The following is a 57,671-nucleotide window of genomic DNA, read 5'->3' on the forward strand; positions in this document are numbered from 1 at the left end:
AACGACAATCCCTTCCGCCTCGTTCAACACAGGCAAGACGAAGGACACATGCAGGGGAACGGTTCCCAAGGAAAGCTCCGTGACATCACGTCAGAAAGGATTCCTCTAAATTAACAGGTTCGCGGCCGGTCGGCCAAGCCGAAAAGACGATTCCGGCAAACGCAAACCGGCCTTCTCTACTGCATAGGTTGAGCCAGACGCACCCCATGGGTATCATACCGGACCGTTTGCCCCCGTAGCTCATCTGGATAGAGCGGTCCCCTCCTAAGGGACAGGTAGCAGGTTCGAGTCCTGCCGGGGGCACCACTCCAGACCCGCCAGTCACTCCACCCTGGGCGTCGGCCGCACCAGGATTTCGTTGACATCCACGTGTGGCGGCTGCGACACCGCATAGATGACGGCACGGGCGATGTCCTCATCGACCAGGGCATGATCCGGCTTTTCGTCGAAGAACGGGGTATCGACCATGCCGGGCTCGATCAGCGTCACGCGAATCCCGGAGCCGCGTAGCTCTTCCCGAAGACCGTAACCGATCGCTGAGACTGCCCACTTGGTCGCGCTGTACATAGACCCCGGAATGGTCGCCCGGCCCGCCGCCGATCCGGTCAGCAGGACGTGTCCCTTCGACTCGCGCAGCGCCGGCAACGCGGCCTGCAGGGTCAGGCCAACGCCATAGACATTGGTCAGGATCATGTCCCGCCAGGCTTCATGATCGGCACCACTGAAGCCTCCCGGGGAACCGCCCCGACCGGCGTTGGCAAAGACCACATCCAGTCGACCGAAATGATCCAGCGTCTGCCTGACCACCGCTTTCTGCTGATTGAAATCCTGGACATCGCAGGTCAGGGCCAGCGCCTGCGATTCACCGCCCAGCTCATCCTTCAGCAATCTCAGCTTGTCCGCGGACCGCGCCGCCAGCACCAGGCGATAACCTTCCCGGGCTGCCGCCCGTGCGGTCGCCGCCCCGATGCCTGAGGATGCGCCCGTTATCAGCATGACTTTGTCCGTCATTGTCATTCCTCCTGTTCGATGCACGCGTTGGGGGAAGCATCTACGTCCGAACCTACCACGTGGACCTCAGCGCGTTGCAAGTGCCCGCCCCCGCTCACCGCAGCCCGCCAACCTGGCCCGTATTATGCACATCGACTCCTGCAAGCGTTGAAACCATGACGTTCGGGGATTGAGAAACATGTCTCTGCTGACATCACTGATGCGGGCCGGCACCAGCTTCCAACAGGCCACAGAAAACCGGGCAGCCCAGAGGGCGGCCGCACAGGCGGGCGCTGGGGCCGAAGTCGAGAAACCGTCCGCAGCGGACGGTGACAGCGTCACCATCAATGGCGGCGATACCGTCAAGGCATCCAGCAAGCTGTCCGTGAATTCGTTCAAGCAGAACGTGGGGCAGGATCATGCCTTCGTCAAGGAGACGCTGCGGCATAAACTTGCCGAATACAGCCTGAATCCGGCAACGCGGATTGCCGTCTCCAAAAACGACGCGGGTAATTTTTCGGTCAACGCACTGATGCCGGAATCGACCCGCCAGCAAATAGAAAAGGACCTGGACAACAACAAGGCGTTTCGCGAGGCGTTTGGCCGGCTCAGTGTCAACGAACCGACCGTTTCATTCGTGGATACCGCCCTGCGCCTGAACCAGGCCTATGGGGTCAACAACAGGGTGCTGGACCAGATCGTCAGTGACAACCAGCAATTCAATGGACTGCAGGACCTGGCCCACCGCTACGACAGCCTGCGCCGGAACGCCAGCGCCACCGTACTGGAAGCGGCCGGCCAGAGCCGTCAGTTCGCCTTCAGCCTGAACACCCGGGCCTGATCCCGCCGCTTCACCTACTGGAATGGGGCGGGATCGCCCTTGCCCACCCGGACGACTTCCGGCACTTCCCCGCAGAAGTTGACGACAGTCGTGGGCTCGAATCCACAGAAGCCGCCATCAATGATCAGGTCCAGGTCATGTTCGAGGGTTTCACGGATCTCGTAGGGATCCGTCATCGGTTCCGTCGCCCCCGGCAGTATCAGCGTGCTGCTCATGATCGGCTCGCCCAACTCCGCCAGCAGGGCCTGCACGATGGCGTTATCGGGCACCCGCAGACCAATCGTACGGCGCTTGGGATGCAGCAATCGCCGCGGCACTTCACTGGTGGCATCGAGAACGAAGGTATAGGGCCCCGGCGTGAAATTCTTGAGCAGACGGTACTGCGTGTTATCCACCTTGGCGTACTGCCCGATGTCGGAGAGATCGCGGCACACCAGCGTGAAGCTATGCTTGTCGTCCAGTCGCCGAATGCGCTTGATGCGCTCGGTCGCCTGCTTGTCCTCGAGTTGGCAGCCAATGGCGTATGCGGAATCCGTGGGATAGACCACGACCCCACCCTTGCGCAGGATATCGACCGCCTGGTTGATCAGGCGCAGCTGTGGGGTTTCCGGATGAATCTGGAAGAACTGGCTCATGGGACATCCTTTTGGGTTGAGCAAGATAGGCCACCCGGCCGGGACCGGTGCGATGGCGATGGTTTCAGCGGCTCGATCAGGATCCAGCCTTGTCGTGGCGCGAACCGCCCATACACTGGGGCGATGACGGCGACACACCATTACGGGCCTGCCACTCTTCCGGCGTATACAGATGCAGGGCGAGGGCATGAACACCTGCCTGTAGTTCTGCGCCGAGCACGCCGTAAATGGCCTGGTGACGCTTGACCCGGTTCTTGCCGGCGAAATCGTCGCTCACCAGGGTCACCTTGAAATGCGTCTCCGAGTTCGGGGGCACGCTGTGCATGTGACTTTCGTTCTCGACGAGCAGATGGGCCGCCAGGAAACCCTCGCTGAGTTTCTGTTCGATTGCGGTCTGGATGGGTGCCGTTTCGGCCATAGACTACCTCCATTGACGATATTCTTTATTGTAACGTAATCCACACACGACCTGCTTGAGAAGACGTCGCCCGCCCTTGACACGATCCGACAGGTTCGCCATCTTCCATCGCCTGTTCCTGACCCGGTACCGTCATGCGCCTTTTCATTGCCGAAAAACCCAGTCTCGCACGCGCGATCGCGGTCGCCCTGCCCGGTCATATCGAGAAGGGGCCAGGGTGCCTGCGCTGCGGTGACCGCGACGTGGTGACCTGGTGTATCGGCCACCTGCTGGAGCCTGCGGAACCCGCCCACTACGATCCACGCTGGAAGTCCTGGCGCCTGCACGACTTGCCGATTTTTCCGGAGCAGTGGGCGGTTCTCCCCAAGGACAACGTGCGCAACCAGCTCAGTGTCCTGGAATCCCTGGTCGGCCAGGCCGAAAGCATTGTCCACGCCGGCGACCCGGACCGGGAAGGTCAGCTCCTGGTGGACGAAGTCCTGCGCTATTGTCGCGTGCGAATGCCGGTTGAACGGCTGCTGATCCAGGACCTGACACCAACGGCCGTTGCCCGCGCCCTCTCTCAGTTACGGGACAACCGCGAGTTCCGGCGCCTGTCCCACTCTGCCCTGGCCCGCCAGCGTGCTGACTGGCTCTATGGCATCAACCTGACCCGGGCCTATACCCTGCGCTATCAACAGCAGGGCCAGCAGGGGGTCTATTCCGTGGGCCGCGTACAGACGCCGGTGCTGGGGCTGGTCGTGGAGCGGGACCAGACCATCGCCCACTTTGACCCCAAACCGTTCTACACGCTCACCATCGACGGCACCAGCCGTTCGGAGCCGCCAGAAACATTCACCGCACGCTGGCGTCCGGGCGAGGCATTCCGGCATGCGATGGACGAGGAAGATCGGGTGCTCGACCGCAGCGTCGTCGAGCAGGTGGCCAGTGACGTGGACGGTCAGCCCGGCACGATTACCCTGGCCCGCTTCCGCGAACGCAACGAAGCGCCGCCGCTCCCCCTGTCCCTGTCAGCCCTGCAGATCGAAGCGGGACGGCTCTACGGGCTGGGCGCCAAGGCCGTGCTGGATGCCGCGCAATCCCTGTATGAGAAGCACCAGTTGATCACCTACCCCCGCTCCGACTGCCGCTACCTGCCGGAAGAACACTTCGGCCAGCGCCATGCGGTCGTCGAAGCCCTGCAATCGGTTGCCCCCGGTCTGTCACAGCTGGCACAACAGGCCGACCTGAAACGGCATTCACGCGCCTGGGACGACGGCAAGGTGGACGCCCACCATGCCATTATCCCGACCAGCCGCAAGCGCCCGGCAGGCAATCTCAGCCGCCCGGAGATGCGCATCTATGAGCTGATCAGCCGGTATTACCTGATGCAGTTCTTTCCCGACGCCATTCACCGGGAAGGCCGGCTTGAACTGACGGTTGCCGACCACCACTTCCGTGCCACCGAGACCGGTGTGCTGGACGCGGGCTGGAAAATCCTGGAAATCCGTCGCAAGGAGCAGGAAGAGAAACCTTCACGCCCCCTGCCCCGGCTGGAGGTCGGCGATGCGGTGGACTGCTCATCTCCCCGGATCAAGGATCGAATGACGCAGCCACCCAGCCACTTTACCGATTCCACCCTGCTGTCCGCGATGACCCACATTGCCCGCTTCGTGGCCGATGCCGAGTTGCGCAAGACCCTGCGCGAGACGGATGGGCTGGGCACCGAGGCAACCCGGGCCGGGATTATAGAGACCCTGTTCAAGCGGGACTACCTGATTCGCGACGGCCGCCACATCAAATCGACGAAGAAAGGCCAGGATCTGATCGGTGCCCTGCCGGAAGCCGTCTCCCGCCCGGACATGACGGCGGTCTGGGAAGCCACCCTGGAACAGATTCGACAGGGAGAGGGCGACCCCAGGGCCTTTCTCGCCTCGATCGAAAACCAGATCAGCGAGCTGCTGAGCCCCATCCGGTCCCACCAACCGGCGGGTACGACCTCCGCCCCGGCAGAACAAACAGGCGTTCACTGCCCGACCTGCCGCGCACCGATGCGGGAACGTACCGGCAAGTTCGGCCGATTCTGGGCCTGTACCCGCTTCCCCCAATGCAAGGGCACGCGGCCATTCGAGGACGACGGCGATCACCAGGACGGTGCGGACCAGGCACCGGTCCCCTGCCCGGCCTGCTTTTCACCCCTGGTCAGGCGTCATGGAAAAAAAGGCTGGTTCTGGGGCTGCAGTAATTTCCCTGCCTGCCGACAAACGGTAAGCGATGTTGACGGCAAACCGGGGCGCCCGCAGTAGACACCCGGATCAAGCCCGGCAGTGACACGCATCCGTCGCCGTTTATTACAGAACCCCGGAACATTCGGGCGATTTGGTTAACAGTACGCTACACATTGACACTGACCCCGCGCTGGCAATTTGCAAAAATATTCAATGCCATGGCGGTTGTGGCGCACGACAATACGCAGGAGACTTTCAATGCGAATCGCATTACTGGAAGACGAGCTGGCACAGGCAAGAAACATCGAGACCCTGCTGGCCGACAATCAACACCAATGCGACAGCTTCCAGACCGGCCAGTCATTCCTCAGCGCCGTCACACACCGCAGTTACGACCTGCTGATCCTGGACTGGCAGATCCCCGACATGACCGGGATCGACGTCCTGAAAGACGTGCGGGAGCAGCTCAACTGGCCCATACCGGTGGTCTTCCTGACCCAGCGCGACAGCGAGCAGGATATCGTACAGGCGCTAGACGCCGGTGCCGATGACTACCTGTCCAAGCCGGCCCGGCCCGGCGAGCTGCTGGCGCGCATCCACGCGCTGGTCCGTCGCAGCAATCCGGAGGTCGACCGCCAGATGCTGGAATTCGGGCCATTCACCATCGACACCAAGGCACGGACGATCGTCCTGCATGGTGAACAGCTGACGCTGACCGACAAGGACTTCGACCTGACGCTGTTCCTGTTCCAGAACAAGGGCCGCCTACTGACCCGGGAAATGCTGCTGGAAAGAGTCTGGGGCGTCACGCGGGACATCAATACCCGCACGGTGGATACCCACATGAGCCGTCTGCGCCGCCGCCTGGGCATCAAGCCGGAGAACGGCTTTCGCATCAAGACCATCTACCAGCGCGGGTACCGGCTGGAGTCGATGGATGACATCGCACGGGATGCGGCCGAAGACGGTTCGCTCCCGATCGATGACATGCCCCCGATTCAATGACGTTATAGCCGGACCCGTCGATTCATGCCGATATTCCCGACCGCCGTGCTCACCGTTGCCCGATTCCTCGGTGGATGCTCATTGCTGGCTCTCGCATCGCTGGCCCAGGCGGACCTGCCCGTCACGCATGGGTCGCAGCAGGGAGTCCCGCGCGCGACGAAGTCGGCGGGCCTGGATGACTGGCGCTATACCCTGCGCCCCGGTGAAACCGTCGAGCAGGTCGGCAAGCGCCTGCTGTCATCAGCCCATGACGTGCACCAACTCCTCCAGCACAATGGCGTATCCAATCCCGAAGATGTGGTCGCCGGGCAAAGCATCCGCATTCCAGTCAACTGGCTGGAAAAGAGCCCCGAACCGGCCATGGCCATTGCCGTGTCCGGGCCGGTGCAACATGTCGACGGCGTTTCCGGGCGGCGGCAGACACTGACCACCCACTCCCGGATACGGGCCGGGGACGAAATTGCCACAGGCAGCGGGTTCGCCGTGGTCCAGTTGGCGGATGGCTCGCTGCTCCGCCTGGGGCGCAACACCGATCTGATGTTCAACCGGCTCACCCGATTCGGCAAGACCGGCATGGTCGACACGCGCATGCGCCTGGACCGCGGCGAACTCGATGCGGAAGTGGAGAAGCTCACCGACAAAGGCTCACGGTTTGAAGTCGACACACCCTCGGCGGTGGCCGCCGTGCGGGGTACGAAGTTCAGTCTGCAAAGCAGTCCGTCCAAAACCCAGCTGCAGGTGACCGAGGGCAAGGTCGAATTCGGCCCGCCAGGCCGTACCGTCGGCATCCCCGCCGGCTACAGCGGCACCGCCGGTCAAGGCACCCGGAACCCTGTGGACATACGACACCTGCCTCCGGCGCCGGCGCCCGGTGCCGTGCCGGGCACCACGAACAAACTGCCGCTAGATATTGCCTGGAGCAGGATCGATAGCGCACAGGCCTACCAGATGGACATCTTCAACGCCGACACCGGCGACTGGATCGCTCGCCGGACCTCCCCATCCCCGGAGATGCGACTGGATCATCTTGATAACGGGAAATACCAGGTCCGGCTGGCCGCCATCGACCGTCACGGCAACCCGGGCATGCCCGACCTGCAATCGATCACGGTGGACCAGGAAGCCCGAGCCGCCAACCTGCAGGCTCCGGCGGCGGATGCCAGGGTTGACGACGAGATGCCGTCTTTCTCCTGGGCCTATCAGGGCGATAACGAAGTGGGCCGGGTGGAGATCGCCAGTTCATCCGACTTCTCGGATCTGGTGGCCACCAGCGAGTGGGCCCCCGATAGCAACGCCATTCCCTCCCGTGCCCTGAGTCCCGGCGAATACTACTGGCGGGTGGTCACCCGAACCGGCGGCACTTCCAGTGCGACGAGCGAACCTCGCAAGCTTGTCGTAAACGGCACCCTGCCACCGGCCCGGATCATCAACATCAACTATGTGAACAGCCAGGTCCGTATTTTCTGGCAACAGATCGAGAGCGCCGACAAGTACCAACTCCAACTGTCGGAAGACCCGTCTTTCAAGCACATCATCAAGGAAGCGAACGTCGCCGACACCACGGCGGCCTTGCGCCTGATTCCCGGAAGACGGTATTTTGTGCGGCTGAAAGCGCTTTCTGATGGACCGATCAACGGCCGATGGGGACCCGGCAGGGAGCTTTTTGTCAATTAAACCGCACTGAAGACTGTGTCATCAGATCGTACAGATCACACTCACACGGTCACACAGGGCGGCTTCAATAAGCGAGACGCATGCACAGGGATTGGTTCCGACTGACACGCACTGCCTGGAAGCTGGCCCTCCCCCTCATTCTCATTGCGTTTGCACTGAAATTTGTCGGCCTGCCCCAGCGGCTCGATCTGTGGCTTTACGATACCCTTGCGTTGAGTACGCCCCTGGCTCCGGCGTCCAACCTGGAACTGGTGGCGATTGACGAGAAAAGCCTGCGGGAACTCGGTCGCTGGCCCTGGCCCCGCGAGCGCCATGCAGACCTGATCGGGCGGTTGACCCGGGCCGGCGCAAAAGTGATCGTCTTCGATGTCCTGTTCAGTGAGCCCGGTCCTGGCGATGATGCGCTCGCCGCCGCGATGAAAGCCCATGGCAAGGTGGTGCTCCCGGTTCACCTCTATCCGCCCACGGCCGACGCACCACTGACGGAACAGCTGCCCACGCCACAGTTGACCCAGGCCGCTGGCGCCCTGGGCCACGTCCATGTCGAACTGGATGAGGATGGTATCGCGCGCGGTCTCTATCTCTACAGCGGTCTGGGGGAAGCGACCTGGCCAGCACTGTCCGTGGCGGCGGCGCAATTGGGCGGAAACGAGGTTCCGGCCCGCGACACCGGCAGCGACCAGGCCTCCCCCTACGTCAACGTCCGCAGCCAGTACGCCTATATCCCCCTGTCCGGCCGGATCGGAACAATTTCCACCACCTCCTACAGTGATGTGCTGCAAGGTCGCGTATCCATGGACCGTTTCGCCGGAAAGACGGTGTTTGTAGGCGCGACAGCCCCCGGATTCGGCGATGTCCTGCCTACCCCACTCTCCGGCCTGGCCGCGCCCATGTCCGGTGTGGAGTTTCATGCGAATGCCTATTCAGCGCTGGTCCAGCACAAGCTGATGATCACCATGGCGCCCTACCAGCACTGGCTCCTGCTCATCGCGATCATCATCTTCATCAGCCTGGCCCTGCCCCAGCTCAAGCCGTCCCATACGCTCTGGGTCTGCCTGATGACCAGCGCCCTGCTGTTGCTGGCGACAACGCTGCTCTACCGGCATGCCAGTTTCTGGATACCGGTCTCCCAGTCGCTCCTGATCCCGCTGATCGCCTATCCGCTATGGAGCACCCGCCGGCTTACGCTCCTGAACACCTTTCTCAACCGGCAACTGGATCTTCTCAGCCGCGATCCCGGCCTGGGGCTCAAGGAACCCAGCGACCACCAACCCGCGAGAGTCCTGGAGGACCTCTGTCAGCTCCTGCAGGCCAGGGGCTGGTGGCTATCCCAGGACGATACGGTATTGGCCAGTCATGGCCTGTCTGAAAAGGACCGGCCGAGTCGACTGACGACCGGCCTGTGGATGCATCGTGGGGACCAGAGCTGGCTACGCTTCAATCGGGGCGAGCGGCAGTTCGACCTGGGACTGGAGCTTCCGCCGAGCCTCTCCCGGGAAGCCAGTCGCCGCTACTTGCAGCGACTGAAACTGGACCACGCCGGGCACGGCACCGGTGCCGAGAAGGACTACCCGGCGGAAAACATCGGCGCCCGTATCGAGCGGGTCCGGGGGGCCATCGAGTCGCTGACCGGCATGCGCGAGTTCATCGGCCGCGGCTTCGAGCGCATGCCCGACGGCGTGATCGTGACCGACGCGCTGGCCACGATCCAGTTCGTCAACGGCCACATCGAGGAATGGTTTGGCGAGCCTCGCCCGAGCCTGATCGGCATGCCCCTGCCGGGGCTACTCAACGCCCATGACCCGCGCGACGGCACCCCCTGGCAGGAGACCATCGCCGATACGCTGACGCTGGGTCAGACCCGGACCGTCGACCTTCGAGTCCGTGGCATGGACCTGCTGATCCACCTGGCACCGTTCAGCATGTCGGATCACGAGCAGCACGGCATCATCGCCAACATTTCCAATATTTCCGAGCTGCGGGAACAGCAACGCCAGCACCGGGAAGCCATCGACTTCATCTCCCACGACGTGCGCTCACCGCTGGTCTCCCAGTTGGCGCTGATTGCACAGCTCAAGCGACGCCCGGAATCCATTGGCCCGGAGCAGCTCGAGCAGCTGGGCAACCTGGCTCGCCGCAGTTACCAGTTGGCAGAAGAGTTCGTACAACTGGCCCGCGCCGAGCAGTTGACCGAGACCCGGTTCTACGACTGCGAATTCCTGTCCGTGGTCGAGAACGCCCGGGACAGCGTCAGTGAGCAGGCGCTGAGCAAAGGCATCGAGCTCTCCCTGCACGGGCTGGACGACATCTGGCTGCGGGGCAACGCCGAGTTGCTGGAACGGGCGGTGATCAACCTGCTGACCAATGCAGTGCAATACAGCCCACCCGGCTCCACCGTGACGATCCAGGTTTTCCGGGCCGGTCACCAGGTCTGTCTGACCATCTCGGACGAAGGCATGGGCATTGCACCCCACGAGCTGCCCCACCTGTTTGACCGGTACCGGCGCCAGAAGAGTACCGAGCTGTCGGGAAACCGGGGCGCCGGGCTGGGCCTGTCATTCGTCAAGGTTGTCGTGGACAAGCACAAGGGTGAAATCAGCGTCGAGTCGAAGGAGGGAGAAGGGTCATCGTTTACCCTGCGCCTGCCGGTGGCCGATCCGCTGGCCACCATCGCCCAACAGACCTCAGCCGCTGATTGATTTACTGACGACGGCGGAGAGAGGGCTGACCAGGCCTTCCGTGTCGATTGCCCTTACGGCAAAGTACCAGTCCCCTTGATCGAGATTCTCGATCGTGTGCGTCGTCGTGCTGGCGCTGTCGATCACAATGACATTGTCCAGGGTGTCTGCCGTGTGCCCGTAAACAATCTCATAGCCCTGCAGCTCACCCATGGCGATACTGTCGCCGTTCATCCGCGTCAACGGCGCATCCCAGGTCAGCGTCGCCGTCTGGTCAATGGTCGGGGTCGTGGTGGTACTGCTGTTATCCGGTGAATCAACCGTACTGCCGCTGCCGGCCACTTCCGTGTAATAGGCCTGGGTCCGGATCGAGACTTCGTCCAGTGTCGCCACTACCGACGCGCTGTTGAACTCGGACTTCAGCCCCTCTGAAAGCACGGCGGCTTCCAGCATGATCGATTGCACCGACAGGTCGCCATCCGCATCGGGCGTCACGGAAAAGTAGCCGTTCTCCCGGATCAGTGCTTCGCTTTCCTTCAAGACCTCCTCTATGGATTGCCAGTGGGAGCCATCCACCAGCGACAGGAAAGCGGCGTTAATAATGGCCAGTTGAACCGCATCGGTGCTGCCGGAAAACCCATTGAGTCGCACCAGATCAGGCGGCGGCAACTGCAGGGTACCGGCCTGGAGGCCAAAGGCAGACTCCATCCCGGCATAGGCATCGGTCAGACTGGCTGCGGAAAGTCCCTGATCCGACCCTTCAGCCTGGGTAACCGCCAGGCTCGACAGCGGTGTCAGATAGATGTCGTGGGAAACAGACAGGTCGACGGCTCCCCGGAGCCGGAAATCAGGATTCAAGGGGAATGTCTCGCCAAACGCCACCGCGTTGGCGGTACCGACAAAACAGGACGGAACGACGTCACAGGTCATCCGAGTGCCTTCCTTGGCACGCAACTCAACCAGGATCCAGCCAGATGCCTTTCTCTTGATCGGGAGCTGGAAGCGACCCTGCTTGTCCGTAATGACCGGGCTACCCAATGCGCTACCGGTTTCATAACGCCCGGTTTCCGGATTCTTTTCAAGCGACCAGGCGGTTACTTCGCCGTTACTGATAATCCCCTTGATTGCGCCACCATTCAGCACGATAGACTCTGTACTGGCACGGGACGAGGCGGAAACGTCATCCGACGATCCACCGCCACCGCAGCCGACAAGCATAAGGGAGAGTACAACACTGGCAATCCCTGCCCATGACCGATTGATGACGGCAATAAACATATTTTTGCACCACTATTTTGACGATACAGGGCTACTGTATCCAAGTGGGTCAAAAACGAATGTGTTTTACGTCATTTTATGGTTTATTTTTTTAGCCAATTTTTTGACAGACCGGGAAAACAACATGGCCCGACGCACCACACATTTCGCCATCCGACGGTTCCGACCGGAATTCGACTGCGCCGCCGTCGGGGCACTGTACAGGCAGTCAATCACCGAGCTGGGGGCGGCCAGCTACGAGCAGGCCGTGATCGAGGTCTGGCGCAAATGGGGCGAAAACACCCAAGCCATTGCATTGACCCTGAGCCAGGGCCAAACCCTGATCGCCCAGCACAGCGGTCGCATCGCCGGTTTTGCACAGCGCCACCCGGACAATCACATCAACATGCTGTACGTCCACCCGGATTTCGCGCGTCGCGGCATCGCCTCGGCATTACTTGAAGAACTGCTGATATCCGCCCGTCGCGAAAGGGTCCGCGAGCTCTCGGTCAATGCCAGCCGGGTGTCCCGGTCACTGTTCGAGAAACACGGCTTCAAGGCCGGCGAAGCGGAATGGGTCGAGAGGGAGAACCTGAAGATTGAGCGCTTTCCGATGACATTTGCGCTGAAGGATTAGCAGGCACCGATCAAGGCAGTTGGCAGAAACACACCCTGATACATCCTGAAACGCCCTGCCGGAGAGTGACTGACTCAAGAATTCTATCCAAAAACAAAAAAGGCCAGTCTTATGACTGGCCTTCCTAATTGGTAGCGGGGGCTGGATTCGAACCAACGACCTTCGGGTTATGAGCCCGACGAGCTACCAGACTGCTCCACCCCGCATCAAACTTTTCTTCCAGCCCGACCCTCAGCGCTACCTGACAGTCGGGCTCATCACCCGAAGGTCGACGAACTCCCTTCGGCTGTTTTGGAATGGGGAGCCCGACGAGCTACCAGACTGCTCCACCCCGCATCAAACTTTTCTTCCAGCCCGACCCTCAGCGCTACCTGACAGTCGGGCTCATCACCCGAAGGTCGACGAACTCCCTTCGGCTGTTTTGGAATGGGGAGCCCGACGAGCTACCAGACTGCTCCACCCCGCATCAAACTTTCTAGAACTTAGACCGGATGTTCTGGTGATGTTCCCGGCCGAGCCTGAATATCAGGCTTTATTTGGTAGCGGGGGCTGGATTCGAACCAACGACCTTCGGGTTATGAGCCCGACGAGCTACCAGACTGCTCCACCCCGCATCAAACTTTTCTTCCAGCCCGACCCTCAGTGCTACCTGACAGTCGGGCTCATCACCCGAAGGTCGACGAACTCCCTTCGGCTGTTTCGGGATGGGGAGCCCGACGAACCACCAGACCGCTCCATCCCATCAAACTTTTAGAAATCAAGGACTTCGCTAATGCGCCCTTGATCTCAGTGGCGCGAATAATACGGCCTTGCGGGTCTACTGTCAAACGATTCCCATAGCGGATTTCACACATTGTAAAACTGCGCGCCAGATCCGGCTTGAAGCTTGCCAACAGGTGCATTACAGGTTATTCAGAATGTTAAGAAATGCGCGATACGCTCAGTCTCCTATATTCCGAGCCTGTCATCCGGACCTGCCCATGTCGTCATCCGATTACAAACATGCTACCCACCGCCTGGCGGCGCTGATCCAGCAGGCTCGCCGCAATGAGGCCATTGCCGCAAAACTGTTCGATATCGAGTTGGACATGCTGCGCGCGACGGAGCTCAGCGAGTTTACCGACGGCCTGACCGAGCAGGTCAGGGATCGCTTTGAACTGGATGAAGTGTGGTTTGCGCTCACAGACATTGAAGACAATCGCCGTATTCTGGCGCTCCTGGGCGAACAGGGCGGGCTCTCCGAACGTTTGCTGGTGGGCACGGTCGATTTCCTGCGTCTCACCGAAAACAGCGACGCACCGGTTCTCAGCGACAACATCCGCCACCTGCAGCAGTTGATCCCCCGTCACCTGCGCACCCGCATCCGCTCCCTGGCGCTGCTCCCCCTGCAGATGGAGGGTCGACTGGTCGGCGCGCTGATCCTGGGCTCCGGCGATGCCGCTCGTTACCAACCGGGCATGGAGTCATTCTTCCTGCATCAACTGGCCATCAAGGTGTCAGCAGGATTGACGAGCATCTGGGCACGGGAACAGCTTCGCCTGCTGGCGACCCGTGACCCGCTGACCGGCCTGCGTAACCGGCGTGACCTGGAGGCCGTCCTGGAACAGGAACTGGGGCGCTCCCAGCGCAACGAGCAGCCACTGGCACTGCTCTTCCTCGACCTCGATGATTTCAAGACGATCAACGACAACTGGGGGCACGAGTCGGGGGATGCCTGCCTGGTGCATGTCGCGCAACGAATGCAATCCATGATGCGCCGGGAAGACAGCCTTTTCCGGTTTGCCGGGGATGAGTTCATCGCCCTGTTACCTGGCCAGACGGAGGAGCGGGCCGAACACATCGCCGAGCGCATGAAAGCCGACCTGACTTCAAATCCGGCGACCGCCGGCGATGAACCGATAGCCGTTAGTTTCAGCTACGGCATTGCGTGCATTCGCCCGGAAGCCAACAAGACCGCCGACGAACTATTGCGCCTGGCCGACCAGCGGCTGTATGACATGAAGCGCCGCCTCGCGGACTGACGAAAAGAGAGCGAGCCCGGGCTCAGAGGTCGAAAAGATCGGTGGGAAAGACCGGCTCGGACGTTACGGCCGCCCCCACGGTGTCCAGGGCTTCCCTGACGGGGCGGAAAGACCGGCGATGCACGGACGTGACACCGAGGCGTGACAGGGCTTCCAGATGAACCGGTGTGGGATACCCCTTGTGAGCTCCCAGGCCATAGCCGGGAAATTGCGCTTCCAAGGCGACCATCTCCCGATCCCGCGCCACCTTGGCCAGGATGGAAGCCGCACTGATGGCGGCCACCCGACTATCGCCTTTGACGACGGGTTCGCTGGGCCAGCGCCATTTGGGGCAGCGGTTGCCGTCCACCAGCACGTGCTCGGGGGCCGGGCGCAAACCGCCAACCGCCCGCTCCATGGCCAACATGGTCGCCTGATAGATATTCAGCTCGTCAATCTCATGGACCTCACAGCGCCCCAGGGACCAGGCTAACGCTTTTTCACGGATTTCACCGGCCAATGACTCGCGGCGCCGTTCCGTGAGTTTCTTGGAGTCCGTCAGGCCCTCGATCGGCCTTACCGGGTCCAGGATAACCGCCGCAGTGACCACCGGCCCCGCCAGCGGTCCACGTCCCACTTCATCCACTCCGGCCAGCAAAGCCCCCTGATACACCGACACAAACGGTTGCCCCACCAGACTAACGGTCGTCACCGGCTTCTCCTTCAATTAGCGGCACCAGCGCCTCCGCCGCACGCTCGTTGGCATTGCGGCGCAACAGTTCGTGAAGCTCGGCAAAAGCCACCTTGAGCGAATCAACATCAGGTCCCGGCTTCAGTCTGTCCAGCACAGCCTGCCCCAGGGCCTCCGGCGTGGCATTGTCCTGCAGCAACTCCGGTACCAACTCGCGGCGGGCAAGAAGGTTCGGTAAGGCAACATGAGGCACCTTGACCAGTCGCGATGCCAGGAAGTAGGAAAAACTGTTCAGACGGTAGCCGACCACCATGGGCTTCTTGAGCAGCATCGCCTCCAGGGTGGCCGTGCCGGACGCCAACAACACCACATCCGACGCCGCCATCACCTCGCGGGAACGCCCCAGCACGAGACGCACCGGCAGCCTGACGTCCATTGAATCGAGCAGAGCCTCGATCTGTAATTGCCGCGCCCGATTCACGCAGGGAATAACGAGTTGCAGATCCGACTGGCGGGATTGCAGCCAATGAGCGGCCGCCAGGAAAAGCCCGCCCAAGCGCTCCACTTCCCCGGCCCGACTTCCCGGCAGGATCGCCAGCACCGGCGCGGAGGTATCCAGCTCAAGCGAACGCCGTGCGGCCCGGGTATCCGGCTCCATGGGAATGGCGTCGGCCAGCGGATGCCCAACGCAGGCCACCGGCACCCCGTGCTCCTCGTAAAAACGAGCCTCGAACGGGAACAGCGTGAGCATCTTGTCCACCGCCCGGGCAATTTTATGGATGCGCTTGCGGCGCCACGCCCAGACTGACGGGCTCACATAGTGTGCGGTGCGGATGCCGGCCTGCCGCAACCGCAGTTCGAGACCGATGGTGAAGTCCGGGGAATCAATACCAATGACGATGGCGGGCGGAGTGATCAGGAAGTAGTCACGCACCCGCCTGCGAATGGAGACCAGTTCCCGCAACCGCTCCAGGACTTCGACCAGCCCCATGACCGAAAGGCGGTCCATCGGCACGAGGGAATGAAAGCCCGCCGCCTGCATCTCCTCGCCGCCAATACCGGCAAAATGCGCGTTAGGATAGCGTTGTCGCAGCGAACGGATAAGACCGGCACCGAGGATGTCGCCGGAGGCCTCCCCGGCAACGATACCGATCGTGAGCGGGCGATAACTGACAATGCGCGAGGCGGGTATGGCAGTCCCGTCGTCCGGCGGGAGCGCGGAATGGGGCGGGGATTCCGTCACGGTATCCCCGTTAGCGAACGATGCCGCGATGCGCGATGCGCAGGGAGTCAATCAGCGCGTCGAGCTCCGGCTGACCGGCAAAGTCCTTTTCCAGCACTTCAATGGCCTGCGCCAGGGTGTGCCCCTGACGATAGATCACCTTATAGGCCCGGCGCAGTTGGGTGATGACCTCACGGCTGAACCCGCGGCGCTTGAGGCCTTCGGCGTTCAACCCATGGGCCGACGCCGACTGGCCGCTGGCCATGATGTAAGCCGGGATATCCTTGAGCACGATACTGCCGCCAGCACTCATACTGTGGGCACCAATGTGGCAAAACTGGTGCACCATGGTTCCGCCACCGAGAATGGCCCAGTCGCCCACGCTCACATGGCCGGCCAGGGTCGCACAGTTGGCGAGAATCGTGTTGTCGCCCACAACGCAGTCATGGGCCACGTGCACATAGGCCATCAGCAGGTTGTTACTGCCAATCACGGTTTCGCCCCGATCCTGTACGGTTCCGCGGTGAATCGTGCAATTCTCACGGATTTCATTGTTGTCGCCGATGATCAGCCGCGTCGGCTCGCCGGCGTACTTCTTGTCCTGGCATTCCTCGCCAACACTGCAAAACTGAAAGATGCGGTTGTGGCGGCCGATTACCGTCGGCCCCTTGATCACCACATGGGACAGGACTTCCGTACCGTCGCCAATTTCCACATCGGGTCCCACATAACTGAAGGGACCCACGGTCACGTCCTTCCCCAACTTCGCTCCGGGATCAACGATCGCCTGAGGATGGACTCCCGACCAGACCTGTGTCGCCATCAAACTTCTCTCTCAGCGGTCATGATTTCCGCGACGCAGGCAACCTTGTCATCCACCAGCGCGCGGCAGTCAAACTTCCAGATGCCGTGCTTGTCCGAAATGAAACGGGACTCAAGACGCAACTGGTCTCCCGGTACCACCGGCCGCTTGAAGCGTGCCTTACTGGAACCGGCGAGGTAGTGTATCACGCCATCGGACGGTTTCCGGTCGACAGTCACAAACCCGAGAATCCCTGACAACTGCGCCATGGCCTCAATAATGAGCACACCCGGCATGATCGGCTTGCCTGGGAAGTGTCCGTTGAAGAACGGCTCGTTAATCGAAATGTTCTTGTAGCCGACAATGGACTGCCCTTTCTCGACTTCCGTGACGCGATCCACCAGCAGGAACGGATAGCGGTGGGGCAGGAATTCCATAATTTCTTCAATATGCATCATCAGGTACGGCCTCAGGCTCGTTTAAGCAGTTTCTTCTCTAACTCGCGCAATTTCCGCGCCAGATCATCCAGCTGACGGAAGCGCACGACGCTCTTTTGCCACTTGCGGTTTGTATCCACGCCGGTACCTGACGAGTAAACACCCGGTTCCTTCAGACTGCGTGTCACCATCGTCATGCCGGTCAGGTGCACGTTGTCGGCAATCTCGAGATGTCCACCCACACCGGATGCGCCACCAAAGACGCAGTGCCGTCCCACCCGGGTACTGCCGGCTATCCCGGTCAGCGCCGCCATAGCCGTGTGGTCACCGATACTCACGTTATGGGCAATCTGGATGAGATTATCCAGTTTGACGCCATCGCCGATGACGGTGTCGTCCAGCGCGCCGCGATCAATTGTCGTGTTGGCGCCGATCTCCACATCATCGCCGATGACCACGCGTCCAACCTGGGCGATGCGATGCCAGACGCCTTTTTCATTAGCGAATCCAAACCCCTGGGAACCGATCACGGCCCCGCTCAGGATCAGGCAACGCTGGCCGACGACGACGTCGTGATAGAGCGTCACCCGCGGGTTGAGTCGGGACCCTTCCCCGACCCGGCAGCGCTGACCGACCACACAACCCGCGCCAATCACCGCATGATCAGCGATCGACGCGTCTGCCTCGATAACCGCCTGGGGACCGATCCAGGCTGTTTCGGCAATCGTTGCCGACGGATCAACCACCGCCGAGGGATGAATGCCGGCTTCAGGATTGGGCTCGGGATCAAACCAGTGGCTCAACCGAGCATAACCGAGGTAGGGATTGTCCAGTAACAGGACATTGGTCGGACACTCGTCAGCCATGTCCGGCGAGACGATCACGGCCGTAGCTTGCGTCTCCTTGAGATAGCGGCCGTAGGACGGGTTGGCCAGGAAAGAGATCTGGCCCTCTCCCGCAGACTGCAGCGTCGCAATGCCGCTGATCTGGACCGATTCATCCCCGATTACGCGGCCGCCCAGTGCCTGTGCAATGTCGCCCAGCGTATGGACTTTGTTCGTCATGATTCACTCCACCCTGTCTTGGGATACTGCTTCGGGCTCACCGTCGCAAATACACAGGACGCGGACAGCTTCCCTTGTGCCAGCCACCAGACCTGAAAAGCCCCTGAAAAGGTGACGGGTCGCCTCGCCTCCCTATTGAGGGCGAAATACAACCCGCCCCTGGACAGGGGCTCTTCGCCAAAACGAGTCGCCCGAAAAACACCGCCGAATCCTGCCAGAGGCCCCGCAGCGGGACAATGGCTGGAACCCCCTGATTCGGGGGCGCTCACGTCGTTTTCAGGCAGCGACCCATCGACTTATTTGTTGAGTTTCTTGATCAACTCTTTGGTCAGGTCCATATCCGGCTTGGCATAGACAACGGCTTCGCTCGGCAGCACCAGATCCAGGTCATGCTCTTCAAGCAGTGCCTTCACGGCCGCATCCACCTGCGGACGGGCGTCTTCGAGGAACTTCTGCTTGCGGCTGTTGACGGTTGAGTCCAGACGGTTCTTGAGATACTGGAATTCCTGGACCTTGTCCTTGAATTTGCCCGACAGCTCGTTGCGCTCGGACTCGTTCATCATAGCACCGTCTTTTTCCAGACGTTCCTTGAGCTTGCGAGCTTCTTCCTGGGCGTCCCGGACTTTCTGTTCATCGTCACTGAACTCGGACTGAAGCTGTTTGCTGAATGCCTGCGCGTCATCCGAAGAAAAAAGAGCGCGGCGCAAGTCCACGACACCAATCTTGGTGTCGGCCAGTGCCGGCACCGCCAGCATCAAGGCCAGGGCTGCGACCATCATCTTCTTCATCATGCTGAAAACTCCTGTTCATTCGTCTTGTTCTGCGCATTGTACCGATTGCGCTGCGCGATTTGAGCCCGGCGATTAATAAGTTTGCCCCAGTGAGAACTGGAACACCTGCGTATTGTCCCCGGATTTATCGTTCAGCGGCTTGGCCAGACTGAACGCCAGCGGGCCAATCGCGGTAATCCACTGGAAGCTGATGCCCGCCGCTGTCCGGACTTCGCCCAGCTTGGGATCGTAACCGCGACTGGTATCGAAGACCTGACCGGCATCCAGGAAGAAAGCCGTCCGCATGGACCGGGTATCGCCGGCAAACGGTGTCGGGAAGATGAGTTCCATGCTGCCTTCGGTCAGCAGGTTACCGCCGAACGGATCCGGATCGGAGTTGTCGCCAACGGCGTTGGTGGCAAGCGGCCCAAGAGAGTTGGCCTCATAACCCCGAACCGAACCATAGCCACCGGCGAAGTAGTTCTCATAGAACGGCAGCTCACTGTTGTTGCCGTAGCCATCGCCGTATCCAACGTCCGTCCGCGTATGGAATACCCAGGTCTGGTTGTCGTTCAGCGGCTGATAGAAGTTGGTCCGATGAGACGCTTTGTAATACGTCAGGTCACTGCCCGGCACTGCCACATCCAGCGAAATCGACTGACTGAAACCGGCGGTCGGCAATACGCCGCGGTTCAGCGAGTTGCGAGTCCAGCTACCGGTCAGGTGGAAGGTATCCGAGGTGTCGCCATATTCATCGATAAAGTCGGAGACTTCCTGGGCCGGATAATCATCCAGCTTGATCTTGGTCCGCGTATAACCGGTACCAAAATTCAGACGGGTGATGCTGTCAATCGGATAGCCAAAATCGATACTGCCGCCATACTCGTCCAGCAGGTAGGAGGTAATATCCTGCTCATCGTAATCGGTCTGGCGCCCGTACAGACTGAAGCCACGACTGACGCCATCAACGGTATAGTAAGGATTGGTGTAGGAGAACTTGGCACTCTGCACCGAATCACTGTGGGTTGCACCGATGGTGACCTGTTTGCCGGTACCGAAGAAGTTCTTCTCGGAGACGCTGGCCCCCAGGATCACGCCGGAACTCTGCGAGAAGCCCAGCGAGGCGGAGAGGCTGCCCGTAGGCTGCTCTTCCACGGTGTAATTCACGTCGACCTGATCATCGTGACCCGGCACGCGGACGGTTTCCACGTCCACGGTTTTGAAGAAACCCAGTCGTTCCAGTTTCGTCTTGGAGTATTCGATCAGATCGGTCGAAGCCACGCCGCCTTCCATCTGCACCATTTCCTGGCGCAGAACCTCGTCACGGGTGCTGACGTTCCCCTTAAAGTTGACCCGGCGAACGTAGGCACGCTTACCTGGCTCAACATAGAACGTCACCGATGCGGTGTGATCATCGTGGGTTTCCGGCACCGCGTTGACGTTGGCGAAGGTGTAGCCTTCCTTGCCCAGACGACGGGAAAGACGTTCGGACGTATTGGTCAGCGCCTGCTGTGAGTAGGTATCGCCGGACTTCAGTTTAATCAGATCACGCAGTTCGCTTTCTTTCAGGATCAGGTCACCACGCAGTTTGATGTCCGAGATGGTGTACTTCGGCCCCTCATTAATCGCGATGGTGATGAAGACGTCTTTCTTGTCCGGAGAGATGGAGACCTGACTGGACTCCACGTTGAAATCGATATACCCGCGGTCCAGATACCAGGAGCGCAACGTTTCCAGATCGCCGCTCAAACGTTCGCGAGCGTACTTGTCGGAGTTGGTGATCGAGGCCCACCAGTTGGATGTTTCCAGCTCGAACTGGTCGAGCAACTGTTCGTCGGAGAATGATTCGTTGCCAATGATATTGATATGACGGATCGAGGCGACTTCGCCCTCGTTGATGTCCAGCTTGATCGCCACCCGGTTGCGGGGCAGCTCTTCCGCCGTCGCCTTGACCCGGGCGCTGTAGCGGCCCTGGGCCACATAGGAGCGCTGGATTTCCAGCTCGAGTCGCTCCAGGGTGGCGCGCTTGAAGACCTGCCCTTCCTTCAGGCCGGCACTGTCCAGGGCCTGCTTGAGCGCATCGGTCTCGATCGCCTTGTTCCCTTCAATATCGATGGAACTGATGGCTGGCCGCTCCTTGACGGTCAGGACCAGGACGTCATCGTCCCGGCTGGCGCTCAGATCCGTAAACAGCCCGGTACCGAACAGGTTCTTGATCGCATCCGCCAGTGACACTTCGTCGACCGGCTCACCGATATCAACGGGGAAGGCACCAAATACGGTCCCGGCGGACACCCGCTGCAATCCTTCGACTTCGATATCGGATACGACAAACTGGTCAGCCAGAGCCGATGGCAGGACCCCTACTGTGGAAATGAGGCCTACTGCCACACTCAGAAGAGAACGTCTCATTCAGATAATTCGCCTGTTTATGCGCGTACGGAAGGTCGTGATTCTCACAACCGCATCAGGTCGTTGTAAAGAGCAAAGACCATCAATGTCAGGATCATGGCCATCCCTATTCTCACTCCGGCCGCCTGCACCTGCTCGGAGAGCGGTTTGCGCCGGATGGCCTCCAGGCTGTAGAAGAGAATATGGCCGCCGTCCAGAACGGGAACCGGCAACAGGTTCAGCACGCCAAGGCTCACGCTCAGATACGCCAGGAACTGGATGAAATCCTCGAACCCGGAGCTCACGCTTTGCTCGGCAACGCGGGCAATGGTAATGGGGCCGCTGAGATTATTCAAAGACAGCAACCCGGTCACCATTTTCTTGATGGCGATCAGAGTCAGGCGGGTGTCCCCCCAGGTTTCACCCACCGCATGCGGAATAGCTGCCAGGACACCGTATCGGGTATTCCGCATCATGTCGTCCGGCCAGTCGACCGGCTTGACCCCGGCACCGACCAGGCCAATCACCTGACCGTCCTCGGTTTCGTGTCTTGCAGGCGTGACATCCACCTGCCGCTCCTGCCCATCACGCGTCAGCGTCAATGTCAGTGTTTTCTCGGGCGACGCCTGGATCTTCTTGACCAGAGCGAACCAATCCTCCACCGGTGTACCGTTAACCGCTTCGATATGATCGCCGGCCTTCAGACCAGCCGCTTGTGCGCGGCCACCCTCCATAACCTGGCCCAGCACCGCTGGCACATCCGGGCGGTATGGCGCGATACCAAACAGGTCGATCGGATTGGGTTCATCCTGATCCAACCGCCAGCCCTGGAGATCGGCCGAATGCTCGCTGGTCCGGCCATCTTCCCGGACGGTCATGCGAACCTGGCCATATTCGCCGGCACGTTCCAGTAACGAGGCGCCGATGTCGCGCCAGTTGGCTGCCGGCTCGCCGTCGACGCTGATGATTTCCATGCCGGGCGACAGCCCCATGCGCTCAGCCACACTGCCCGGCTTGACGTCCCCAACGACCGGCGCGACCGTGGTAACACCCACGACGCTCAACAGCCAATAGGCGAAGATGGCAAACAGGAAATTGGCGGCAGGACCGGCGGCGGCAATGGCGATGCGCTTGCCGGGGGATTTCCGGGTGAAGGCCTGGTCGAGCTGATCTTCGGGCACCGGCCCTTCCCGCTCATCCAGCATCTTGACGTAGCCGCCCAGCGGAATCGCGGCCACCGCAAACTCGGTGCCGTGCCGGTCATACCGGGAAAACATGGGCTTGCCGAAGCCGACAGAAAACCGCAAAACCTTCACGCCACACCGGCGAGCCACCCAGAAGTGCCCGTATTCGTGGATGGTGACCAGGATGCCCAGGGTCACGATGAGCGCAAGCGCTGATTCAATAAACTGCATGTTGCTCCGGATTCAAACCAGGTTAAGGCCGACCTGCCTGGGGCAGGCTCCGACCGTGACGATGCCCGTCGTCACACGCCTCTTTATATCGGCCGGACGCCTCGGGAAAGACACCAGCCAGGAGACCGACCTTACTTGAGGCCAGACACTGAGACCGCGCGCCTGCGAATCTGTTCCGCAGCGAACGCCCGGGATTCATGATCTTTTTCGAAGATAACGGAAAAACTGTCCGCGGCAACCGCCGGCAACGACGACAGAACCGATTCAATCACGACCGGAATATCGGTAAAACGGATCTCACGACGCAGGAAGGCAGCCACCGCCTCTTCATTGGCCGCATTCAGGACGGCTGGCGCGGTGCCGCCACTTTCAAACGCCTCCGCCGCCAGGCGCAAACAGGGGAAACGCTGCAGGTCCGGCCGCTCGAAATGAAAACGCCCGAGGGCAAACAGGTCCAGCGGGGCGACCCCGGCGTCAATCCGCTCCGGCCAGCCCAGCCCATTAGCGATCGGTGTGCGCATGTCAGGACTGCCCAACTGGGCCAGCACCGAGCCATCCACATACTCCACCATGGAGTGGATGATGCTTTCCGGATGCACATGCACTTCAATCTGTGACGGCCGGGTATTGAACAGCCAGCAGGCTTCAATCAGCTCCAGCCCTTTGTTCATCAGGCTGGCCGAATCCACCGAAATCTTCTGCCCCATACTCCAATTGGGATGGGCACAGGCCTGTTCGGGAGAGACGTCAACCAGTGCGTCCGCCGGCGTTTCGCGGAACGGACCGCCGGAAGCGGTCAGCAATACACGCCGAACACCGGCTCCGGGGAAATTGCGCACCTGGTGCGACGGCAGGCACTGAAAAATTGCGTTGTGTTCGCTGTCGATCGGCAGCAACTCCGCCCCGCTCTCAGCCACGGCATCCATAAACAGAGCGCCGGACATGACCAGCGCTTCCTTGTTGGCCAGCAGCACACGCTTGCCGGCGCGTACCGCAGCCAGAGTCGACTCGAGTCCGGCGGCACCGACGATGGCGGCCATGACGGTATCGCAGTCATCGGCTTCGGCGACGGCGACCAGGCCTTCCGGTCCGGACAGAACCTCCACCTGCCACGCCGCCGGCACTTGCTGATGAAGCCGCGCAGCAGCCTCCGGATCGGCCATAACGGCATAGCGGGGCCGGTGGCGCCGACACAGCTCAAGCATACTGTCGACCTGACGACAGGCCGTCAGCGCAAAGACACGGAAACGATCCGGATGACGGGCAATGACATCGAGCGTGCTCAGGCCGATCGAGCCCGTGGCACCCAGGACGGTTACGTGACGCATGGCGCCCCCAGCAGGTTCATGCAATCGGACTGACCTGAAGCCAGCCCAGCAGGGTAATACACAGGGCAAAGACGGGGATGGCCGCGGTCAGGCTGTCAATGCGGTCCATAATACCACCGTGTCCGGGCAGCAGCTGACTGCTGTCCTTGATCCCCCGGAAGCGCTTGAGCATGCTCTCAAGCAAATCCCCAAGCACCGAAACCGCCCCGGTGATGAGGCTGACGACCAGCAGCAACCCTGTTTCGGTGGCGCTGCAGCCGATCACCAGACTGACGATCAGAGACAGCGTCGCTACAGCGGCCAACCCGCCCCAGACGCCGGCCCAGGACTTCCCGGGACTGACCCGCGGTGCGAGCTTGGCATTGCCGAAAGCGCGACCAGCAAAATAGGCGCCGATATCTGCCACCCAAACCACGCAAAAGACGTAGAGCAACAGCAGTAGATTATTATCCGCGTTGGCCAGATGGAAATCACCGGAACGCAACTGGTTCAGACCGACCCACGCGGGGACAAGCACCAATCCGCCCATGAGCGCCCTGACCGGAACCGGTTGCCACCGTTGACTGCCGCCAGGATAGGCCCGTACCAGTAACAGGGCGACGATCCACCAGATTACCGACAGCAACAGGACGGTCAGCGCCGTGCTTTGCAACAACAGGAAAAGAACCAGTGCAGTGGCGAGAGCATAGCCAATGCGGGCTGGGCCGGCCGTCATGCCGGCCATGTTGGCCCACTCCCAGGCGCCGATGGAAATGATGATCCCGGTAAACAGGGCAAAACCCAGTGGCGGCAGGAAAAAAATACATCCAATGGCGATCGGAGCCAGGATGAGGGCTGTGATGACACGTGTTTTGAGCACAACAGGGCTCGCTCTTGTTATTTATTTGGATTCGGAGCCAGTCGCGGCGGCCTTCTCCAGTTGATCGTCCGTCTGACCAAAACGACGCTTGCGGCCGGCGTAGGCTTCCAGTGCCGCGAGCATCTCCCGCTCGTCAAAATCGGGCCAGAACACGTTGGAAAAGTGGAATTCGGTGTACGCAAGGTGCCACAGCAGGAAATTGCTGATGCGCTGCTCTCCGGCGGTACGGATCAGCAGGTCCGGCATGGGCAGATCACCAATGCACAGCCGCTTTTGCAAATGCTCGTCGGTGATGTCGCCCGGTTGCAAGAGACCATTCTGGACGTCCCGCGCCAGCGACTGTGCCGCCTGGGTAATGTCCCAGTGCCCGCCGTAGTTGGCGGCGATCACCAGCGTCATACGCGTGTTACCGGCTGTCAACTCTTCCGCCCGGGCCATGTGCGCCTGTAGCTTGTCATTGAAAGCGGAGCGATCTCCGATAATACGCAAGCGGATGTTATTGCGATGCAGCTTGCGGACTTCGCGCTCCAGAGCCATCAGAAACAGGCGCATCAACGCCGACACTTCATCCTTGGGTCGTCGCCAGTTCTCACTGCTGAATGCAAACAGCGTCAGCACCTCGACCCCATTCTGGGCGCAGGTCTCGACCGTCGAGCGTACTGCGTTAACGCCGGCCTTGTGACCCGCGACTCCCGCCAGCCGGCGCAGCTTCGCCCAGCGATTGTTGCCATCCATGATGATGGCCACATGCCGCGGCGTTGAGGCCGCCGTCACCGGTATGTTGGCGGATAGACTTTCCGTCATGCCTTCCCCTGATACGTCACGGGGGCGCCGGGACTATTATCCCCGGCCGCCCCCGGTAAGTTCCAGAACAGGAATCAGACCTCCATGAGGTCGTCTTCCTTGCTCTTGAGCATCTTTTCGACTTCAGCGATGTAGCGATCGGTCAGCTTCTGGACCTCTTCTTCGCCCTTGCGCTCTTCGTCTTCGGTGATGTCCTTTTCCTTGAGCAGTTCTTTCAGGTCGTTATTCGCGTCACGCCGTGCGTTACGGATGGAGACGCGACCATGCTCGGCGTCCGCCTTGGCCTGTTTGACCAGCTCGCGGCGGCTTTCCTCGGTCAGCATCGGCATGGGCACGCGGATAATATCGCCATTGCTGGCCGGGTTCAGACCCAGGTCAGACATCATGATGGCCTTTTCAATGGCCGGGACCATGTTCTTCTCCCACGGGGCAACCGCCAGCGTACGGGAATCTTCAACGTTGACCGCAGCCACCTGTTTCAGCGGAGTTTCCTGGCCATAGTAGTTGACCGTGACGCTGTCCAGGATGGCCGGATGCGCGCGGCCGGTGCGGATCTTGTTGAAGGCCGAGTGCAGCGCGTCCAGACTCTTCTTCATGCGCTTTTCGGCGTCTGACTTGATTTCGTTGATCACTTTGAATTCCTCAATTCAGTCCGTTGCCCGGAAAATGCGTATTCAGGCTCGGTCGAGCCTTATTCAATCAGTGTACCTTCTGCCTCGCCCACCACGATACGGGTCAGCGCGCCGGACTTGTTCATGTTGAACACGCGAACCGGCATACCCTGGTCGCGGCACAGGCAAATGGCAGTGAGATCCATGACGCCGAGCTTTTTGTCGAGCACTTCATCATAGGTCAGGCTTTCGTATTTCTCAGCCGAGGGATCCTTGACCGGATCGGCGGAGTAAACGCCGTCGACCTTGGTCGCCTTGAGAACGACGTCGGCATCGATCTCGATGCCCCGCAGACACGCCGCCGAATCCGTCGTGAAGAAGGGGTTCCCGGTACCGGCACAGAAAATCACCACGTCGCCGTCTTTCAGGTCGCGCACGGCCCGGCGACGGTCGTAATGCTCGACAATACCACTCATCGGAATGGCGGACATAACCCGCGTACGGATGTTGGAGCGCTCCAACGCGTCCCGCATCGCCAGGCCGTTCATCATGGTCGCCAGCATGCCCATATGGTCGCCGGTCACCCGATCCATGCCCGCTGCGTTGAGCGCGGCACCCCGGAACAGGTTGCCCCCGCCAATGACCAGCCCCACCTGGACACCAATACCGATCAGTGCGCCGATCTCCAGCGCCATGCGATCAAGGACCTTGGGGTCAATGCCGAAATCCTGCTCCCCCATCAGGGCTTCGCCGCTGAGCTTGAGAAGGACGCGTTTGTATTTGGGCTGGGACTGCGAGTGTTTCGGCATGGCGAGGATTCCCCTAATGGCGTGAACGATGACTTGACGGCAGACAACGCCTGTCGCCGCCGAAGCTCGCCGTCGCAGACGTTGTCAGGGTCAGGGCTGCATCCGGAACGGCCCGACGTCAGACCGTTCCGGATGCAACCCGCGGCGGCGCCGCCGGAACGGCGCGCGACGCGGCTTGCAGAAGCGGGATCAGGCCTTGCCGGTACCTGCCGCGGCAGCCACCTCGGCAGCGAAATCCACTTCTTCCTTCTCGATGCCTTCACCCACTTCCAGGCGGATGAAACCGACCAGCTCAGCACCCTGCTCTTTCAGCAGCGCCTTGACGGTCTGGTCCGGGTTCTTCACGAAAGGCTGCTCCACCAGGCTGTTTTCCTTGAGGAACTTGTTGATGCGGCCGGTCATCATCTTCTCGACGATTTCTTCCGGCTTGCCTTCCATGTCCGGCTGGGCGCGGATGATGCCTTTCTCTTTCTCGACTTCATCCTGCGGCATGTCTTCCGGCTTGCCAACGCGCGGGTTGACGGCAGCCACGTGCATGGCGATATCACGGGCCGTCTCGGCATTGCCGCCGGTCAGCGCAACAACGGATGCGATCTTGTTGTTGCTGTGGACATAGCCATCCACCACGTCGCCCTCGATCTTCAGGACGCGACGAACGGTGATGTTCTCGCCGATTTTCTGGACCAGCGCTTCACGCTTGCCTTCGAGTTCGCCTTCCATCAGCTTGGCAACATCGACCTCGCCTGACTTGACGGCCGCTTCCAGAACGTCGTTGGCGAAGGTCATGAAGTTGTCGTCACGGGCCACGAAGTCCGTCTCGGAGTTGACTTCCAGCAGGGTGGCGCTCTTGTTGTCGGCGGCGACGCTCAGCACGGCAACCCCTTCAGCCGCGGTACGACCGGCCTTCTTGGCGGCCTTGAGGCCGGAAGACTTGCGCAGCTCTTCGATGGCATTCTCGACACTGCCTTCAGCCTCGACCAGTGCCTTCTTGCACTCCATCATGCCCAGGCCTGTGCGCTCACGCAGCTCTTTGACCATTGCAGCGGTAATAGCAGCCATGTTCAATCCTCTCGTTTCAATATCCGGTCAATGGCGCCCGTATCCGGGCGCCACCTCTATGATTCTCCAGGCGGCACGCCTCACCGGCGGGCACCCCTGTCAATGCGAGCACCGGCAACCGTCACAAAAAAGGGGGACTCAGCCCCCCTTTTTCATCGCTGAATCCGAATCAGCCGGTTGCACACCGCCTTATTCAGCAGCCGGTGCGTCTTCTTCGCTGACTTCAACGAACTCGTCAGCACCGGCACCACCCTGGCTTGCTTCGATGCAGGTGTCAGCAACGGCTTTCACGTAGATCTGGATCGCACGGATCGCATCGTCGTTACCCGGGATCACGTAGTCGACGCCGTCCGGGTCACTGTTGGTATCAACGACGCCGATAACCGGGATACCCAGCTTGTTGGCTTCCTTGATGGCAATGCGCTCATGGTCAACGTCAATCACGAACAGCGCGTCCGGCAGGCCGCCCATATCCTTGATACCGCCGATGCTGCGCTCGAGCTTGTCCATCTCACGGGTGCGCTCCAGCGCTTCCTTCTTGGTCAGCTTGTCGAAGGTGCCGTCCTGGCTCTGGGTCTCCAGGTCACGGTAGCGGCGGATGGACTGACGGATGGTCTTGTAGTTGGTCAGCATACCGCCCAGCCAGCGATGGTTGACGTATGGCTGGTTAGCGCGCTGCGCTTCTTCCTTGATGATCTTGGCGGCGGCGCGCTTGGTGCCGACGAACAGGATCTTGTTCTTGTTCTCGGCCAACTGACGGATGAAGCTCAGGGCGCCATCCATCGCCGGAACGGTCTGTTCCAGGTTGATGATATGAATCTTGTTGCGGGCGCCGAAGATGTACTTCGACATTTTCGGGTTCCAGTAGCGGGTCTGGTGACCGAAATGGGCACCTGCCTTGAGCAGGTCACGCATATTGACTTGTGCCATGGTAAATACCTTTCAAACTTTGGGTTAGTCCTCCATGTGTCCAATTGCCCAACCCGCAGGACCGGTTCCTGACGAGCACCCTGGGTCAACGTGTCGACACATGTGTGTTTTTGCTGGTCACCGCCTGAACAGCCGTTCGGACAATGGCTTCAGCGGGCGCGTTTATACCATACCAGAGCCCGAAAACGCCACTTGTTTTTCATTACCACGCTACGCACTTACCGAAGATCAACGCCTTAGACGCCACCTTATATAGAGGTGGCATATGGCCTAATTAGAGAGCCTTGCCTTGTACCATCCGTGGCACCTCCCTAAAATGGGCGCTTAATCCGTGTGAAGGAAAGCCTTACTGATGCAGGTATCGATCAAGACCCCTGAGGAAATCGAAAAGATGCGTGTAGCCGGCCGCCTGGCCGCCGAGGTCCTTGAGATGATTGGCGAGCACGTTCAGCCCGGAGTCACCACCGAAGAACTGGATCGCATTTGCCACGACTATATCGTCAATGTCCAGAAGGCCATCCCGGCCCCCCTGAACTACAAGGGCTTTCCGAAGTCGATCTGCACCTCCGTCAATCACGTCGTCTGCCACGGCATCCCCAGCGAGAAGAAAGTCCTCAAGAGCGGTGACACCCTCAACATCGACGTCACGGTCATTAAGGACGAGTATCACGGCGACACCAGCAAGATGTTCTTCGTGGGCGAACGCAAGATTGCAGCAGAGCGCCTGGTTCGCATTACCCAGGAATGCCTCTATAAAGGGATAGAGCTGGTTCGCCCGGGCACACGGCTGGGCGATATCGGCCACGTCATCCAGCAGCACGCCGAGAAGAATCGCTATTCCGTGGTGCGCGACTACTGCGGGCACGGCATTGGCCGCGTCTTCCACGAGGAGCCGCAGGTCATGCATTATGGTCGTCCGGGCACCGGGTTCGAGTTGCATGAAGGGATGACGTTCACCATTGAACCGATGATCAACCAGGGCAAGTACCACTGCAAACTGCTGCCGGACGGCTGGACCGTGGTCACCAAGGACCACAAGCTGTCGGCCCAGTGGGAGCACACCATCCTGGTGACGGCCGATGGTCACGAGGTCCTGACAAAACGCTCGGAAGAGTCGTTTTAAGGCCAGCGGAGCATCCTGATCCTGCCCTATAGTGTCTCAGGCCGGGCCGTCCGGCCTGCCACCAGCCGCCGAGGCCACGACTACCATGGCGACAGCCGACGTCCCTGATACAGCCAGCCTGGAAACCCAGATCGCCGAGGCTCCCTCGCCGATCGGGCCGGCGCGGCAAGCCCTGAAGGCCACTTTCGAGGCCCACGCCGAAGCATTTCGCAACGGCGCCGATGTCCGCGAGCTGGTCATGGCCCGCGCCCTGGCGGTCGATCGCATCCTCAGCCTGCTCTGGAATCGTTACGAATTTGCGACATCGGAGGACATCGCCCTCGTTGCGGTCGGCGGCTACGGCCGGGGCGAGCTGCACCCGCATTCCGACATTGACCTCCTCATCCTGACCCGGGAGCAGGTTCGCCAGGAGTGGCAGGAAGACCTGACCAGCTTCATTACCCTGCTCTGGGACCTGCGCCTGGATATCGGCCATAGTGTGCGCAGTATCGAGGAGAGCAAGGCAGCGTCGCGGGAAGACGTCACCATCCTGACCAACCTGCTGGAAACCCGGACCATCGCTGGCCCGGATCGTCTTCGGGCAACACTTTCCGAACAGGTCTACTCGGACGATGTCAGCGCCGACCGCGCCTATTTCATCGCCAAACGGGAGGAACAGCGGCGTCGCCACGAGAAGTATGGCGATACCGAATACAACCTCGAACCCAACATCAAGGGCTCACCCGGGGGGCTGCGCGACATCCAGACCATCGGCTGGATCACCAAACGCCATTTCGGACTGGAGTCCATCGCCGACCTGACCCGCTTCAGTATCCTGACGGAAGAGGAATACCAGATCATCCTCGGTGGCGAGAACTTCCTCTGGCGCCTGCGCTATGGCCTGCAACTGATCGCGGACCGCAACGAGAACCGCCTGCTGTTCGATCACCAGCGGGCCCTAGCCGAGATGCTGGGCTACCAGGACAAGGGCAAGCGCCTGGGCGTGGAAATCATGATGCAGGAGTACTACCGCACGGTCCTGGCCCTGGCGGAGCTGACGGACGTGATCCTGCAATATTATGACGAGGCGATCCTGGGCTCGGACGGTGACGACGATATCCGCCCGATTAACAAGCGCTTCCAGATCCGCAACGGCTATATCGAAGCCATCAACAACCAGGTCTTCGCCTACGCGCCCTACGCGCTGATGGAGATTTTCATCCTGATGGCCCAGAACCCGGACATTCGCGGTATCCGTGCCACGACCATCCGCTCGCTGCGGGCCCACCGCCACCTGATCGATGACGCCTTCCGCTCCGACCTGGCGGTGACCACCTTGTTCATGGAATTGCTGCGGACACCGCACGCCCTGGACCAGACCCTGTCCTTCATGAAGAAGTACAATGTCCTGGGCCGCTACCTGCCGGAGTTCGGCGCCATTATCGGGCAGATGCAGTACGACCTGTTCCACATCTTCACCGTGGATGCCCACACCCTGCGGGTGATCCGCAATATGGTCCAGATGAGCAGCGACGAGGCCCTGTCCAGCTTCCCGCTGGCCTCCCGACTCGTTCACCGCCTGCCCAAACGGGAAAACCTGTACATTGCCGGCCTCTACCACGACATCGCCAAGGGCCGTGGCGGCGACCATTCGGAACTGGGCGCCGAGGAGGCCATCGATTTCTGCGAGCGCCACCACCTGAGCCAGCGGGACACCCAACTGATCGCCTGGCTCGTGGAAAACCACCTGCTGATGTCGATGACGGCCCAGCGCAAGGACATTTCCGATCCGGACATCATCCACGCCTTTGCCCGGGCGGTACCCAGCCAGGTGCACCTGGACTACCTTTACGTGCTGACCGTCTGTGACATCAGCGCCACCAATCCGAAACTCTGGAACACTTGGCGCGCGTCGCTGCTGCGCCAGCTCTACATCGAGGCCAAGCGGGCGCTGCGACGGGGCTCCGAGACGCCGGTGGATCGCAACGAGTGGATCCAGGCGACCCAATCCGAGGCCCGGGAGATCCTGCTGGCCCAAAACATTTCCAACGAGCAGATCGACGCCATCTGGGACGTCATGGACGAGGATTACTTCCTGCAGGATTCGACCGTCGATATCGCCTGGCAGACCGCGGCGATCATCCGCCACGGCAACAATCCGGACCCGCTGGTGATGATCCGCGATACCCGGGGCGGCCCCACGGACGGCTTCTCCCAGATCGTCATCTACATGAAGGACCGGGCAGCGCTGTTTGCAGCCACCACCGCGGTCCTCGAGCAACTCAACCTGAACATCGTCGACGCCCGCATCAGCAGCAGCGACGGCCCCTACTCCATCAGCGCCTACGTGGTCCTGGACGAACAGGGGCAACCCCTGGGCAAGGACCAGGCGCGCAAGGAGCGGGTGCGCCAGCGCCTGATCGAGGAACTGGACGACCCGGAGGATTATCCGGATATCATCCACCGGCGCACCCCACGACAGCTCAAGCATTTCTCCTTCCCGACCCAGGTCACCTTCTCCAATGACACGGTGAACCAGCGGACAGTGATGGAGGTGATTACGCCGGACCGTCCGGGTCTGCTGGCCCGCATCGGCAGCATCCTGCTGGAAAACAACGTGCGGCTGACCAATGCCAAGATCGCCACGCTGGGCGAGCGGGTCGAGGACGTGTTCTTCGTCACCGACGCCCATGGTGCGCCGCTCAGTGATCCGGCCGTCTGCCAGGCGTTGCAGGATGACCTGTGCCGCCAGCTCGACGAGAACGTGGGCGTCTAAATTTTCCCAGAGAACCGATCATGAATCCGAATCTCGACCGTCTCCATCCCTATCCTTTTGAGAAGCTGGCCCAACTCAAGGCCGGCATCCAGCCGCCCGCCTCACTGTCACCGATTGCCCTGGGCATTGGTGAACCCAAGCACGCTTCACCGGCTTTCGTGAAGGACGTGCTGCGGGACAACCTGGACCGCCTGGCAAACTACCCGACCACCAAGGGCACGGACGAGCTGCGCCAGGCCATTGCCGACTGGGCCACCGGGCGGTTCGAACTGGCCCCGGGAACGCTCACCGCGGCCGATCACACCATCCCGGTCAACGGTACCCGCGAGGCCATCTTCTCGCTAGCCCAGGCTGTGGTGAACCCGATACCGGGCGCCAAGGTCGTGATGCCCAATCCCTTCTACCAGATCTACGAGGGCGCGGCCTTCCTCGCCGGTGCGGAACCTCATTTCCTCCCGTGCGAAGCGGACCAGCATTTCATACCGGACTTCGAGGCGGTCACCAGCGAAGTCTGGGACCGCTGCCAGATCCTGTACCTGTGCTCGCCGGGCAACCCCAGCGGCAGCGTCATCCCGCGGGACACCCTCAAGCGCCTGATCGAGCTGGCTGACCGGCATGATTTCCTGATCGCCTCCGACGAGTGCTATTCCGAACTCTATCCGGACGAAAACAACCCGCCGGAAGGCCTGCTGCAGACCTGTGCGGCCATCGGTCGCGACGACTACGCCCGCTGCATCGTCTTCCACAGCCTGTCCAAACGCAGCAACCTGCCGGGTCTGCGCTCGGGCTTCGTGGCCGGCGATGCCCGCGTGCTCAAGGAGTACCTGCGCTACCGCACCTACCACGGCTCCTCCATGTCGATCCAGCACCAACTGGCCAGCATTGCCGCCTGGCAGGACGAGGACCATGTGCGGGAAAACCGGGCGGCCTATCGCGAAAAGTTCGATGCGGTGGTACCCATCCTGTCCGAGGTCATGCGCGTTTCCGCCCCGGATGCCGGCTTCTACCTGTGGCCGGAAACACCGATCGCCGACGACATCTTTGCCCGTGACCTCGCGGCCCAGCAGAATGTCCACGTGCTGCCGGGCCGTTACCTGTCCCGCGAGGTGGACGGTCGCAACCCGGGCGAGAACCGGGTCCGCATGGCCCTGGTCGCCCCCCTGGCCGAATGCATCGAGGCCGCTGAACGCATCCGCACGTTTATTCAGGAGCAGTAACATCCATGGAGATCTACGGCATCAAGAACTGCGACACCATCAAGAAAGCCCTCAAATGGCTGGACGGCGCCGGCAAGACCTACACCTTCCACGACTTCAAGAAAGAAGGTGTCGACGGGAACCGTCTGGCCGCCTGGGAAAAGCAGGTGGGCTGGGAGACGCTGCTCAACCGCCGCGGCACCACCTGGCGCAAACTGCCGGACGACGTTCGTGATAACATAGGGCGCGATTCCGCCATGGCGGTCATGATGGACAATCCGTCCATCATCAAGCGTCCCGTGGTGGAACTGGGCGACCAGGTACACGTTGGCTTCAACGCCGACGAATGGGCACGAATCATCGGCTGAGGCTCGACCTCAGACCTGCCAGCATAATCCGGGGCGTCATGACGGCGCCCGACGTCACCGTTTACTGATCAAGGAGCACGACCCCCATGAGTTTCGCATTCGGCATCGGCATCGGCACCCAGAACAGCAAGGGCGAATGGCTGGAAACCTTCTACCAGAAGCCCCTGTACATGCCGGAGGCAACCATCCGGGAAATCGCATCCAACACGCTGGGCTACCAGGGCGGCAACCAGGCGATCGAAGCCGATGCCGGGCAGCTGACCCGGTTTGCCGAAGCGCTGCGTGGCGCCGGCATTGACGATCAGGCCCGCCTGGCCGAAAAGGCGGCCGGCAGCAAGCGTCCGGCTGTCGTGACCCTGCTGGATACCGACGACACCGCCTCCAGCACCCCGGAGGTCTACCTCAAGCTGCACCTGATCTCCCATCGTCTGGTAAAACCCCACGGCCTCAAGCTCGAAGGCATCTTCGGCCTGCTGCCCAACGTGGCCTGGACCAACGAAGGCGCGATCGATCTGGATGAACTGGCCGACCGCCAGATGGACGCCCGTACGGAAGATCGCCTGCTGGAGGTGAAATCCGTCGACAAGTTCCCGCAGATGACCGATTACGTCGTACCGCGCGGCGTACGTATCGCCGATACCGCCCGTGTCCGCCTGGGCGCTTATGTGGGAGAAGGCACCACGGTCATGCACGAGGGCTTCATCAACTTCAACGCCGGCACCGAGGGCACCAGCATGATCGAAGGCCGTATCTCGGCCGGCGTCATGGTCGGTAAGGGCTCGGACCTGGGCGGCGGCTGCTCCACCATGGGCACCCTGTCCGGCGGCGGCAATATCATCATCTCCGTCGGCGAGAACTGCTTGATCGGCGCCAATGCCGGTATCGGCATCCCGCTGGGCGACCGCACCACCGTCGAAGCCGGCCTTTACATCACCGCCGGCACCAAGGTTGCCGTGCTGGACGACAAGAACGAGGTGGTTCAGACGGTCAAGGCGCGGGACCTGGCCGGCAAGCCGGACCTGCTGTTCCGCCGCAACTCCCAGAACGGTGCGGTGGAGTGCAAGACCAACAAGACCGCGATCGAACTGAACGAGGCGTTGCACGCCAATAACTAATTGTTTGCACTGTATTCGGTGCGGTGATGCGACTGGGGCACCTTTGGTGCCTCAGAAGCTAAAGCATCTGCTACATCCCCGAGTTAAACGCAAAATGTAGCCGATGCTTTAGCTTCGGAGCGGCCCGCAGGGGCGCCGAAACACCGTCCGTTGATGCAATGGTCTCGTGGACGAATCCACTTCCTAAACCAGAGATTCGGCCAGGCCATTTAACCCGCAGACCCAACCAACCCAAGAGACCCGCATGTCCCTATCCCCCACCCTTGAGCTCGCCATCGAACTGATTCGCCGCCGATCTGTCACGCCCGATGACGCGGATTGCCAGGCGCTGATGATGCAACGCCTTTCCCCACTGGGCTTCGAGGGTGAGGCCATGAACTTTGGCGAGGTCCAGAACCTCTGGGCTCGCCGGGGAACCGAAGGGCCCGTGCTGGCTTTCGCCGGTCATACCGATGTGGTGCCGACCGGTCCGGAAAAGAACTGGTCCCAGCCGCCCTTCGAACCGGCGATCCGGGACGGCTACCTCTATGGGCGGGGCGCCGCGGATATGAAGGGCAGCCTGGCCGCGTTTGTCACGGCCTGCGAGCGCTTTGTGGCGAAGCATCCGGATCACAAGGGATCGATCGCGTTGCTGATTACCAGCGACGAGGAAGGCCCGGCCCATGACGGCACGGTCAAAGTGGTCGACGCCCTGGAAGCCCGCAACGAGAAGATGGATTGGTGCCTGATCGGCGAACCGTCCAGCACGCATCGTGTCGGGGATATCATCAAGAACGGGCGGCGGGGCTCATTGCACGGCTACCTGACCGTACACGGCATCCAGGGCCATGTGGCCTACCCCCACCTGGCGGAGAACCCGGTTCACACGGCAGCCCCGGCCCTGGACGCACTGGCCCGGACGCAGTGGGACGACGGCAATGAATTCTTCCCGGCTACCACCTTCCAGATCACCAAGGTCGAGGCCGGTACCGGCAGCAATGTGATTCCTGGCGAGCTGACCGTTCACTTCAATTTCCGCTACTGCACAGAAAATACAGCAGACAGCCTGCAACAGCGCGTGGCCGAGATCCTGGACAGCCACGGTCTGAAATACGACCTGCAATGGCACCTGAGCGGCCAGCCATTCCTGACCGACCGCGGCTCGCTGGTGGATGCAGCCAGTCAGGCGATCCAGGCCGTGACCGGTGAGCCCACGGAGCTGTCGACGTCCGGCGGCACGTCCGATGGCCGCTTTATCGCACCCACTGGTGCACAGGTTGTCGAGCTGGGCCCCGTCAACGCAACCATCCATAAGATCGATGAGTGCGTGAAGGCCGAGGATCTCGATACGTTGTCGGCAATCTATGAAGAGATTCTGGTGCGGTTGTTGGCGAAATAAAGGCGCTTGCGAGTGTTATGGACAGCCCTGCGGGCTGCTCCGAAGCTGAAGCGTCGGCTACATTGGCCAGCCAACTCGAGTATGTAGCAGATGCTTTAGAGGGTGTTGTAAAAGCTACTGCGCTCAGCCATACGGCGTTGAAAATCGCCTCGTGCGCGAGTCCGATCAAGATGCTCATTTACAACCCGTAAACTGCGCTCTTTCGTTGATTTTCGCCTTGTTTGGCTATCGCTCGCGACGCTTTTGCAACACCCTCTGAAGCGTCGGCTACATTGGCCAGCCAACTCGAGTATGTAGCAGATGCTTTAGCTTCTGAGGCGCCGATAGGTGCCCTTAAAACCCCGCTTAACCTCAGTAATGCGGTGGCGGCGCTTCTTCCTCTTCCCGCTTGATGTTGGAGGGCGACACCGCTTCCAGCTGTTTCTTGAGCAGTCGCTTGGCCTCCCAAAGTTCACGCATATCCCTCTCCTGGCGCGACAATTGGTCGCTCAGCGTGGCAATCAGGTCGTCCTGGAAGGCCACGCGGGTTTCCAGTTCGACCATTCGGACTTCCAGTTCTTCCCAATTCATGTGACGGAACTCCTGCTCTGGGGTGGGTCGTCTACAGACTGATCTGTTATGATGCTGCGCTTGCAGATGGAGTGACCCGCCACAATGGCTGCCCTGATCGTCCGCACATCTGCAGTTTGTTACGCCTGAAGCCCTATTTTACGTGAATCAGGCGCCCTTATGTTTTTGATTGATCGATTGATGGGAGAATAAGTCGTCCAATGCGTAATCCACAGAAAGCGATCCTGGTTGCCCTGCTGATCGCTATTCCCGCTCCGTTCGTCCTGGCCTTTTTCCTGGTCACCTTTACACCGGAGCTTTTCCAGATCCTGTCGCAATCGGGTACCCGTGATGTCGCCAACAACCCCGCCTTCGTGTTGGGTAGCGCGCAAGGTATTACCGCCTACGTGATGGCCGTCGTCATTTTCGGCATTGCCGGCTTCCTCGCCGTCGCGCTGAGTCAGGCCAAGGCCACTGCCGGCAGCCAGGATGACCGTCCCGCCAGCGATGGCCTGGAAGATGATTTCGGTCCGGAAGGCAATGAGGAAGGCACCGTAAAATGGTTCAACGTGAAGAAAGGCTTCGGTTTTATCGTCCGTGAGAGCGGCGATGAGGTCTTTGTCCACTTCCGCGCCATTCGCGGTCGTGGTCGCCGCGTACTGCGTCAGGGCCAACTGGTGCGTTTCAATGTGGTCCAGGCCGATAAAGGTCTGCAGGCGGATAACGTCAGCATCCTAGAGGACTGATCCACACCGTCCGCCCTGGATGGGAGTCCCGAGGCACTTCGGGATTCCCATCGACTCCCCCGGAATCAGTTCCAGCTCACTTTCTGTTCGCCCCGGTGATCGAGACGCCACCACTTCTCGTCCTGGACCGGGTCGCCTTCCTGCCAGTCCCCCGGGCTGCATCGCACTTCCACATCCAGAAAGCGCCAGGCATGGCGGGCGCAGTCCAGATCCGTGCGCCAGGGCAATTCGTCGCCTTCCAGAACCACACTGGTGAAGTGCTTCGAGAAAGCGCCGGGGTAGAGTGACACACGAACCGGAAAGTCCCGGTAATACCCCTTCCCCTTGTGGACACCGGCGTGACCGATCGGCGCCAGCTCCAGACGGTCGAGGGATTGATCCAGCCAGCTTTGCAGTCGCGCCGGGTCCTGTTCACGCACGTAGATTTCCAGATCGTTCATAGAGGACATCAAACCTTCGGATTACGGCCCCAAGTCGGCATCTCGATACAAACTGCCCAGGGCCCAAATCCGGCCATAATGCCGCACCTAGCCGTCTTCGGCAATTGCCTCCGAACAGGGATACGGTTTCCGGCCCAGAACCTCCGGCACACTGTCGCTCCATGCTGAGCACCGGGCCGCCCGGATTTCTCTATCGATATCGCCGGCCTGCACCTTCCGGAGCTCGCCGCGTCGTTCACGCTCGTGCCAATCGACCGCATAAGCCGCCCGCTCAATCTCGGCCAGATGCAGATCCCGCTCGAGAGCCTCAACGTCTCCATTTCGGGCCTGGGCCAACAACAGCGCACGATTGAGATCGTCGATGCGCGCCTCAACCGCCCGCAGCGCGGGATCCCCCTGCTCGGCCTCCAGGGTCACACGGGCGGCCGCCGCTGTCAGCCAGCGAACCGATCCGCCCGGCGTTTCCGGCCAGTCCGGTGACAGGCCACGGGCGGCGCGCTGTAGCGCACAGGGCGCAATCTCCACCTGCCATTCCCGTTCGATGCACGATTGCTCGCTTCTCAGTATCCCCAGCCTTTGTTCGATGCCTGACGGAGGCACCGCCATGACGTCCACGGATCGGCCGGTCCGTGCGGTCAGAGCCTGGAGATCCATCTGGCCTTGAGTGCGGCTGACGAGCAGCACAGGGCCCGGGTGAGACAGCAGCAGTTCACTGGCCGGGTGAAGAGGGTCCTGCATCAGGCAGAGCAGGTCGGCCGGGGGCATGTCGTCCAGAATGAGTACCGTTCGGGGGATGTTGCCGTTCCCATCAGCGGGCACCGCCGGCTCAGCACTGGCCATCACCTCGGTTGCCCGGCGCAGGTCCATCCAGACCGACGAAAACGGCCAGCGGGGAATGTTGGCCCGCAACAGTTCGGTCTTTCCTGAACCCGCATCCCCCTGCAACCAGAGGATGCCTCTTGGCGATCGCATCAGCGAGACGGCCAGCGAATCGGCAAAGGTGTGCCAATCCGGCGAAACCGACGCAAGGGTGAGATGGGATGCGCGCCCCAAGCCGCGGCGGGACGACGAGCGATGTGCAGATGGCCGGCTCCCTGGCCCTTGTGACATAAGGTCCTCCTTTGACCTGTTTGACGGAATAATAATTCGCGCAACCGGCTAACGCCTGTACCCCGGCTGCGAATACGGGTCAGACCCGGTTATAGGTATCGGCGAACCGTACAATATCGTCCTCACCGAGATAACTCCCGGTCTGGACTTCGATCAACTCCAGGGGAATCACCCCCGGATTGGTCAGGCGGTGGCGGTGGCCCACCGGAATGTAGGTGGACTGGTCTTCCGTCAGCAGGATCTCCTCATCGCCACGCACCACGTTCGCGGTTCCACTGACCACCACCCAATGCTCGGCACGATGGTGATGCTTCTGCAGGGAGAGTGACGCCCCCGGATTGACGGTGATGCGCTTGACCTGGAAGCGCTCACCCATGGCGATGCCTTCGTAGGTTCCCCAGGGCCGGTGGACCTTCTTGTGGAAGCGGTGCTCCGCCCTGCCCTGGGCCTTGACCTGGGCAACCAGCTTCTTCACGTCCTGCACCCGGTTACGGTCCGCCACCAGGACCACGTCATCGGTCTCGACGATGACATGGTCGCTGATCCCCAATGCCGCAATCAGACGGCCTTCGGAGTGGATGTAGGACCCCGTCACATCCTCGGTGATCACATCGCCCCGGCAGACGTTGCCGTCTTTATCCCGCGGCTGGATCTCCCACAGGGCGGACCAGGAGCCGACATCGCTCCAGCCAGCATCCAGGGGCACGACAACCGCATCCTGGGTCTTTTCCATGACGGCATAATCAATGGAGTCATCCGGGCACGCCTCGAAGGCCTCCCGATCCACACGCACGAAGTCCATATCGGACTGCTTGCCGGCAAAGGCCGCGCGGCAGGCTTCCAGCATCTGCGGGTTGTGCTTGCCCAGTTCCTCCAGATAGCGGTCCGCCCGGAACAGGAACATACCGCTGTTCCAGTAATAGCCGCCCTGGTCGAGATAGGACTGGGCGGTGGCCTCATCCGGCTTCTCCACGAAGGCTTCAACCGGGGCAAAGCCCTCAGCCATGTCACCGGCCCTGATGTAGCCATAACCGGTGTGGGGAGACGCCGGCACCACGCCAAAGGTCACCAGCTTGCCGTTCTCAGCCGCCCTGGCGCCCACCGAGACAGCCTCGGCGAAAGCCTCCTGGTTACGCAGGACGTGATCCGACGGCATGATCAGCAGCAACTCCTCCGGGTCGCTTTCCGCAGCCGCCAATGCCGCCAGCGCGATGGCCGGTGCCGTGTTGCGGCCAACCGGCTCCAGGATAATCCCATCGGTTTTCTTATCGGCCAATTCGTGCAGGTGAGCCGCCACCACGAATCGATGGTCTTCGTTGGTAATCGCCATGACCCGGGCCGACGGCGCACAGCCCAGACCTCGGGTTATGGTTTCGGCCAACAGCGACTCTTCAGAGACAACGGGCAGGAACTGTTTTGGATAGGCCTCGCGGGATAGAGGCCACAAACGGGTGCCCGACCCGCCGGAGAGAATGACGGCTAACATAAAGCGTCCTTGTCAGAAACTTTGATCGGATTCTAACGTAAAAACGTGGCTCAATGCTTCTTCCCGGAGGTATGAAATGCGCCGGAAAGGCCGATAAGAGGGCTTTATTAACGAGAAATAATTCAGCGGAAAGTTAAATTCACGAATGTGGAAAAGTCGGGGAATGAGCAACCCCGGCACCTCAACTGCCGGGGCCGGGAGCCCTGTCCGGCCTATTAACCGTGAGCCGGACAGGGCAAGGGCTTAGTCCTGCTGCCAGCCCTGCACGGCTTCCTTGCCGTATTTCTCACGCCATTCATTCAGCGTTTTGTGGTTGCCACCACGGGTTTTCACCACTTCGCCGGTGTGCGGATTCTTGTACGTCTTGAGCGGACGCTTCGGGCGCGTAGAACCGGCCGTTTCAGCTTTGGCGCCAGATACGGACGGATCAATGGCACCCAGAACCTGCAATACGTCCTTGGCGGATTTATTGTATTCCTTCATCAAACCGCGGATCTTTTCTTCAAACTCGAGTTCACGCTTCAATGCGTTATCTGCCTCGAGCTTTTTCAATTCATCTGCAAGCTTATCCATCAGCTGTTTTTTCTGGTAATACTCATTGATCTTTGCCATGGATTTTACCCTTACTGGTCGAAACAATTTTCAAATTGACGTTGTCATATCGGAAGGAAAAGCAAAAGAATGATCATTCTTTGCCGAGTCAAAAACTGACTATTTCGATAATAGATCAATAATCCCCCATTGACAATTAAATAGGGGATTATGACCGGACATTCATTCGGAAATAGAAGAAACGGTAAAAAATAAAACTAGTGCGCTTGTTGAACGATGAGATCAGAGCCTTAGATCTGAAGCCGACTTATCAAATACCGCCTTCAGGTCGAAAAATATACCGCCCGGCTTAAGAAATGAGCGAATTCGTTCTGCGCCCATTTCAATATAATCGCGATGCGGTACGGCCAGCATGACCCCCTCATACGCACCCTGCCCAGGCTGGTCCACCAGAGCAAGCCCGTATTCATGCTGGGCTTCATCGCCACTGGCCCAGGCATCGGCGACATCAACGCAACACCCGAAATCCTGCAGTTCACGAACAACATCAATAACGCGCGTATTCCGTAAATCCGGACAATTCTCTTTAAAGGTCAGCCCCAAAATCAAAACCCGCGCTCCCGATATGGTCTGCCCAGCCTTGATCATGGCCTTCACCAGTTCTGAGGCCGAATAAGCACCCATGGAATCATTCATTCGACGGCCCGCGAGAATCATCTCCGGATGGTGGCCAACCGCCTGCGCCTTATGAGTCAGATAATACGGATCCACACCAATACAGTGGCCGCCCACCAAGCCAGGTTTAAATGGCAGAAAATTCCACTTGGTACCCGCAGCGGCAAGAACTTCCTGGGTATCCAGCCCCAGACGCGCAAATATCATGGCCAATTCATTCATCAATGCGATATTGACGTCACGCTGGGTGTTCTCGATCACTTTGGCGGCTTCAGCCACTTTGATGGAGCTGGCTTTGTGGGTGCCGGCGGTGATGATGCTTGCATAAAGCGCGTCGATTTCGCTGGCTATTTCAGGCGTGGATCCTGATGTGACTTTCTTGATACTGGTGACACGGTGCTCTTTGTCACCGGGATTGATTCGCTCGGGACTGTAGCCTGCATAGAAATCCCGGTTGAACGTGAATCCGGAAATTCTTTCCAGGATGGGTACGCAGACCTCTTCTGTTGCTCCAGGGTATACGGTCGATTCATAGACAACGATATCACCCTTCTTTAATACCTGGCCGACGGTTTCGCTGGCTTTCACGAGCGGCGTTAAGTCCGGCGACTTGAACTCATCAATAGGCGTCGGAACCGTCACAATAAAGATCTCGCAGTCACCTATGCCTTCCACGGAATCTGAAAACGAAAGTCCCTTCGCTTCAGCAAGCTCTGCAGATGACACCTCCCTCGTAAAGTCATGCCCTTCCCGAAGCTCCGCAATCCGCTTCGGGTTGATATCAAAACCAACGACGTCCATCTTTTCGCCGAACGCAGCGGCAAGCGGCAAGCCGACATAACCCAGACCTATCACAGCAACTTTTTTTCCCATTTTTCAGATCCTTTGCAAACGAGGACTTCGGTTCTTGACGACTACCCGTTATGAACGACTTAGTTTATGTTGCTGCCATATGATATCGTGATTCATTCAATCATTCCGTCGCTAACAAACGCGCGATTATCACGCCTTTACGCACCCAATGGCCAAATTGCACTAATGCACATTACCCTTCAAGGGATTTACATTTGAGGTCCGATCACCAACGAACACACCATTACTGAGCCATACGAGATCAGAAAGATCTCCATTAGGCTGGTATCCAAGAGGTGCCTCCTTGAGCAATTTGCTCAAGGTCGTTAAATCGAATCGTTCGCTTGCCATCTGGATCAAATCAATCAATTCCCTCACCTCTGCCCATGGCAAACTGACCTCTCTTGCCATCATAATCCTTGGGTGCTCAGTGCCTTGGGGGTCATCTCCGATCAAGAGTTCTTCATACAGTTTTTCTCCAGGCCGAAGTCCACTGAAAACAACTTCTATATCCCCATCTGGGTTTTCCTCAGACTTCTCTTCCAGCCCCATCAAATGAATCATCTTCCGCGCCAAATCGACAATTCTAACGGGCTCCCCCATATCGAGGACAAAAACCTCCCCCTTACTCCCCATACAGCCAGCCTGCAACACCAACTGGGTAGCCTCGGGTATCGTCATAAAATATCGAATAATATCTGGATGTGTAACGGTGATTGGCCCACCGTCCCGAATCTGATCCCTAAATAGCGGCACAACTGAGCCGCTTGACCCCAACACGTTACCAAAACGCACCATTGTGAAGCGCGTCTTGCTGACCCGTTCAGATAAACCCTGCAGAACCAACTCAGCCAATCGTTTCGAAGCTCCCATGACATTTGTAGGTCGCACAGCTTTATCCGTGGAGATCAGAATGAACTTCTCCACCCCCGCCGCTATGGCGGCTTCAGCCATGTGCCAAGTTCCGAACACGTTATTCTGCAATCCTTCTATAATGTTGTGCTCTACCAGCGGAACGTGTTTATAGGCAGCGGCATGATAAACAGTACGAACGGCAAATGCTTTCATTACGGCTTCGCAGCGTCGACGATGGCAGACACTTCCAAGTATAGGATGTAGCTCAACGCCCAACCCTTCAACCTGATTAATTGCTCGAAGTTCTCTTTCTATTGAATAAAGAGAGAATTCGGACTGTTCAAACAGAACCAGCACACTGGGTCGGTGCCGGATGATTTGTCGACATAATTCTGAGCCGATTGAACCACCCGCCCCGGTCACCAAAACAGACTTCCCACAAAGGCTGCTTTCAACAACCGACGCATCAATCTGAACGGGATCTCGTCCAAGTAAGTCCTCAATATCCAGATCGCGGATATCATTGATACGGGCCCGGCCAGCAACGAGTTCCGACATTGAGGGAACAGTCTGAACTGGCACTGAAAGGACCTCCAACTGCTTAAGTAACCTCTTTCGATCTACACAAGAATCGGCATCAAGAGCTAGCAGTAGTCGCTGGACGCGATGTTTCTCCACAGCTTTCGAAACATGCTCGATTCCAACAACCGGCAATCCATTTATGGTTGATCGATGATTCGCAGGAGTGAATGTCAGAAAAAGTACGGGCCCATACTCGGTACCCTTCTCAAGCGCCGAAGCAAGCTGCAGCCCCGTATCTCCCGCCCCTACGATAGCGACACGCTCCTTGCGCCGCATGCGCGGACGATTAACAATCATGCGCACGCTCAACCGGGTACCGCTAACGAAAAGGAAGGCAACCGCACCGTAAATAATGGGAACAGATCGCGGAACAAAAGCCTGAAACAGATAGCCAAGCACAATCAGCGTTAGGCTTGATGCAACAACGCCATAAACAATCACTAAGAATGCCTTGTCGCCCAGGTAACGAATGACCGCGCGATATAATCCCAGTTTTATGAAGACACCAATTGTAACCATGACGGTTAGAGACGCTACCGCAAATTGCTCTTGGGTAGGAAGCCAGTACTGCTGGTCCAGGCGCAGGGCAAAAGCGGCCCATATCGCGAAAAAAAGGACAAACATGTCAGATGCCACGGATATCATCCTCTTTTGATATCTAGGCAGATTCAGAAACTTATCCAACATAATCTATCCTTATTCAGATTCCGCCAAGGAATTGCCGCAAGCTAAACCTTTCATGTCGCCATATATCACTTGTCGATGCCAACGAGGTGCCCTATACCTTACGGAAATTTGAAGCCAGTACCGAAGCCAATTGATAACATGAATGCATTGCCTGCTTCTCGATTCATTAACCAATGAGTCGGGGAGGATGCTCTGCTTACATGCCAGTCCTTATGCGATCTCCAGAGCCTTTTCCGGCCACCGTCAACAAGATCATCTTGAAGTACATTTTCAAAGACAAGGACTGAAGCATCCGCTGATCGGTTTCAGCGAGCAGCTTTGGAGTAGACATATCAATGCCGTTTACCTGGGCTAAACCTGTAATACCCGGCCGTGCATCCAGCACTCCACGCACCTCTCTTTCCATGATCAATTCTTCCTGACTAAATAGGCAAGGCCTGGGACCCACGATACTCATATCGCCCATAAACACGTTCCAGAGCTGAGGCAGCTCGTCCAGCTTGGTCTTTCGCAGAAACCTTCCAAACGAAGTAATATCGCTGGAATTTGCCAAATGGGTGGCAACCGATTTAGCCGTCACATTCATGGTGCGGAATTTAACCAATCGAAACGGTTTTTTCCTCAATCCGACTCGCTCCTGTACAAACAGCGGCGATCCGGTGTCGAACAAACCCACGATGAGCAAGAGAAAGAATACCGGTGCTCCCAAAAGCAACCCGATGCCCGCCAGCGTCAAATCAATCGAGCGAATCAGCATAACGCTTCCCTATTTCCTCGAGCTGCTCTATCGATCCGGATTTCGGGACCCAACCCAGCTTCTTTCGTGCCTTGCTTCCATCAATTTCCAAATCACAAAATAACTGAATATACATACCTCGCTTTCCCACAAACTTAAGCAGAGAACTCATGAGCCATTGGGGGACGGGAAAAAGTCCGGCAGAACGGCGCATACCGGCTCTCAAAGCCCTCACCATGTCGCTGGTTGAAACCGGACTCTCTTCAGCGACAACAAAGGTCTCGTTGCCAGCGGCCGGATGATCTATGCAAACCGCCATGAACGCTGCCAATTGGCTGAGCGATATTATATTCCTTCTGTTTGAGCAGCGCCCCAACGGCAACGGTATCCCCATACGCGCGAGCTTAAGCAATTTACCAAAATTGCCGGGCGCCTGATCACCATAAACAAGCGGTGGTCGCACAATCGTCAACTCGCTCTCGCCTTCTTCCTCAAAAAGCCGAATTAAGGCTAATTCGGCCTCCATCTTCGAAACGGCGTAAGGCGACTCCGGATTAAACGGTGCTTGCTCTGAGATCGGCCTCCCATCTGTTATTGCCCCATGCACTCCGATTGAGCTGACAAAAACAAAGCGACGAACGCCGGAATCCAGTGCGGCCTTAGCCAAGCGGAGTGTCACGTCCACGTTGACTTGCCGGAAATGGTCCAGCTCTTGATGATCTTCGCCACCCTTTCCGTGTGCCTGGCCAGCCAAGTGCACGATACAGTCGACGTCCCGCAGCAGCGAGTCGCCCAAGAAATCCTTCTCCAGATTGCAGCGGTGTAAAATCGCTCCAGGAGGTAAATCGGCTCTATCTGAACGGGTCACGCCAATCACTTCATAACCCGTCGATACCAGATGTTTGCACAGCTCACGACCTACGAATCCGGAAGCACCGGTAACCAGCAACTTCTTCGCCATGCTAACGATCAGTCCAAATCATTGAGGGTAAGCAGTTCGTCAAAATAAGAGATGGTTTTGCGCAGCCCTTCTTCCAGCCTGATAGTCGGCTCCCAGCCCAGTTCTTGGCGAGCCATTTGAATATCCGGTTGCCGCTGCTTGGGATCATCCTGCGGAAGCGGCTTAAAGACCAAGTTGGAGGACGACCCCGTCAATTCAATAACCTGCTCAGCCAACTCTTTGATAGTAAACTCACGCGGATTACCCATATTTACGGGTCCTGTGAGCTCTTCCGGAGAATTCATCAGCCTGACAAAGCCCTCTATCAAATCGTCAACATAACAAAAACTACGGGTTTGCTGCCCCTCTCCGTATATCGTGATATCTTCGCCTTTCAGTGCCTGGACCACAAAATTACTGACCACCCGGCCATCATTAGGGTGCATCCTCGGACCATAAGTATTGAAGATACGCGCCACCTTGATCGGCAAATTGTGCTGTCGGTAATAATCGAAAAACAGTGTTTCAGCACACCGTTTTCCCTCATCGTAACAAGAGCGGATGCCAATGGGGTTTACCTTCCCCCAATAACTTTCCGGCTGGGGATGCACTTCCGGATCACCGTAAACCTCGCTCGTTGACGCCTGAAAAATACGTGCCCGGAGTCGTTTTGCAAGGCCCAGCATGTTGATTGCACCATGCACGCTGGTTTTTGTAGTTTGCACAGGGTCATGCTGGTAGTGAACAGGCGAAGCAGGACATGCAAGATTGTAAATCTGATCCACTTCCACGTAGAGGGGAAACGTAACGTCGTGCCTCATTACCTCAAAATAGGGATTATTCATGAGATGGGCAATATTACGCTTTCGACCGGTGAAAAAGTTATCGACACAAAGCACATCATGCCCGTCCTGGAGAAGGCGTTCGCATAAATGGGATCCTAGAAATCCACCGCCGCCTGTAACCAACACTCTCATATCACATTCCTTTCCGTAAATACCTGAAATAAAGACCACCCAAAATATGGGACGCCGTAAATAGAATAGAGATTAAAAGCCCTCGGCCTGGGTAATTCTTGTGGACCATGAAGACCTTCTTCATCATCTTGAGTTTGGATCCAGAAATCTGGCCTTCACTTTTTCTGTAATATAAAAGCGGTTCCCGGACCTTTCTGCATGTAACACCGGCGTTAAGAATTCTCAACCAGCAGTGAAAATCCTCAACCGCTTTATAGTTCGGAGATTCTTCAAATGGGAACTTGCTGACCAGTGACTTCGATACAACAACACTTGAGGTCGGAATCTTGGCTCTGAAAGACTGGGCCATGAAACCGATATGATCGACGGATACCTGCCCTATTTCCGGGAATTCAATTGTCGAATCATCCTCAAAATCTATCATGGATGAACAGGCAAAAAACTCATCCGGTGACTCGACAAGATCAACTTGCTTTTCCAGTTTCTGGGGATGCCAGATGTCATCGGAATCCAAAAACGCAACAAGATCATACCGGGCCTCACTCACACCTACGTTTCTTGGACCAGCAGGGCCGCCGAAATTTTTTTCCAGTCGAATAAGACGTATCCGGTGATCATCTTCAGCGATGCGAGTGACTAGATCGCAAGTGTTATCCGTAGAGCAATCGTCAACAACAATCAGCTCCCAGTTATTATACGTCTGATGCTGAAGCGACGAAATCGTGTTCTCTATATATTGAGCTGCATTGTATGCCGGCATGACGACACTGACACTGACTTCTTCCACTATTCACTCCTCGTGCCGTCACACACCTTTCGGTGTCAGGCGTCGAATTCCATCAATTAGTCGGAACACACCTCGACGGGTTATTTTTAACTCTTCTGAAGCTTCTGTTTCCCACTGCCAGCTCGCATATTCTTCCAGTTTTGCCACGTCATTACCTAAGAACGCTTCAATAACCGAGTCCTCATATTGAGTTCCATCGGCAAAGTCAGAATCTCCCTCGAACTCACCATCATCATTCAACAGACGCTCCAGTAATGACGGGTCAGCTCCGTTGTAAAACGCGCACTCTGTGACCGTTCTGGATCGTACAAAATCTATGAATAGGGGTTCACGCGCCGCTTTCGAGTAATAATAACGCAGGGTATTTTGCACGATCTCACGGGGGTCTTTAGAGACAATGTCTGCGAAATCCAAGTGCTCAATGTCACTAAATGATAGTACATCAATGGCCGCACCGGAGTGGGTGTAGGGCGCAGGACCAAAGCAGACGACCGGTTTCCCAAGCATACCGGCCTCAAGAACCGTGTTACTGCCGTTCAGAACAATCACGTCGGCCAGCCGAATCAGGTCCTTGGTGTTCACCTTGCTGTCGCTCGGGATGAACGAAACCCCACGGGATTCGCACCAGGAGCGATAGTGCTGTTCACACTTCTCGGCAGTCACGACACCAAAGGGTACAGCCCAGGACGGATGGAAGCGTATCAGCAGGTCTTGATAACGGAATACGCCGTGTCTGACTGCATGATCCAAAGCGTCCGTATTGTCTCTCCAAGGCGTTTCCCAGTCCGGATGTCCTAACAGTTCATTTTTACTGCTCGGACATACGAGGACTTTCCGCTCGGCGCCGCTTATTGGCCATTCTGTTGCGAAAACAGGGTGCTCATTGTACCTTTTCCATTCAAGGGGATTGCCACCAATAAGCCGCTGTGCCCCCAAAGCAGCGGCCACGCTGACCTGTCTCAATGTAAGAGGCTTATCTTTATATTTCCGGTTGATACGATGAATATTCTCGAGAGACGAGCAATTGGCATTCCTGTTCAGTATGATTCCATGCCCGAACAACGGCCGCTCGTGGGTAATGCACGTAACGCCCATATCGCGGCATGCTTCCAATGTGGCACGGGTGTAATCCATGCGGCCATTGAACAAAATGACCGCATCCAAAGACTGCGCCTCTATCCAGGATCTGACAGCATGGTAGAATCTGAACGCGTCATCTGACAGCTTATTGACTACCGTTTGCACCTCATCAGAAGATCGCTGTTCAAATGATTCTATTCTAGTAAGCGTGAAGGCGCTGGACTTTACAATTTCATCGGCTGTGCCACTCAGGGAAGAGTTCCAATATTTTCTTACAGACTCACTGCCATCAAAACCGAATGAGTGAAGCCCTCCCAATGAGCACTTAACACACTCCGAGCGGCCGCTACCCTTATATTCTCGAACATAACAATGGGTTGGAGCTCCCAAGCAATCTAACGAAATTGACCTGTGGCTATTTTTTCCCGCCAAGTATGAGAGAAATTTCGCGTGATGCCCATGAGGTCGATATGCATAGATGTTACAAAAGCCAATATTCAAATTAAAATTCCTACTAATAAATTTATCCGTATGAGGCATCACCCTGTTCTCTTCTCGGCGAACCAAATACCAACAACAAGAACATCAATGGCATTGGATAATAATCAATAATTCGATTTGAAAAAAACATAAAACATAAAACAAAACTACTTACCCAATAAAACTTTCTTGCGCTGCCATCTCTACTACTGAAAGCCAAGTGAACAAAGACACCGCCCAAAAAAAAGGCTGTAAGCAATACACCAAAGCTACCAAAGTAAGTCAAAATCTGACTATCCACACCGTAGTAGTAATAGTCTGGATAACCGAAAAATACAGTATACAAAAAATGCTCAGAAAGGTTCTCGAAAAACTTACGATGAAGCTCAAACCTTAGAAAAATTGACTGAGAACCACTTAGATCTCCCTCAGAAATAAGACTATAAAGAGAAAAAATTTTGTACTTTAAATGACTAGGAAGAAACCACCACCCAAAAGTACTTACGCCCACCCCACCAAAAATTGTTATAGAAAACCACGCGATTTTGCTTAGACACCAAAAAAAATAACAAAAAATCAATAGCATAGCAACCATACTAAATAAAGACTTGGTTTCGACTATGGCAAACATAATTATCGGCAAACATATAATCGTGGACCATGAACGTTTTCTGAAAAAAAGAAGATAAGACAACACGATATTACATAACATACCGAAGCTTGACGGGTTTCCTAAACCACCAACATAGGCACCGTTATCCCACAGAGAAAGTCCGCGGTAATTTATATAAAAATCAATTATTGTTTGAAAAATTACGACCCAGAAAGTTGCCTCAAAGAACAACATCCTGCGACTGCTATTCTTAACTTCCAGAAAGGCGAAGGGTAAAAAACAAAGAATTGAATTCAAATATAGATCGCTACCTACCTCAAAATATGCTCTCTTAATCAAGAAAAAAGCCGCACTGAAAACAAAAAAGGTCAAAATAAGCAGCTCTTTTAATCGAAGCTGCGTTTTTAGCCGAAATTCAAATACCGACATAACAAAAAAACAGACCCCCGCAACTTTCACAAAAGAAAGGTATCCAGGAGCCAAAGAAACGCCCTGCTCAAACCCGTAAAAATATAAATAGTAATAGTTAGAAAATAAAAAAGCAGCTGCAAAGAAAACAAAAGCCTTAGTGGCCAAGCAGGGTCTTCTCCTGTATAAACCTTGCATTAGTAATATTTTTCACTCGCTAGTTAAATTTCGTCGACTTCAATTTATTTTTGATTACGGTTTCTGCTAGACAAAAATCCAACATTGTATCAACATCTATTGAGCTAACAGGGTCCATAACGTACGCTCGCGACTTAACAGATCTGCTATATAAGGTTTCCAATCGCTTAGCAGTTTCAGTTTTACAGAAGTAAATCGCTCCGTTAATTCTGTAATATACTTCTTGATCTTGAGAACGCCGATAATTCTCAGGACGAACAAATCCCTCCAAGCTGCCGTCAGGCGGCAACATATTGCACAGTTGAATGGGGTGTTCCATTTCACAAACTGAAACTACGGCGTCCAAATCGTTGGCTATCAGCATCTTTTCGGTATGAAGAATGTCGTCGGCACTTCTCAACGGAGAGGTAGGCTGTAGCAAACACACGTAATTAACAGTGCACCCTGTCCTCTGCTCGAATGTCTCAATGAAATGCGCGAGCACACTTGCCGTTGTCGCGGTATCAGAGGAGAGCTCAGGTGGCCTGAGAAAAGGGACTTCGGCCCCGCACTCTCTCGCAACATCTGCAATGTTCTCGCAGTCAGTACTGACACATATTCTATCGAAGACCCTGCTGTTGATAGCTGCATCAATAGTCCACTGAATCAATGGCTTGCCACATAAAAATTTAATGTTCTTTCCAGGTAGGCGTTTACTCCCCCCCCTCGCTGGAATAATTGCCAATTTCATAGAAGGTCCACTTCTTTCTGTGCTTTCTTGAAATCATCCATCTTGCCAATATCCAGCCAGTATTCGTGTACCGGGAACATGGAGACCTTTTTGTCCTGATCGATTTGCTTCTCCAGCAGGCTCGGCATGTCGATTCGCTCACCTGCCACTACTTCACTGACCAGTTCCGGTGAAACCACGTAAATACCAGCGTTGATAAAGCACTTCTGCACCGGCTTTTCTTCCATGCTATGGATGTAGGTGCCATCGGTCTGCACAACGCCATAGGGCACCCTGTGTTCATACTCGCGCACACACATCGTCGCCACACTATTATGTTCAAGGTGGAAATCGAGCAGCCCACGGTAGTTTACGGTGGTCAAGAGGTCGCCATTCATCATGATCAAAGGGCTGTCAATCTGATCTTTTGGCAACAACCCCAGGGCCCCGCCCGTACCGAGGGGCTCTTCCTCATGAACATACTCGATATTCACACCCCACTGGGAACCATCGCCAAAGTGCTCTCGAATCATTTCCGGCAAATAGTGTGTCGAGATAAAGAAGCGATAAAATCCTGCCTTCGCAAGGCTCTCAAGTATCAACTCGAGAATGGGTTTATCACCCACCTTCAACAATGGTTTTGGGCATTCGTTGGTCAGTGGTTGCAACCTTGTACCAAAACCGCCGGCCATGAGAAAAACCGGATTTTCAACGGTTCGGCGCTCCATCAGTCCATGCAATGTTTCCAGCCCCACAACACAACCTTCAGTATCCAGCAACGGGATTTGCAGCAGTTCAAGGTCTTCCATAACGGACAGAATTTTATCCTTGGACCAGCCAATATCGGCGACGTGGGGATTGGCGCACATCACTTCTTTTACCGGGGCGTCCAGCCGTACATGCTTCAACAGAGCTCGACGAATATCACCGTCAGTGAGGGTGCCCATCAATCGCTGGTTTTCGGCCACGATCAAAGCAATCCTCAGCCCGCCTTTATCAAGAACGGAAATGGCGTCTTCCAGCGGTAGCTCTGGCTGAATGAGAATGTTCTGCCACTTTTTCATGTATTAAGTATTCCGTTTGAGAGATGGGGTTCGCTATCCGGATGCCTATAGAACGTCTCTGGTCGTCAAGGACCCGGCTTTGATAAACGTTTGCGGCGCCACGCTGATTCCCTGGGTGACCGTGGCGCCAGCACCAACGAAGCTTCCGTCACCAATACGCACATCACCGCACAGGGTGGCACCGGGAGCCAGATGGCAATGAGCGCCCAGTTGGGAGTCATGATCAATGGAGCTACGCGTATTCACAATGGTGTTTGTACCAATGCTTGCACCGGGTTGTACCACAGCCCCCGCTATCAGCTGTACACCATCACTAATACACGCGTAGGGGGAAAGCCAGGCAAATGGGTGTACCAGTGGCGGAAAACAGAAACCCATTTCGGCAAACCGCTCGAACACGACTTGACGAACGCGGTTGCCGGGCATCATTCCAATTCCATTAAGTAACAAAACCTTCTCCGGACTAACCTCAGAGAGGTACTCATCACCGCCTAAAACCTCCAGGCCATGCCAGAGCTGATCCCTTTCACCCTGGAACTTTGGATCGCAGACTCCGAGGATGTTGGCGCCACAGAGCTCCGCCAGCTCCTGAATAACCCGCGCATGTCCGCCAGCGCCTATTAAAATGCAATCTTTTGCCTGAAGGTCGGATACTTTCCTGCTGGTCACTCCGGCACATCTCCCTTTGCGTAGGTATCAGATGCCACTTTGCCTACCATATCCCAGAGTGTCATTGGCGAAGCACCTCGCCCGCAGCGAGCGGTCGACAACGCGTGCCGCTCAATCCTCTCGCCTTTTCCGACGGTTTCGCAGAAAATCACCTGCTGCCGCGCAGCCTCACGGGTATCCCACTCACTGGGCTGAGGCTTTTTGACGCCATCGCCCAGGGCTTTTTCAACCCCACGAATGTTGCTGACCAGTTCTTTGAGTTCATCGGGCTCAAGCGATGCCTTATGATCCGGGCCCGGTAAGTTGCGATCCAGCGTGAAGTGTTTTTCGATGATGGTGGCGCCCCGTGCGACCGCAGCGGTCGGTATAACCAGGCCCTGGGTGTGATCTGAGTAACCAACAGGTAACCCAAACGCGTTTGCCAGTGCACTCATGGCCTTCAGGTTAACTTCTTCCATGGGTGTTGGGTATTGGGAGGTGCAATGGAGCAACGAGACCTTACCTTCCAATGACGCTTGTACCCCCGGCTTGCTCCAGAAGCGCCATATCTGCTCCAGGCGTTCCGGCTCTCCTTGGTGGGCGTAGCCATAAGCGACTACTGCGAGCGCCTGTTCAATTTCACTCAGCGTTGCCATGCCCGTGGAGATGATCAGTTCCTTGCCGGTTTGTGCAAATGCCAGCAGCAGGGGGCCATTGGTGATCTCCCCGGATGGAATTTTGTAATAGGGCAGGTCCAGCGTTTGCAGGAACGCAAGGCTTTGCAAATCAAAGGCTGTTGATATAAAGGTAATGCCAAGGTCGTTTGCGTAACGCTGGAGTTCAACGTGCCATTCGGATGGCAACTCCAGCTTTTTGAGCATCGCGAACTGGCTTTCCAGTGCATCGGTGGTGGCTTGCTGATACTTTGCCTTCGGGGCCGTCAGCGCAGCCAGCCGTTCAGCGTTGAATGTCTGGAATTTAACGGCATCGGCACCGGAATCCGCCGCCACTTTGACCAATTGAAAAGCCATCTCACGATCGCCGTTATGATTCACTCCGGCTTCTGCGATTACTCTTACCATTCGCTTTAATCCTCCTGGCGTTCGGAGATGTCATGAAAGACTTTGGTACCGGGGGGCTGTTGCTCACGCAGGATGTCAACAATCCTCGCCGATGTCTCACCACTGCCATAGGGATTGTCACAGGACTCTGAAACCTGTTTGGTCATGGGCGACAAAGCCCGTTCGATGGCGCGGCTGATACCCTCTCGGGTCGTCCCGGAATGAATCACGGAATCTGCGGCAAGGCGCCCTTTTTGGCGAACACCAATATTGACTGTTGGTGTATTAAGTGAGGGCACCTCTATGATGCCACTGGAAGAGTTGCCGATAACAGCATCACCGAGAGCCACTGCACTCAGGTAGCACTGCAGGCCCAGAGAGGGTACGGCGAACACTCTGCCAATGCGTTCACTGGCAAAGTGTTCAAGCATCTGAATCAGCCGGTGCCCGCCGTTGTCGGAGTTGGGGTAGGTGAGCAAAACCTGGTGCTCCGGAAACTCATCCAGCGCCGTTAGCAGGTTGTCGAACGTTTGCTCACTGTCTTCGTCGCCAGCAGTGACAGGATGGTAAGTCACCAGGAAAAACGGCTGTTTCAAGTCAAGCCCGAACTTCTGGTTGATTGCGGCGAGGGAAACCCTCGGGACAGTCCGTATGTTTTCAATGCCCAACGCGCCAACGTTCCAGACACTATCCGGTTGCTCTCCCATCTGTATTACTCGCTGGCGATACTCCTCGGAGGCAGCAAAATGGTAGTGCGAGAGTTTAGTGATAGCGTGGCGAATTGGGTCATCGTAAGCACCTTCAGTGAGTTCTCCACCGTGGAGGTGTGCAATTGGGATGCGCATGACGGCAGCTACCTGAGCAATAGCCAGAGCTTCATATCGATCTCCCAGGATCACCAGGCAATCCGGCTGCAAACGCTCCAATGCATCTGCAAAACCGATCACCCCTACCCCCATGGATTTGGCAACGCCACAGCTCGTATCTGAGGCGAGGAGCATCTCCACCTTGGCATCAATGGTAAACCCGTCGGCCTCAATGGTCCGCCAAGTCTCGCCGAATTGAGGCGACAGATGCATGCCACTGACGATCAGTTGCAAGTTCATTTCTGAGTGCTGTGTCAGCCTCGTGAGCAGTGGGTGCAGTAAGCCATACTCTGCCCGGGTTCCGGTAAATACGGCGACTGTTTTCATGGCTGGGCCGGTTTTACGCTGCTGGGAAGATTAACGAGGCGCTCTGCTATACTTCGTGAGATGTCGAGGGCTCCTCGTGTGCAATGCTGGTACATCGGCAGATCACACATTAGCTGCCAGACTGGGCGAGTCATTACGTTGCTGGCGTTAGTCACCTCAAGCAATCGATCTCTCGATACCTGATCCGGACACAGGACGGCGTTTAGCCAGAAATTGCTTCTACAACCCTCCGGCTCATCAACAAACTTGAACTCTGCCCCTTTGAGAAGGTGCCGGTACTCACTCGCCAATGCCCGCTTTTCCGCCAGAAACCCCGGCAACTGCTCCAGCTGTGCAACTCCTAGAGCTGCGTTAATATTGGGTAACCTGTAGTTATAACCAACTTCATCGTGAACGTATTCGTAGGGATGGGGCTTCTTGGCAGTTGTGGTCAGGTGCTTTGCGCATTTGCCGGTTTCCTCATCGCAAAGGATCATCCCACCACCACCAGTGGTTATGATTTTGTTGCCATTGAAACTCACGGCGGCCAGCTTCCCGAATGTTCCGGTATGCCGGCCATGGTAGAAGCTACCGAGCGATTCCGCCGCGTCTTCAACAAGTGGAATATTCCACATCCTGCAAACGCGCACGAGCCCCGCCAGATCAGCGGGGTGTCCGAAGGTATGCATGGGCAGACAGGCCGAAATTCGCCGGCCCGTTGCCTGTTCCACGCACCGCCCAAACGCATCACTTACCGCATGACTGTCCAGCCAACCCTCAAGCGAGCGTGGACTA

Annotated in this window: 54 protein-coding genes and 3 tRNA genes (2 of these 57 cut by a window edge); 15 read left to right on the top strand and 42 right to left on the bottom strand. The window is 57.8% G+C overall.

Annotated elements, in window-relative coordinates; genetic code table 11:
- Window positions 1-69, bottom strand: the start of a protein-coding gene (locus EZI54_RS08380) for a TIGR04283 family arsenosugar biosynthesis glycosyltransferase (protein WP_131480940.1). It extends 642 nt beyond the left edge of the window; the window shows 69 of its 711 coding nt (coding positions 1-69); it begins with the start codon at window positions 67-69; its stop codon lies off the left edge, out of view.
- A gap of 160 nt (window positions 70-229) precedes the next feature.
- Here EZI54_RS08380 and EZI54_RS08385 point away from each other — a divergent pair.
- Window positions 230-306: transfer RNA gene (locus EZI54_RS08385), tRNA-Arg, on the top strand.
- 15 nt (window positions 307-321) lie between these two features.
- Here the strand turns inward: EZI54_RS08385 and EZI54_RS08390 are convergent.
- The gene (locus EZI54_RS08390) at window positions 322-1,011 is read right to left on the bottom strand and encodes an SDR family oxidoreductase (protein ID WP_131480942.1); all 690 of its coding nucleotides are present in this window, start codon (window positions 1,009-1,011) and stop codon (window positions 322-324) included.
- 178 nt (window positions 1,012-1,189) lie between these two features.
- On the opposite strand from EZI54_RS08390, the gene EZI54_RS08395 reads away from it, so the two are divergent.
- A complete protein-coding gene (locus EZI54_RS08395; protein WP_131480944.1) occupies window positions 1,190-1,831 on the top strand; it encodes a hypothetical protein in 642 nt (213 codons plus the stop codon).
- A 14-nt stretch (window positions 1,832-1,845) separates the two neighbouring features.
- Here the strand turns inward: EZI54_RS08395 and EZI54_RS08400 are convergent, their stop codons facing one another.
- On the bottom strand, window positions 1,846-2,466 hold the full coding sequence (locus EZI54_RS08400) for an L-threonylcarbamoyladenylate synthase (protein ID WP_131480946.1): 621 nt from the start codon (window positions 2,464-2,466) through the stop codon (window positions 1,846-1,848).
- A gap of 76 nt (window positions 2,467-2,542) precedes the next feature.
- Complete coding sequence (locus EZI54_RS08405; protein WP_131480948.1) at window positions 2,543-2,884, bottom strand: BolA family protein; 342 nt, start codon at window positions 2,882-2,884, stop codon at window positions 2,543-2,545.
- Window positions 2,885-3,018: 134 nt separating this feature from the next.
- On the opposite strand from EZI54_RS08405, the gene EZI54_RS08410 reads away from it, so the two are divergent.
- The 4 genes from EZI54_RS08410 to EZI54_RS08425 all read left to right on the top strand — a co-directional run bounded on the left by EZI54_RS08410 (window position 3,019) and on the right by EZI54_RS08425 (window position 10,469).
- Entirely contained in the window at window positions 3,019-5,169 is a 2,151-nt protein-coding gene (locus EZI54_RS08410) for a DNA topoisomerase III (protein WP_131480950.1), read from the top strand.
- A gap of 180 nt (window positions 5,170-5,349) precedes the next feature.
- A complete protein-coding gene (locus tag EZI54_RS08415; RefSeq protein ID WP_131480952.1) occupies window positions 5,350-6,096 on the top strand; it encodes a response regulator transcription factor in 747 nt (248 codons plus the stop codon).
- Window positions 6,097-6,120: 24 nt separating this feature from the next.
- Window positions 6,121-7,770, top strand: coding sequence for a FecR family protein (locus EZI54_RS08420; RefSeq protein ID WP_131480954.1), 1,650 nt, complete (start codon window positions 6,121-6,123; stop codon window positions 7,768-7,770).
- An 80-nt stretch (window positions 7,771-7,850) separates the two neighbouring features.
- Entirely contained in the window at window positions 7,851-10,469 is a 2,619-nt protein-coding gene (locus tag EZI54_RS08425) for a CHASE2 domain-containing protein (protein ID WP_131480956.1), read from the top strand.
- On the opposite strand, the gene EZI54_RS25045 is transcribed toward EZI54_RS08425, so the two are convergent.
- Window positions 10,455-11,591 carry a formyl transferase gene (locus EZI54_RS25045; protein WP_242674388.1) on the bottom strand — a complete coding sequence of 379 codons (1,137 nt, stop codon included), beginning with the start codon at window positions 11,589-11,591 and terminating at the stop codon, window positions 10,455-10,457. The genes EZI54_RS08425 and EZI54_RS25045 overlap by 15 nt on opposite strands.
- 259 nt (window positions 11,592-11,850) lie before the next feature.
- Between EZI54_RS25045 and EZI54_RS08435 the strand changes: the two genes are divergently transcribed.
- Window positions 11,851-12,342, top strand: coding sequence for a GNAT family N-acetyltransferase (locus tag EZI54_RS08435; RefSeq protein WP_165495719.1), 492 nt, complete (start codon window positions 11,851-11,853; stop codon window positions 12,340-12,342).
- 129 nt (window positions 12,343-12,471) lie between these two features.
- Here EZI54_RS08435 and EZI54_RS08440 read toward each other — a convergent pair.
- The 3 genes from EZI54_RS08440 to EZI54_RS08450 form a co-directional block, all read right to left on the bottom strand.
- Window positions 12,472-12,548 (bottom strand) — tRNA-Met (locus EZI54_RS08440).
- Window positions 12,549-12,879: 331 nt separating this feature from the next.
- Window positions 12,880-12,956, bottom strand: a tRNA-Met gene (locus tag EZI54_RS08445).
- Window positions 12,957-13,007: 51 nt separating this feature from the next.
- Complete coding sequence (locus EZI54_RS08450; RefSeq protein WP_131480960.1) at window positions 13,008-13,244, bottom strand: hypothetical protein; 237 nt, start codon at window positions 13,242-13,244, stop codon at window positions 13,008-13,010.
- 78 nt (window positions 13,245-13,322) lie between these two features.
- Between EZI54_RS08450 and EZI54_RS08455 the strand changes: the two genes are divergently transcribed.
- Entirely contained in the window at window positions 13,323-14,363 is a 1,041-nt protein-coding gene (locus EZI54_RS08455) for a GGDEF domain-containing protein (RefSeq protein WP_165495720.1), read from the top strand.
- A 22-nt stretch (window positions 14,364-14,385) separates the two neighbouring features.
- Here the strand turns inward: EZI54_RS08455 and rnhB are convergent, their stop codons facing one another.
- The 15 genes from rnhB to rpsB form a co-directional block, all read right to left on the bottom strand.
- Window positions 14,386-15,054: a ribonuclease HII gene (gene rnhB, locus EZI54_RS08460; protein WP_242674389.1), complete on the bottom strand. Its 669-nt coding sequence runs from the start codon at window positions 15,052-15,054 to the stop codon at window positions 14,386-14,388.
- Window positions 15,041-16,210, bottom strand: a complete 1,170-nt coding sequence (gene lpxB / locus EZI54_RS08465) for a lipid-A-disaccharide synthase (RefSeq protein ID WP_131481077.1) — start codon at window positions 16,208-16,210, stop codon at window positions 15,041-15,043. The genes rnhB and lpxB overlap by 14 nt, the downstream gene beginning before the upstream one ends.
- A gap of 76 nt (window positions 16,211-16,286) precedes the next feature.
- A complete protein-coding gene (gene lpxA, locus EZI54_RS08470) occupies window positions 16,287-17,078 on the bottom strand; it encodes an acyl-ACP--UDP-N-acetylglucosamine O-acyltransferase (protein ID WP_131480963.1) in 792 nt (263 codons plus the stop codon).
- Window positions 17,078-17,515, bottom strand: a complete 438-nt coding sequence (gene fabZ, locus EZI54_RS08475) for a 3-hydroxyacyl-ACP dehydratase FabZ (RefSeq protein WP_123634982.1) — start codon at window positions 17,513-17,515, stop codon at window positions 17,078-17,080. The genes lpxA and fabZ overlap by 1 nt, the downstream gene beginning before the upstream one ends.
- 11 nt (window positions 17,516-17,526) lie before the next feature.
- Window positions 17,527-18,558, bottom strand: coding sequence for a UDP-3-O-(3-hydroxymyristoyl)glucosamine N-acyltransferase (gene lpxD, locus EZI54_RS08480; RefSeq protein ID WP_131480965.1), 1,032 nt, complete (start codon window positions 18,556-18,558; stop codon window positions 17,527-17,529).
- Between the two features lie 296 nt (window positions 18,559-18,854).
- Entirely contained in the window at window positions 18,855-19,349 is a 495-nt protein-coding gene (locus tag EZI54_RS08485; protein ID WP_123634984.1) for an OmpH/Skp family outer membrane protein, read from the bottom strand.
- 72 nt (window positions 19,350-19,421) lie between these two features.
- Window positions 19,422-21,740 (bottom strand): outer membrane protein assembly factor BamA, encoded by a 2,319-nt coding sequence (gene bamA, locus EZI54_RS08490; RefSeq protein ID WP_131480967.1) that lies wholly within the window; start codon window positions 21,738-21,740, stop codon window positions 19,422-19,424.
- Between the two features lie 44 nt (window positions 21,741-21,784).
- On the bottom strand, window positions 21,785-23,134 hold the full coding sequence (gene rseP / locus EZI54_RS08495; protein WP_131480969.1) for an RIP metalloprotease RseP: 1,350 nt from the start codon (window positions 23,132-23,134) through the stop codon (window positions 21,785-21,787).
- Between the two features lie 131 nt (window positions 23,135-23,265).
- Entirely contained in the window at window positions 23,266-24,462 is a 1,197-nt protein-coding gene (gene ispC, locus EZI54_RS08500) for a 1-deoxy-D-xylulose-5-phosphate reductoisomerase (protein ID WP_131480971.1), read from the bottom strand.
- Window positions 24,463-24,478: 16 nt separating this feature from the next.
- Complete coding sequence (locus tag EZI54_RS08505; protein ID WP_131480973.1) at window positions 24,479-25,321, bottom strand: phosphatidate cytidylyltransferase; 843 nt, start codon at window positions 25,319-25,321, stop codon at window positions 24,479-24,481.
- Window positions 25,322-25,342: 21 nt separating this feature from the next.
- A complete protein-coding gene (uppS, locus tag EZI54_RS08510) occupies window positions 25,343-26,125 on the bottom strand; it encodes a polyprenyl diphosphate synthase (protein WP_131480975.1) in 783 nt (260 codons plus the stop codon).
- 74 nt (window positions 26,126-26,199) lie between these two features.
- Window positions 26,200-26,757, bottom strand: coding sequence for a ribosome recycling factor (gene frr, locus EZI54_RS08515; RefSeq protein ID WP_123634990.1), 558 nt, complete (start codon window positions 26,755-26,757; stop codon window positions 26,200-26,202).
- A 59-nt stretch (window positions 26,758-26,816) separates the two neighbouring features.
- Window positions 26,817-27,545, bottom strand: coding sequence for a UMP kinase (pyrH, locus tag EZI54_RS08520; protein ID WP_123634991.1), 729 nt, complete (start codon window positions 27,543-27,545; stop codon window positions 26,817-26,819).
- 189 nt (window positions 27,546-27,734) lie between these two features.
- On the bottom strand, window positions 27,735-28,604 hold the full coding sequence (tsf, locus tag EZI54_RS08525; protein ID WP_131480977.1) for a translation elongation factor Ts: 870 nt from the start codon (window positions 28,602-28,604) through the stop codon (window positions 27,735-27,737).
- A 189-nt stretch (window positions 28,605-28,793) separates the two neighbouring features.
- Window positions 28,794-29,534 (bottom strand): 30S ribosomal protein S2, encoded by a 741-nt coding sequence (gene rpsB, locus EZI54_RS08530; RefSeq protein ID WP_131480979.1) that lies wholly within the window; start codon window positions 29,532-29,534, stop codon window positions 28,794-28,796.
- A gap of 352 nt (window positions 29,535-29,886) precedes the next feature.
- Here rpsB and map point away from each other — a divergent pair, with 352 nt between their 5' ends.
- The 6 genes from map to dapE all read left to right on the top strand — a co-directional run bounded on the left by map (window position 29,887) and on the right by dapE (window position 37,469).
- Window positions 29,887-30,657: a type I methionyl aminopeptidase gene (gene map / locus EZI54_RS08535; protein WP_131480981.1), complete on the top strand. Its 771-nt coding sequence runs from the start codon at window positions 29,887-29,889 to the stop codon at window positions 30,655-30,657.
- An 85-nt stretch (window positions 30,658-30,742) separates the two neighbouring features.
- Window positions 30,743-33,412 (top strand): [protein-PII] uridylyltransferase, encoded by a 2,670-nt coding sequence (locus EZI54_RS08540; protein ID WP_131480983.1) that lies wholly within the window; start codon window positions 30,743-30,745, stop codon window positions 33,410-33,412.
- A gap of 20 nt (window positions 33,413-33,432) precedes the next feature.
- On the top strand, window positions 33,433-34,629 hold the full coding sequence (gene dapC, locus EZI54_RS08545) for a succinyldiaminopimelate transaminase (protein WP_131480985.1): 1,197 nt from the start codon (window positions 33,433-33,435) through the stop codon (window positions 34,627-34,629).
- Between the two features lie 5 nt (window positions 34,630-34,634).
- Window positions 34,635-34,976, top strand: a complete 342-nt coding sequence (locus tag EZI54_RS08550; RefSeq protein WP_131480987.1) for an ArsC family reductase — start codon at window positions 34,635-34,637, stop codon at window positions 34,974-34,976.
- A gap of 86 nt (window positions 34,977-35,062) precedes the next feature.
- On the top strand, window positions 35,063-36,091 hold the full coding sequence (gene dapD / locus EZI54_RS08555) for a 2,3,4,5-tetrahydropyridine-2,6-dicarboxylate N-succinyltransferase (protein ID WP_131480989.1): 1,029 nt from the start codon (window positions 35,063-35,065) through the stop codon (window positions 36,089-36,091).
- Window positions 36,092-36,335: 244 nt separating this feature from the next.
- Window positions 36,336-37,469, top strand: a complete 1,134-nt coding sequence (gene dapE, locus EZI54_RS08560) for a succinyl-diaminopimelate desuccinylase (RefSeq protein ID WP_131480991.1) — start codon at window positions 36,336-36,338, stop codon at window positions 37,467-37,469.
- Between the two features lie 351 nt (window positions 37,470-37,820).
- Here dapE and EZI54_RS08565 read toward each other — a convergent pair whose 3' ends face one another.
- A complete protein-coding gene (locus tag EZI54_RS08565) occupies window positions 37,821-38,039 on the bottom strand; it encodes a SlyX family protein (protein WP_131480993.1) in 219 nt (72 codons plus the stop codon).
- 200 nt (window positions 38,040-38,239) lie between these two features.
- On the opposite strand from EZI54_RS08565, the gene EZI54_RS25275 reads away from it, so the two are divergent.
- A complete protein-coding gene (locus EZI54_RS25275) occupies window positions 38,240-38,764 on the top strand; it encodes a cold-shock protein (protein ID WP_131480995.1) in 525 nt (174 codons plus the stop codon).
- Between the two features lie 65 nt (window positions 38,765-38,829).
- Here the strand turns inward: EZI54_RS25275 and EZI54_RS08575 are convergent, their stop codons facing one another.
- The 18 genes from EZI54_RS08575 to EZI54_RS08660 all read right to left on the bottom strand — a co-directional run.
- Entirely contained in the window at window positions 38,830-39,204 is a 375-nt protein-coding gene (locus EZI54_RS08575) for a hypothetical protein (protein ID WP_131480997.1), read from the bottom strand.
- Between the two features lie 87 nt (window positions 39,205-39,291).
- Window positions 39,292-40,176 carry a hypothetical protein gene (locus EZI54_RS08580; RefSeq protein WP_165495721.1) on the bottom strand — a complete coding sequence of 295 codons (885 nt, stop codon included), beginning with the start codon at window positions 40,174-40,176 and terminating at the stop codon, window positions 39,292-39,294.
- Between the two features lie 217 nt (window positions 40,177-40,393).
- The gene (locus tag EZI54_RS08585; protein WP_131481001.1) at window positions 40,394-41,800 is read right to left on the bottom strand and encodes a mannose-1-phosphate guanylyltransferase/mannose-6-phosphate isomerase; all 1,407 of its coding nucleotides are present in this window, start codon (window positions 41,798-41,800) and stop codon (window positions 40,394-40,396) included.
- Between the two features lie 243 nt (window positions 41,801-42,043).
- Window positions 42,044-42,412, bottom strand: coding sequence for a histone-like nucleoid-structuring protein, MvaT/MvaU family (locus EZI54_RS08590; RefSeq protein WP_131481003.1), 369 nt, complete (start codon window positions 42,410-42,412; stop codon window positions 42,044-42,046).
- Window positions 42,413-42,634: 222 nt separating this feature from the next.
- Window positions 42,635-43,900, bottom strand: coding sequence for a Vi polysaccharide biosynthesis UDP-N-acetylglucosamine C-6 dehydrogenase TviB (gene tviB / locus EZI54_RS08595; RefSeq protein ID WP_131481005.1), 1,266 nt, complete (start codon window positions 43,898-43,900; stop codon window positions 42,635-42,637).
- Window positions 43,901-44,062: 162 nt separating this feature from the next.
- Window positions 44,063-46,003: a nucleoside-diphosphate sugar epimerase/dehydratase gene (locus EZI54_RS08600; RefSeq protein ID WP_131481007.1), complete on the bottom strand. Its 1,941-nt coding sequence runs from the start codon at window positions 46,001-46,003 to the stop codon at window positions 44,063-44,065.
- A 196-nt stretch (window positions 46,004-46,199) separates the two neighbouring features.
- On the bottom strand, window positions 46,200-46,757 hold the full coding sequence (locus EZI54_RS08605; RefSeq protein WP_242674395.1) for a sugar transferase: 558 nt from the start codon (window positions 46,755-46,757) through the stop codon (window positions 46,200-46,202).
- Window positions 46,741-47,700, bottom strand: coding sequence for an NAD-dependent epimerase/dehydratase family protein (locus tag EZI54_RS08610; RefSeq protein ID WP_123635009.1), 960 nt, complete (start codon window positions 47,698-47,700; stop codon window positions 46,741-46,743). Before EZI54_RS08610 ends, EZI54_RS08605 begins: the two co-directional genes overlap by 17 nt.
- Before the next feature lie 8 nt (window positions 47,701-47,708).
- On the bottom strand, window positions 47,709-48,656 hold the full coding sequence (locus EZI54_RS08615; protein ID WP_123635010.1) for a UDP-glucuronic acid decarboxylase family protein: 948 nt from the start codon (window positions 48,654-48,656) through the stop codon (window positions 47,709-47,711).
- Between the two features lies 1 nt (window position 48,657).
- Window positions 48,658-49,443 (bottom strand): glycosyltransferase family A protein, encoded by a 786-nt coding sequence (locus EZI54_RS08620; protein WP_207389184.1) that lies wholly within the window; start codon window positions 49,441-49,443, stop codon window positions 48,658-48,660.
- An 18-nt stretch (window positions 49,444-49,461) separates the two neighbouring features.
- Window positions 49,462-50,607, bottom strand: coding sequence for a hypothetical protein (locus EZI54_RS08625; RefSeq protein WP_131481011.1), 1,146 nt, complete (start codon window positions 50,605-50,607; stop codon window positions 49,462-49,464).
- Window positions 50,608-51,046: 439 nt separating this feature from the next.
- A complete protein-coding gene (locus EZI54_RS08630) occupies window positions 51,047-52,192 on the bottom strand; it encodes a hypothetical protein (protein WP_131481012.1) in 1,146 nt (381 codons plus the stop codon).
- Between the two features lie 49 nt (window positions 52,193-52,241).
- On the bottom strand, window positions 52,242-52,952 hold the full coding sequence (locus tag EZI54_RS25415) for an acylneuraminate cytidylyltransferase family protein (protein WP_131481014.1): 711 nt from the start codon (window positions 52,950-52,952) through the stop codon (window positions 52,242-52,244).
- Window positions 52,949-53,995: a nucleotidyltransferase family protein gene (locus EZI54_RS08640; RefSeq protein ID WP_131481016.1), complete on the bottom strand. Its 1,047-nt coding sequence runs from the start codon at window positions 53,993-53,995 to the stop codon at window positions 52,949-52,951. Before EZI54_RS08640 ends, EZI54_RS25415 begins: the two co-directional genes overlap by 4 nt.
- Before the next feature lie 45 nt (window positions 53,996-54,040).
- On the bottom strand, window positions 54,041-54,664 hold the full coding sequence (locus tag EZI54_RS08645) for an acetyltransferase (RefSeq protein WP_131481018.1): 624 nt from the start codon (window positions 54,662-54,664) through the stop codon (window positions 54,041-54,043).
- On the bottom strand, window positions 54,661-55,725 hold the full coding sequence (gene neuB, locus EZI54_RS08650) for an N-acetylneuraminate synthase (RefSeq protein WP_123635018.1): 1,065 nt from the start codon (window positions 55,723-55,725) through the stop codon (window positions 54,661-54,663). Before neuB ends, EZI54_RS08645 begins: the two co-directional genes overlap by 4 nt.
- A gap of 5 nt (window positions 55,726-55,730) precedes the next feature.
- The gene (gene neuC / locus EZI54_RS08655) at window positions 55,731-56,897 is read right to left on the bottom strand and encodes a UDP-N-acetylglucosamine 2-epimerase (RefSeq protein WP_131481020.1); all 1,167 of its coding nucleotides are present in this window, start codon (window positions 56,895-56,897) and stop codon (window positions 55,731-55,733) included.
- On the bottom strand, window positions 56,894-57,671 hold the 3' portion of the coding sequence (locus EZI54_RS08660; RefSeq protein WP_242674390.1) for a LegC family aminotransferase. 383 nt of this gene lie beyond the right edge of the window; 778 of the gene's 1,161 nt are visible here — the last part of the coding sequence; its start codon lies beyond the right edge, outside the window — the gene reads right to left on this strand; its stop codon occupies window positions 56,894-56,896. The genes neuC and EZI54_RS08660 overlap by 4 nt, the downstream gene beginning before the upstream one ends.

Source organism: Marinobacter halodurans, assembly GCF_004327985.1.
Classification (GTDB): Bacteria; Pseudomonadota; Gammaproteobacteria; order Pseudomonadales; family Oleiphilaceae; genus Marinobacter_A; species Marinobacter_A halodurans.

Excerpts from the sequence above, each read along its gene's own strand:
- fabZ (WP_123634982.1), bottom strand. The coding sequence starts at position 17,515 with ATGATGCATATTGAAGAAATTATGGAATTCCTGCCCCACCGCTATCCG.
- EZI54_RS08550 (WP_131480987.1), top strand. The coding sequence starts at position 34,635 with ATGGAGATCTACGGCATCAAGAACTGCGACACCATCAAGAAAGCCCTC.
- pyrH (WP_123634991.1), bottom strand. The coding sequence starts at position 27,545 with ATGCCGAAACACTCGCAGTCCCAGCCCAAATACAAACGCGTCCTTCTC.
- dapE (WP_131480991.1), top strand. The coding sequence starts at position 36,336 with ATGTCCCTATCCCCCACCCTTGAGCTCGCCATCGAACTGATTCGCCGC.
- EZI54_RS08610 (WP_123635009.1), bottom strand. The coding sequence starts at position 47,700 with ATGGCGAAGAAGTTGCTGGTTACCGGTGCTTCCGGATTCGTAGGTCGT.
- EZI54_RS08590 (WP_131481003.1), bottom strand. The coding sequence starts at position 42,412 with ATGGCAAAGATCAATGAGTATTACCAGAAAAAACAGCTGATGGATAAG.
- EZI54_RS08640 (WP_131481016.1), bottom strand. The coding sequence starts at position 53,995 with ATGAAAAAGTGGCAGAACATTCTCATTCAGCCAGAGCTACCGCTGGAA.
- lpxA (WP_131480963.1), bottom strand. The coding sequence starts at position 17,078 with ATGGCGACACAGGTCTGGTCGGGAGTCCATCCTCAGGCGATCGTTGAT.
- bamA (WP_131480967.1), bottom strand. The coding sequence starts at position 21,740 with ATGAGACGTTCTCTTCTGAGTGTGGCAGTAGGCCTCATTTCCACAGTA.
- lpxD (WP_131480965.1), bottom strand. The coding sequence starts at position 18,558 with ATGACGAACAAAGTCCATACGCTGGGCGACATTGCACAGGCACTGGGC.
- EZI54_RS08580 (WP_165495721.1), bottom strand. The coding sequence starts at position 40,176 with ATGCGATCGCCAAGAGGCATCCTCTGGTTGCAGGGGGATGCGGGTTCA.
- EZI54_RS08600 (WP_131481007.1), bottom strand. The coding sequence starts at position 46,003 with ATGTTGGATAAGTTTCTGAATCTGCCTAGATATCAAAAGAGGATGATA.
- EZI54_RS08565 (WP_131480993.1), bottom strand. The coding sequence starts at position 38,039 with ATGAATTGGGAAGAACTGGAAGTCCGAATGGTCGAACTGGAAACCCGC.
- EZI54_RS25415 (WP_131481014.1), bottom strand. The coding sequence starts at position 52,952 with ATGAAATTGGCAATTATTCCAGCGAGGGGGGGGAGTAAACGCCTACCT.
- EZI54_RS08450 (WP_131480960.1), bottom strand. The coding sequence starts at position 13,244 with ATGCACCTGTTGGCAAGCTTCAAGCCGGATCTGGCGCGCAGTTTTACA.
- neuB (WP_123635018.1), bottom strand. The coding sequence starts at position 55,725 with ATGGTAAGAGTAATCGCAGAAGCCGGAGTGAATCATAACGGCGATCGT.
- EZI54_RS08425 (WP_131480956.1), top strand. The coding sequence starts at position 7,851 with ATGCACAGGGATTGGTTCCGACTGACACGCACTGCCTGGAAGCTGGCC.
- EZI54_RS08390 (WP_131480942.1), bottom strand. The coding sequence starts at position 1,011 with ATGACGGACAAAGTCATGCTGATAACGGGCGCATCCTCAGGCATCGGG.
- dapC (WP_131480985.1), top strand. The coding sequence starts at position 33,433 with ATGAATCCGAATCTCGACCGTCTCCATCCCTATCCTTTTGAGAAGCTG.
- EZI54_RS08395 (WP_131480944.1), top strand. The coding sequence starts at position 1,190 with ATGTCTCTGCTGACATCACTGATGCGGGCCGGCACCAGCTTCCAACAG.
- rpsB (WP_131480979.1), bottom strand. The coding sequence starts at position 29,534 with ATGGCACAAGTCAATATGCGTGACCTGCTCAAGGCAGGTGCCCATTTC.
- dapD (WP_131480989.1), top strand. The coding sequence starts at position 35,063 with ATGAGTTTCGCATTCGGCATCGGCATCGGCACCCAGAACAGCAAGGGC.
- EZI54_RS08615 (WP_123635010.1), bottom strand. The coding sequence starts at position 48,656 with ATGAGAGTGTTGGTTACAGGCGGCGGTGGATTTCTAGGATCCCATTTA.
- map (WP_131480981.1), top strand. The coding sequence starts at position 29,887 with ATGCAGGTATCGATCAAGACCCCTGAGGAAATCGAAAAGATGCGTGTA.
- rseP (WP_131480969.1), bottom strand. The coding sequence starts at position 23,134 with ATGCAGTTTATTGAATCAGCGCTTGCGCTCATCGTGACCCTGGGCATC.
- neuC (WP_131481020.1), bottom strand. The coding sequence starts at position 56,897 with ATGAAAACAGTCGCCGTATTTACCGGAACCCGGGCAGAGTATGGCTTA.
- EZI54_RS08400 (WP_131480946.1), bottom strand. The coding sequence starts at position 2,466 with ATGAGCCAGTTCTTCCAGATTCATCCGGAAACCCCACAGCTGCGCCTG.
- EZI54_RS25275 (WP_131480995.1), top strand. The coding sequence starts at position 38,240 with ATGCGTAATCCACAGAAAGCGATCCTGGTTGCCCTGCTGATCGCTATT.
- EZI54_RS08420 (WP_131480954.1), top strand. The coding sequence starts at position 6,121 with ATGCCGATATTCCCGACCGCCGTGCTCACCGTTGCCCGATTCCTCGGT.
- EZI54_RS08435 (WP_165495719.1), top strand. The coding sequence starts at position 11,851 with ATGGCCCGACGCACCACACATTTCGCCATCCGACGGTTCCGACCGGAA.
- EZI54_RS08540 (WP_131480983.1), top strand. The coding sequence starts at position 30,743 with ATGGCGACAGCCGACGTCCCTGATACAGCCAGCCTGGAAACCCAGATC.
- uppS (WP_131480975.1), bottom strand. The coding sequence starts at position 26,125 with ATGACGGAAAGTCTATCCGCCAACATACCGGTGACGGCGGCCTCAACG.
- tsf (WP_131480977.1), bottom strand. The coding sequence starts at position 28,604 with ATGGCTGCTATTACCGCTGCAATGGTCAAAGAGCTGCGTGAGCGCACA.
- EZI54_RS08455 (WP_165495720.1), top strand. The coding sequence starts at position 13,323 with ATGTCGTCATCCGATTACAAACATGCTACCCACCGCCTGGCGGCGCTG.
- tviB (WP_131481005.1), bottom strand. The coding sequence starts at position 43,900 with ATGGGAAAAAAAGTTGCTGTGATAGGTCTGGGTTATGTCGGCTTGCCG.
- EZI54_RS08405 (WP_131480948.1), bottom strand. The coding sequence starts at position 2,884 with ATGGCCGAAACGGCACCCATCCAGACCGCAATCGAACAGAAACTCAGC.
- EZI54_RS08410 (WP_131480950.1), top strand. The coding sequence starts at position 3,019 with ATGCGCCTTTTCATTGCCGAAAAACCCAGTCTCGCACGCGCGATCGCG.
- EZI54_RS08415 (WP_131480952.1), top strand. The coding sequence starts at position 5,350 with ATGCGAATCGCATTACTGGAAGACGAGCTGGCACAGGCAAGAAACATC.
- EZI54_RS08575 (WP_131480997.1), bottom strand. The coding sequence starts at position 39,204 with ATGAACGATCTGGAAATCTACGTGCGTGAACAGGACCCGGCGCGACTG.
- EZI54_RS08485 (WP_123634984.1), bottom strand. The coding sequence starts at position 19,349 with ATGATGAAGAAGATGATGGTCGCAGCCCTGGCCTTGATGCTGGCGGTG.
- ispC (WP_131480971.1), bottom strand. The coding sequence starts at position 24,462 with ATGCGTCACGTAACCGTCCTGGGTGCCACGGGCTCGATCGGCCTGAGC.
- EZI54_RS08585 (WP_131481001.1), bottom strand. The coding sequence starts at position 41,800 with ATGTTAGCCGTCATTCTCTCCGGCGGGTCGGGCACCCGTTTGTGGCCT.